55 protein-coding genes and 3 tRNA genes (1 of these 58 cut by a window edge) are annotated in these 56,596 nt (G+C 67.1%); 35 read left to right on the forward strand and 23 right to left on the reverse strand.

All coding sequences use genetic code 11. The annotated features are described in order from the left end of the window. The first annotated feature begins 543 nt into the window (after positions 1-543). The gene (locus ACFVJ3_RS34345) at positions 544-816 is read left to right on the forward strand and encodes a hypothetical protein (protein ID WP_378456303.1); all 273 of its coding nucleotides are present in this window, start codon (positions 544-546) and stop codon (positions 814-816) included. A 616-nt stretch (positions 817-1,432) separates the two neighbouring features. Here the strand turns inward: ACFVJ3_RS34345 and ACFVJ3_RS34350 are convergent. Genes ACFVJ3_RS34350 through rpmH form a run of 5 tightly spaced genes read right to left on the reverse strand, consistent with a single transcriptional unit; the run spans position 1,433 to position 4,043 of the window. Then, complete coding sequence (locus ACFVJ3_RS34350) at positions 1,433-1,987, reverse strand: protein jag (protein ID WP_378456304.1); 555 nt, start codon at positions 1,985-1,987, stop codon at positions 1,433-1,435. Positions 1,988-2,006: 19 nt separating this feature from the next. Beyond that, positions 2,007-3,119: a membrane protein insertase YidC gene (gene yidC, locus ACFVJ3_RS34355; protein WP_378456305.1), complete on the reverse strand. Its 1,113-nt coding sequence runs from the start codon at positions 3,117-3,119 to the stop codon at positions 2,007-2,009. Positions 3,120-3,123: 4 nt separating this feature from the next. Continuing rightward, positions 3,124-3,498 carry a membrane protein insertion efficiency factor YidD gene (yidD, locus tag ACFVJ3_RS34360; protein ID WP_378456306.1) on the reverse strand — a complete coding sequence of 125 codons (375 nt, stop codon included), beginning with the start codon at positions 3,496-3,498 and terminating at the stop codon, positions 3,124-3,126. Further along, positions 3,495-3,872, reverse strand: coding sequence for a ribonuclease P protein component (gene rnpA / locus ACFVJ3_RS34365; RefSeq protein WP_378456307.1), 378 nt, complete (start codon positions 3,870-3,872; stop codon positions 3,495-3,497). The genes yidD and rnpA overlap by 4 nt, the downstream gene beginning before the upstream one ends. 27 nt (positions 3,873-3,899) lie before the next feature. Then, a complete protein-coding gene (gene rpmH, locus ACFVJ3_RS34370; RefSeq protein ID WP_005263481.1) occupies positions 3,900-4,043 on the reverse strand; it encodes a 50S ribosomal protein L34 in 144 nt (47 codons plus the stop codon). A gap of 739 nt (positions 4,044-4,782) precedes the next feature. Between rpmH and dnaA the strand changes: the two genes are divergently transcribed. From dnaA to ACFVJ3_RS34475, 21 genes are all read left to right on the forward strand, one after another. Further along, complete coding sequence (dnaA, locus tag ACFVJ3_RS34375) at positions 4,783-6,369, forward strand: chromosomal replication initiator protein DnaA (protein ID WP_378456308.1); 1,587 nt, start codon at positions 4,783-4,785, stop codon at positions 6,367-6,369. Positions 6,370-7,019: 650 nt separating this feature from the next. Beyond that, complete coding sequence (dnaN, locus tag ACFVJ3_RS34380; protein WP_378456309.1) at positions 7,020-8,204, forward strand: DNA polymerase III subunit beta; 1,185 nt, start codon at positions 7,020-7,022, stop codon at positions 8,202-8,204. Between the two features lie 62 nt (positions 8,205-8,266). Continuing rightward, positions 8,267-9,178, forward strand: coding sequence for a phosphogluconate dehydrogenase (NAD(+)-dependent, decarboxylating) (gene gnd, locus ACFVJ3_RS34385; protein ID WP_378456310.1), 912 nt, complete (start codon positions 8,267-8,269; stop codon positions 9,176-9,178). Further along, on the forward strand, positions 9,179-10,411 hold the full coding sequence (gene recF / locus ACFVJ3_RS34390) for a DNA replication/repair protein RecF (protein WP_378456311.1): 1,233 nt from the start codon (positions 9,179-9,181) through the stop codon (positions 10,409-10,411). Continuing rightward, positions 10,401-10,964: a DUF721 family protein gene (locus tag ACFVJ3_RS34395; RefSeq protein ID WP_378456312.1), complete on the forward strand. Its 564-nt coding sequence runs from the start codon at positions 10,401-10,403 to the stop codon at positions 10,962-10,964. Before recF ends, ACFVJ3_RS34395 begins: the two co-directional genes overlap by 11 nt. Before the next feature lie 123 nt (positions 10,965-11,087). Beyond that, positions 11,088-11,996, forward strand: a complete 909-nt coding sequence (locus ACFVJ3_RS34400) for a metal-dependent hydrolase (RefSeq protein ID WP_378456313.1) — start codon at positions 11,088-11,090, stop codon at positions 11,994-11,996. Then, entirely contained in the window at positions 11,993-13,111 is a 1,119-nt protein-coding gene (locus ACFVJ3_RS34405; RefSeq protein WP_378456314.1) for a PDR/VanB family oxidoreductase, read from the forward strand. The genes ACFVJ3_RS34400 and ACFVJ3_RS34405 overlap by 4 nt, the downstream gene beginning before the upstream one ends. Before the next feature lie 52 nt (positions 13,112-13,163). Continuing rightward, entirely contained in the window at positions 13,164-14,102 is a 939-nt protein-coding gene (locus ACFVJ3_RS34410) for an alpha/beta fold hydrolase (RefSeq protein ID WP_378456315.1), read from the forward strand. Between the two features lie 197 nt (positions 14,103-14,299). Beyond that, positions 14,300-16,342 carry a DNA topoisomerase (ATP-hydrolyzing) subunit B gene (gyrB, locus tag ACFVJ3_RS34415; RefSeq protein ID WP_378456316.1) on the forward strand — a complete coding sequence of 681 codons (2,043 nt, stop codon included), beginning with the start codon at positions 14,300-14,302 and terminating at the stop codon, positions 16,340-16,342. 425 nt (positions 16,343-16,767) lie between these two features. After that, the gene (locus tag ACFVJ3_RS34420; protein WP_378456317.1) at positions 16,768-19,608 is read left to right on the forward strand and encodes a sensor histidine kinase; all 2,841 of its coding nucleotides are present in this window, start codon (positions 16,768-16,770) and stop codon (positions 19,606-19,608) included. Continuing rightward, complete coding sequence (locus ACFVJ3_RS34425) at positions 19,605-20,021, forward strand: roadblock/LC7 domain-containing protein (RefSeq protein ID WP_005249096.1); 417 nt, start codon at positions 19,605-19,607, stop codon at positions 20,019-20,021. Before ACFVJ3_RS34420 ends, ACFVJ3_RS34425 begins: the two co-directional genes overlap by 4 nt. A 7-nt stretch (positions 20,022-20,028) precedes the next feature. Further along, positions 20,029-20,403: a DUF742 domain-containing protein gene (locus ACFVJ3_RS34430; RefSeq protein ID WP_005249095.1), complete on the forward strand. Its 375-nt coding sequence runs from the start codon at positions 20,029-20,031 to the stop codon at positions 20,401-20,403. Positions 20,404-20,416: 13 nt separating this feature from the next. Then, positions 20,417-20,968 (forward strand): ATP/GTP-binding protein, encoded by a 552-nt coding sequence (locus tag ACFVJ3_RS34435; RefSeq protein WP_005249094.1) that lies wholly within the window; start codon positions 20,417-20,419, stop codon positions 20,966-20,968. Between the two features lie 11 nt (positions 20,969-20,979). Continuing rightward, positions 20,980-21,822, forward strand: a complete 843-nt coding sequence (locus tag ACFVJ3_RS34440; protein WP_378456318.1) for an MHYT domain-containing protein — start codon at positions 20,980-20,982, stop codon at positions 21,820-21,822. Positions 21,823-21,973: 151 nt separating this feature from the next. Continuing rightward, positions 21,974-24,496, forward strand: coding sequence for a DNA gyrase subunit A (gyrA, locus tag ACFVJ3_RS34445; protein ID WP_378456319.1), 2,523 nt, complete (start codon positions 21,974-21,976; stop codon positions 24,494-24,496). Next, entirely contained in the window at positions 24,496-25,914 is a 1,419-nt protein-coding gene (locus ACFVJ3_RS34450; RefSeq protein ID WP_378456320.1) for a DUF3566 domain-containing protein, read from the forward strand. Before gyrA ends, ACFVJ3_RS34450 begins: the two co-directional genes overlap by 1 nt. A gap of 131 nt (positions 25,915-26,045) precedes the next feature. After that, positions 26,046-26,119, forward strand: a tRNA-Ile gene (locus tag ACFVJ3_RS34455). 120 nt (positions 26,120-26,239) lie between these two features. Continuing rightward, positions 26,240-26,312 (forward strand) — tRNA-Ala (locus ACFVJ3_RS34460). Positions 26,313-26,405: 93 nt separating this feature from the next. After that, positions 26,406-27,239: a siderophore-interacting protein gene (locus ACFVJ3_RS34465; protein WP_378456321.1), complete on the forward strand. Its 834-nt coding sequence runs from the start codon at positions 26,406-26,408 to the stop codon at positions 27,237-27,239. 19 nt (positions 27,240-27,258) lie between these two features. Next, positions 27,259-27,849 (forward strand): chorismate mutase, encoded by a 591-nt coding sequence (locus ACFVJ3_RS34470; RefSeq protein ID WP_378456322.1) that lies wholly within the window; start codon positions 27,259-27,261, stop codon positions 27,847-27,849. Between the two features lie 50 nt (positions 27,850-27,899). Further along, a complete protein-coding gene (locus ACFVJ3_RS34475) occupies positions 27,900-28,871 on the forward strand; it encodes a helix-turn-helix domain-containing protein (protein ID WP_378456323.1) in 972 nt (323 codons plus the stop codon). Here ACFVJ3_RS34475 and ACFVJ3_RS34480 read toward each other — a convergent pair. Then, positions 28,861-29,325, reverse strand: a complete 465-nt coding sequence (locus ACFVJ3_RS34480; protein ID WP_378456324.1) for a hypothetical protein — start codon at positions 29,323-29,325, stop codon at positions 28,861-28,863. The two genes, ACFVJ3_RS34475 and ACFVJ3_RS34480, sit on opposite strands and share 11 nt — an antisense overlap. A gap of 116 nt (positions 29,326-29,441) precedes the next feature. Here ACFVJ3_RS34480 and ACFVJ3_RS34485 point away from each other — a divergent pair, with 116 nt between their 5' ends. Further along, a complete protein-coding gene (locus ACFVJ3_RS34485) occupies positions 29,442-31,115 on the forward strand; it encodes an alpha/beta hydrolase (RefSeq protein WP_378456325.1) in 1,674 nt (557 codons plus the stop codon). Here ACFVJ3_RS34485 and ACFVJ3_RS34490 read toward each other — a convergent pair. Beyond that, positions 31,098-31,658 carry a hypothetical protein gene (locus tag ACFVJ3_RS34490; protein WP_378456326.1) on the reverse strand — a complete coding sequence of 187 codons (561 nt, stop codon included), beginning with the start codon at positions 31,656-31,658 and terminating at the stop codon, positions 31,098-31,100. The two genes, ACFVJ3_RS34485 and ACFVJ3_RS34490, sit on opposite strands and share 18 nt — an antisense overlap. Before the next feature lie 100 nt (positions 31,659-31,758). On the opposite strand from ACFVJ3_RS34490, the gene ACFVJ3_RS34495 reads away from it, so the two are divergent. Continuing rightward, positions 31,759-32,286: a peptidylprolyl isomerase gene (locus tag ACFVJ3_RS34495; RefSeq protein WP_378456327.1), complete on the forward strand. Its 528-nt coding sequence runs from the start codon at positions 31,759-31,761 to the stop codon at positions 32,284-32,286. A 13-nt stretch (positions 32,287-32,299) separates the two neighbouring features. Continuing rightward, positions 32,300-33,217 (forward strand): rhomboid family intramembrane serine protease, encoded by a 918-nt coding sequence (locus tag ACFVJ3_RS34500; RefSeq protein ID WP_378456328.1) that lies wholly within the window; start codon positions 32,300-32,302, stop codon positions 33,215-33,217. On the opposite strand, the gene ACFVJ3_RS34505 is transcribed toward ACFVJ3_RS34500, so the two are convergent. Both ACFVJ3_RS34505 and crgA read right to left on the reverse strand, forming a co-directional pair. Beyond that, entirely contained in the window at positions 33,211-33,669 is a 459-nt protein-coding gene (locus tag ACFVJ3_RS34505) for a PH domain-containing protein (protein WP_378456329.1), read from the reverse strand. The two genes, ACFVJ3_RS34500 and ACFVJ3_RS34505, sit on opposite strands and share 7 nt — an antisense overlap. 67 nt (positions 33,670-33,736) lie before the next feature. Then, entirely contained in the window at positions 33,737-34,000 is a 264-nt protein-coding gene (crgA, locus tag ACFVJ3_RS34510) for a cell division protein CrgA (protein WP_005249082.1), read from the reverse strand. Positions 34,001-34,119: 119 nt separating this feature from the next. Between crgA and ACFVJ3_RS34515 the strand changes: the two genes are divergently transcribed. Beyond that, positions 34,120-34,821: a DUF881 domain-containing protein gene (locus ACFVJ3_RS34515; RefSeq protein ID WP_378456330.1), complete on the forward strand. Its 702-nt coding sequence runs from the start codon at positions 34,120-34,122 to the stop codon at positions 34,819-34,821. Positions 34,822-34,875: 54 nt separating this feature from the next. Continuing rightward, a complete protein-coding gene (locus tag ACFVJ3_RS34520; RefSeq protein WP_378456331.1) occupies positions 34,876-35,529 on the forward strand; it encodes an aminodeoxychorismate/anthranilate synthase component II in 654 nt (217 codons plus the stop codon). 60 nt (positions 35,530-35,589) lie between these two features. On the opposite strand, the gene pknB is transcribed toward ACFVJ3_RS34520, so the two are convergent. From pknB to ACFVJ3_RS34555, 7 genes are all read right to left on the reverse strand, one after another. Beyond that, entirely contained in the window at positions 35,590-37,509 is a 1,920-nt protein-coding gene (gene pknB, locus ACFVJ3_RS34525) for a Stk1 family PASTA domain-containing Ser/Thr kinase (RefSeq protein WP_378456332.1), read from the reverse strand. After that, complete coding sequence (locus ACFVJ3_RS34530) at positions 37,506-38,891, reverse strand: protein kinase (protein ID WP_378456333.1); 1,386 nt, start codon at positions 38,889-38,891, stop codon at positions 37,506-37,508. The genes pknB and ACFVJ3_RS34530 overlap by 4 nt, the downstream gene beginning before the upstream one ends. A 2-nt stretch (positions 38,892-38,893) precedes the next feature. Beyond that, positions 38,894-40,381: a penicillin-binding transpeptidase domain-containing protein gene (locus ACFVJ3_RS34535; RefSeq protein WP_378456334.1), complete on the reverse strand. Its 1,488-nt coding sequence runs from the start codon at positions 40,379-40,381 to the stop codon at positions 38,894-38,896. Further along, entirely contained in the window at positions 40,378-41,832 is a 1,455-nt protein-coding gene (locus ACFVJ3_RS34540) for an FtsW/RodA/SpoVE family cell cycle protein (protein ID WP_378456335.1), read from the reverse strand. The genes ACFVJ3_RS34535 and ACFVJ3_RS34540 overlap by 4 nt, the downstream gene beginning before the upstream one ends. Next, the gene (locus tag ACFVJ3_RS34545) at positions 41,832-43,307 is read right to left on the reverse strand and encodes a PP2C family protein-serine/threonine phosphatase (protein ID WP_378456336.1); all 1,476 of its coding nucleotides are present in this window, start codon (positions 43,305-43,307) and stop codon (positions 41,832-41,834) included. The genes ACFVJ3_RS34540 and ACFVJ3_RS34545 overlap by 1 nt, the downstream gene beginning before the upstream one ends. Further along, entirely contained in the window at positions 43,304-43,768 is a 465-nt protein-coding gene (locus tag ACFVJ3_RS34550; RefSeq protein WP_005249074.1) for an FHA domain-containing protein, read from the reverse strand. Before ACFVJ3_RS34550 ends, ACFVJ3_RS34545 begins: the two co-directional genes overlap by 4 nt. 256 nt (positions 43,769-44,024) lie before the next feature. Then, positions 44,025-45,329 (reverse strand): DUF3662 and FHA domain-containing protein, encoded by a 1,305-nt coding sequence (locus ACFVJ3_RS34555; RefSeq protein WP_378456337.1) that lies wholly within the window; start codon positions 45,327-45,329, stop codon positions 44,025-44,027. A 254-nt stretch (positions 45,330-45,583) separates the two neighbouring features. Here ACFVJ3_RS34555 and ACFVJ3_RS34560 point away from each other — a divergent pair. The 5 genes from ACFVJ3_RS34560 (at position 45,584) to ACFVJ3_RS34580 (ending at position 48,226) form a co-directional block, all read left to right on the forward strand. Continuing rightward, positions 45,584-45,669, forward strand: a tRNA-Leu gene (locus ACFVJ3_RS34560). A gap of 272 nt (positions 45,670-45,941) precedes the next feature. Further along, entirely contained in the window at positions 45,942-46,337 is a 396-nt protein-coding gene (locus ACFVJ3_RS34565; protein ID WP_378456338.1) for a DUF6292 family protein, read from the forward strand. A 53-nt stretch (positions 46,338-46,390) separates the two neighbouring features. After that, positions 46,391-47,044: a hypothetical protein gene (locus tag ACFVJ3_RS34570; protein ID WP_378456339.1), complete on the forward strand. Its 654-nt coding sequence runs from the start codon at positions 46,391-46,393 to the stop codon at positions 47,042-47,044. Then, positions 47,041-47,502, forward strand: a complete 462-nt coding sequence (locus ACFVJ3_RS34575) for an RDD family protein (RefSeq protein WP_378456340.1) — start codon at positions 47,041-47,043, stop codon at positions 47,500-47,502. Before ACFVJ3_RS34570 ends, ACFVJ3_RS34575 begins: the two co-directional genes overlap by 4 nt. A 40-nt stretch (positions 47,503-47,542) precedes the next feature. After that, complete coding sequence (locus ACFVJ3_RS34580) at positions 47,543-48,226, forward strand: helix-turn-helix domain-containing protein (RefSeq protein WP_378456341.1); 684 nt, start codon at positions 47,543-47,545, stop codon at positions 48,224-48,226. Here the strand turns inward: ACFVJ3_RS34580 and ACFVJ3_RS34585 are convergent. Then, a complete protein-coding gene (locus tag ACFVJ3_RS34585) occupies positions 48,216-48,611 on the reverse strand; it encodes a VOC family protein (RefSeq protein WP_378456342.1) in 396 nt (131 codons plus the stop codon). The genes ACFVJ3_RS34580 and ACFVJ3_RS34585 overlap by 11 nt on opposite strands. A gap of 111 nt (positions 48,612-48,722) precedes the next feature. On the opposite strand from ACFVJ3_RS34585, the gene ACFVJ3_RS34590 reads away from it, so the two are divergent. Then, complete coding sequence (locus tag ACFVJ3_RS34590; RefSeq protein ID WP_378456343.1) at positions 48,723-49,118, forward strand: SRPBCC family protein; 396 nt, start codon at positions 48,723-48,725, stop codon at positions 49,116-49,118. Between the two features lie 385 nt (positions 49,119-49,503). Here ACFVJ3_RS34590 and ACFVJ3_RS34595 read toward each other — a convergent pair whose 3' ends face one another. The 6 genes from ACFVJ3_RS34595 to ACFVJ3_RS34620 all read right to left on the reverse strand — a co-directional run bounded on the left by ACFVJ3_RS34595 (position 49,504) and on the right by ACFVJ3_RS34620 (position 54,502). After that, on the reverse strand, positions 49,504-49,752 hold the full coding sequence (locus ACFVJ3_RS34595) for an HNH/endonuclease VII fold putative polymorphic toxin (RefSeq protein WP_378456344.1): 249 nt from the start codon (positions 49,750-49,752) through the stop codon (positions 49,504-49,506). 11 nt (positions 49,753-49,763) lie between these two features. After that, positions 49,764-50,522, reverse strand: a complete 759-nt coding sequence (locus tag ACFVJ3_RS34600; RefSeq protein ID WP_378456345.1) for an RHS repeat-associated core domain-containing protein — start codon at positions 50,520-50,522, stop codon at positions 49,764-49,766. A 304-nt stretch (positions 50,523-50,826) separates the two neighbouring features. After that, a complete protein-coding gene (locus ACFVJ3_RS34605) occupies positions 50,827-51,594 on the reverse strand; it encodes a hypothetical protein (protein WP_378456346.1) in 768 nt (255 codons plus the stop codon). Then, positions 51,591-52,256 (reverse strand): hypothetical protein, encoded by a 666-nt coding sequence (locus ACFVJ3_RS34610; RefSeq protein ID WP_378456347.1) that lies wholly within the window; start codon positions 52,254-52,256, stop codon positions 51,591-51,593. The genes ACFVJ3_RS34605 and ACFVJ3_RS34610 overlap by 4 nt, the downstream gene beginning before the upstream one ends. Before the next feature lie 71 nt (positions 52,257-52,327). Then, positions 52,328-53,179, reverse strand: coding sequence for a glycoprotein (locus ACFVJ3_RS34615; RefSeq protein ID WP_378456348.1), 852 nt, complete (start codon positions 53,177-53,179; stop codon positions 52,328-52,330). A 300-nt stretch (positions 53,180-53,479) separates the two neighbouring features. Next, positions 53,480-54,502, reverse strand: a complete 1,023-nt coding sequence (locus ACFVJ3_RS34620) for an FAD-dependent oxidoreductase (RefSeq protein WP_378456349.1) — start codon at positions 54,500-54,502, stop codon at positions 53,480-53,482. 54 nt (positions 54,503-54,556) lie between these two features. Between ACFVJ3_RS34620 and ACFVJ3_RS34625 the strand changes: the two genes are divergently transcribed. Beyond that, positions 54,557-55,105: a TetR/AcrR family transcriptional regulator gene (locus ACFVJ3_RS34625; RefSeq protein ID WP_378456350.1), complete on the forward strand. Its 549-nt coding sequence runs from the start codon at positions 54,557-54,559 to the stop codon at positions 55,103-55,105. 306 nt (positions 55,106-55,411) lie between these two features. Next, on the forward strand, positions 55,412-56,596 hold the start of the coding sequence (gltB, locus tag ACFVJ3_RS34630) for a glutamate synthase large subunit (RefSeq protein WP_378456351.1). Its footprint extends 3,444 nt past the window's final position; the window shows 1,185 of its 4,629 coding nt (coding positions 1-1,185); the start codon lies at positions 55,412-55,414; its stop codon lies off the right edge, out of view.

Here is a 56,596-nt window from a genome sequence, read left to right on the forward strand (position 1 = left end):
ACCGCCGGCCCCATGTCCATCGACAGGGAGATCAGCTGTCCGTCAGCAGGGACGAACGTGTCCGCCTACAGGGAGGTTGGCATGTCCGCTAGCAGACGGCTGCTGAAAACTGAGCGGGATACGGCATCCCAATTTTGGCCCCTGCCCACCGATCCTGGCTCGAGTCGAGCACGAGGGGCGAAGCGATGTTGTCCGCGAAAGATTGGTATGAGAGTCGTCTGCTGCATCGCAGCGACCGGTTTCCGATCAAGGCGATCGCTTGGGCGATGGGGACTTCCCGCGAACCCGTCCGCTCGGTGTGAGCTGCCGAGGGTCCATCGAAATCCAAAACCTCAGAGCGGGCTCTGTCGTCGAAGCGGTCGAACCTCGAATCCGGGAGTTGTTGAACGAGTTCCCGACGATGCCGGCGACCGTGATCGCCGAACGGATCGGCGGGGACCGGTCGGTCCGTGTTCTCAGCGGCCGGGTTGCCAAACTGCGCCCGGTCTACCTGCCGCCGGACCCCTCCTCTCGCACCACCTACCTGCCCCGGGAGATCGCCCGGTGCGATTTCCGGTTTCCGCCGATTACCCTCCCGATCGACCACGGCCAGATCCGAACGACTACGGAGCTCCCCGTCTTGACCATGAACTGCGGATATTCGCGCTGGGTTGTGTGCAGCGCCATCGCGAGACCGAGCTGATCCACGACTGCCGCGGCATCCTCAGGGCGAACGTTCTTAACGGCGAACCCACCGACCCGGCCACCGGCATCATCGACCGTAACCACGGCTCTGGAGACCTCCTTACTGCCCGGCCGGACGACTTCGACCGGTAGCTCGCAGCGTGGCAGGCCGGTCGCGAACGCCCTCCGCAAACGCGTCCTCTGCTCCGCCATGACCGCTCGCACTAGTGCACCCGCCAGAGGACTCCGAGGTGCAGATCCACTCCTCGAGCGACTACGACGCCGCCCTCGGGATCGGCGACTATTACGGAACGGTGACGTGATGACCGCGAGCACCAGAACATCAGACGGGACCTGACTGCGCGATGCTGCGGGACGGTTGGTCGAGCCGGCCCGGTCCGAGAACTGGCCCATGAAGAATTCCCAGTCGCATAGCGGGAGGCTCCGTCTGGGGGAACCGCGGTGGTGAATTCCGGATTCGGTCGGCGCGCTTCCGAGCCCACCGATCCTTAGAAGCCGTGACATCACCGTCTTCGTCTAAAACCCCACACCCGCGCACTGTCCACGAAATCCTGAGACAACGCAGTGAACGGAGGATGCGACTCGATCTCGCTGCACACACCCGACCTCTAGGTGGGGGAGGGGAGGGGTGCGTGTTTCACGTGAAACGAAACGAACCCAAAGTGACGGATGGCGACATACGGATATAAAAAGGGCGGGCCTCCCAGAGGTGAATCCGGAAGGCCCGCCTTGGTGATGCTTCTGTGGATCAGTCCTTGATGACGACCACGCGACGTGAAGGCTCGGCGCCTTCGCTCTCGCTCGACACGCCATCGACTTTGGCGACTGCGTCGTGAACGATCTTGCGCTCGAACGGCGTCATCGGAGCGAGCTCCTCGCGTTCACCGCTCTCGAGGACGCGGCGTGCAGCCGACGAACCCAGCTCGGTCAGTTCCTCGCGACGGCCGGCACGCCATCCGGCGATGTCGAGCATCAAGCGACTGCGTTCGCCCGTCGCCTGCTGCACGGCCAGGCGCGTCAGTTCCTGAAGTGCGTCCAGCACCTCACCCTTGCGCCCGACCAACTTGGTGAGATCGTCTCCACCATCGATGCTGACAACAGCACGGTCGCCCTCGACGTCGAGGTCGATATCGCCGTCGAAGTCAAGTACGTCGAGCAGCTGCTCCAGGTAGTCGCCGGCGATTTCCCCTTCCTCGATCAGGTAGTCGTCAGAATCGGAATCCACCTCGGTGTCCGGGTTCTGCGTCGTTGCAGTCACGTCTGTCTCATCTCCGTCCACTGCGATGTCAGGCTCACTAGCCATGCTCGTTCTCTTTTCTGAATCAGCGCCGCTTGCGCTTGGGGGACTTTCCGCGGTTTGACTGGGGGCGGGCGCCGGGCTTCGGCTTCGACGTATCTGCGGCCGAACCGTCACCACTCACCTGATCGGAGGCACTTTCTTCGACGACGCCCTCGACGATTTCCGGTTCGCTCGCCGACAAAGAACCGTCCGTTGCGGTCCCGGACTTCTTCTTTTTCTTGGTGAGGTCGGGACGTGCACCGGGCTTCGGAGCGTTGTCCGCCCGACGTGCGATGGCAGCCTGCTTCTTCTCTTCCTCTTCGGCGTCGATGCGACGGAACACGATGTGCTGCTGCCCGTAGGTCCAGATGTTGTTACTCACCCAGTACAGGAGGATCGCGATGGGGAGGAACGGACCACCGACGAGCACACCGAGCGGGAAGATCCACAGCGCGAGCTTGTTCATGATCGCGGACTGCGGGTTGGCAGCGGCCTCGGGACTCTGCCGCGCGACGGAGGCACGCGAGTTGAAGTGAGTCGCGATGCTGGCGATGACCATCAGAGGAACTGCGACAACCGCAATGTTCAGCACCGTGGGGATCGGGCCGTACGCAGCGAACGCGTCGAGTTGTGCCTTCGGCATGGTGATCCAGGCCGAGATGGGCGCGCCGAACAGTCGGGCACTCAAGAAGGACTGCACGTCCTCGACGCTGAAGAAGTAGTTCGGCGTGTTCGCGTTGGCCTCGACCGACATGCTGAGCTGACCGATACCGGTGCCGGTGCGGTTGAACGAGCGAAGCACGTGAAACAGGCCGATGAAGACCGGCGCCTGAGCGAGAACCGGGAGGCAGCCCATGATGGGGTTGAACCCGTGCTCCTTCTGGAGCTTCTGCATCTCGGTGGCCTGGCGCTGACGGTCACCGGAGTACTTCTTCTGCAGAGCCTTGATCTGCGGCTGAAGTTCCTGCATCTGGCGCGTCGTGCGAACCTGCTTGACGAACGGCTTGTACAGCACGGCACGCAGCGTGAACACGAGGAACACCACGGAGAGCGCCCACGTGATACCGCTGTCCGGACCCAGGAAGGGAATGGCACCGAAAACCTTGTGCCAGACCCAGAGGATCCCGGACACCGGATAGTAAATGAAGTCGAGCACGGCTCTATGTACTCCTCTGTTCGTCCACGTTCGCCGGACAGCAACGGCCACCCGCATGACGGTCCATGGTTGATTCCCGCCCACCTGGGACGGGATCCCACCCACCAGGGTGCCAGGGGGCACACTTCGCCAACCGAACCACCGTCAAAAAAAGGCCTTTGATCACCCCGTGGGTACGCAGGGATTCCACCGCGTACTCGCTACAGGTCGGCATGAACCGGCAGGTCGGCATCCTCAGGGGCGACACATACGTCCGGTAGAGCTCGATGAAGAAAATGAGAGTGCGCGCCGGTAACGCGCGAACCGACTTCCACGCGTAAGAGGCCGAGGAGGTGGCCTCGGCCGTGTCGGCGCGCGACTCGTGGAGTGCGCTTTTCATGCGGAGTTACTCACGGGCGCAAGAAGGTCCAATCGAAGGAGACCTGCACGGAGTTGCTTCTCCAGGTCCCGGCTACTTGCAGTCGCAGCTCCCGGAAGAGCCCGAATCACCACATCGGTTCCCCGTGGAACCACGTCCACGAGGTCGATGCAGATATGACGAAGCCGGCGTGCGACTCGATGTCGAATCACCGCCGGCCCGACAGCCTTACTCACAACCAGTCCGAATCGCGGACCGCCGCTACTCACCAGCTCATCTGCCTGCACACGATCGAATGCGTGCACAACCAGATCGCGTCTTCCCATCCGACGACCACGTCGCACAGTCATCGAAAAATCTGAATGACGACGCAATCGGTGCGGCTCAGGCAACACCCCGAGCTCCCGAACCCAGTGTCGGGATCAGGCGGTGAGAGATTCGCGGCCCTTACGGCGACGCGCCGAAACGATTGCACGACCCGCACGGGTCCGCATACGAAGACGGAAGCCGTGAACGCGCGCGCGGCGTCGGTTGTTCGGCTGGAACGTCCGCTTGCCCTTGGCCACGGTCAACACTCCTCGAAGTTCTTCGACGCCTCCCGGCGTCATGGATCTAACATTGACGAAAACTCAGGTGTTCATCCACAAGGTGGGGATGAAACGACTTCAAAACTGGACTCGAGCCAGCACGAAACCGCCACCTCACCACAGGGTGACTGTTCGAGAGTACTTACCACTCACGGTCAGGTCAAACTCGCTCACCTGCGATTCCCCCGCGAATCGGTTGACCGACACGCCGAGGATCGACAAATGCTTGCACCCCAACTTCCAATGTGCCAAACCGCTGTGAGGTTGCCGACACTGTTGCTAGCGTCTATGCATGGTCTCGCCGATGAACCCTGATCGAGTGCCCAGCTCTCGACTTCACCGTTCTCATCTGCATATTCACCACAATTCATCCACAGGGCACAGATGGTGTGCCGCTTCGGATCACCACGAGGGTTGTTGACACCCTTCACTTCCCGGGTCCTCGAACCCGCTCATCCAGGTTTCGCATGCATAAGCGCAGGTCAGCGCGCTCAATCTGGACCCCTCACCACGCAATGACGTCTCGACAGGAGGCGTCTGCGCTTTGTCCACATCTGTGGATAATTGTGTGGAAACACAGTTCAGATGGCATATTCGTAGGTCCGTACGGGGTCCATCCTCAGGTCGGGGAAGCTCCCAATTCCACCTCGACGACGGCACCGACACTCGACTCGGCACCGCTGGCGCCGAGTCCGCGAACACACTGGGGAGGAACCACGTGAACGACGATCCCAATGCGCTCGCACGGATCTGGATCGACGTCGTCGCAGACCTCACATCCGATTCGCCCGGCGGCGATCTGCCGCCGCTGACGAGGGGACAGAAGGCCTGGTTGGCGCTCGTCAAACCACTGACTCTCGCGCAGGGCTTCGCGCTCCTGTCCGTTCCGTCGCCCTTCGCTCAAGAGGCTATCGAGCGGGATCTCCGTGAGCCGATCCTCCACGCGCTCGGCCGTCATCTCGGTGAGCAGGTGGAAGGCCTCGGTGTGCGTATCGCGGCCCCGGTCGACGACGAACCCGAGTCAGAGCCGCCGAGCCGGGACCATCGGCCCGAGCCGGAACCGATCCACACACCCCGCCACCTCGAGACTTCCGTCACCAGTTCCGGCACTTTCCGCAGGCGCCGTTTCGGCTCCGGTGAAGATCAGCCGTACTCCGACACCACGGACTTCGAGGAGGTGGACGACGACCGCGAGGCCCTCGCCAGCGTCCACGAATCCTGGCCGTCGTACTTCACGAAGCCACCCTCCGGCCCGGCACCGTCGGCGACCGGGGGAAACAGTCTCAACGCGAAGTACACGTTCGACACGTTCGTGATCGGCTCGTCCAACCGGTTCGCGCACGCCGCGGCGGTCGCCATCGCCGAGGCACCGGCGCGCGCGTACAACCCGTTGTTCGTGTGGGGAGCATCCGGCCTCGGCAAGACGCACCTCCTGCACGCCGCCGGCCACTACGCCCAGCGGCTGTTCCCGGGGATGCGGGTGAAGTACGTCTCCACCGAGGAATTCACCAACGACTTCATCAACAGCCTCCGCGACGACCGCAAGGTGGCGTTCAAGCGCCGCTACCGCGAGACGGACGTGCTGCTGGTCGACGACATCCAGTTCATCGAGGGCAAGGAAGGTATCCAGGAAGAGTTCTTCCACACCTTCAACACCCTGCACAACGCGAACAAGCAGATCGTCGTCTCGTCCGACCGGCCGCCGAAGCAACTGGCGACGCTCGAGGAACGACTGCGTACGAGATTCGAATGGGGCCTGATCACCGACGTTCAGCCACCCGAACTCGAGACCCGCATCGCGATCCTCAGCAAGAAGGCCCGAATGGACCGGCTCGAGGTGCCCGACGACGTCCTCGAGTTGATCGCCTCCCGGATCGAACGCAACATCCGGGAACTCGAGGGTGCCCTCATCCGGGTGACGGCGTTCGCGTCCCTGAACAGGCAACCCCTGGACCTCACGCTCGCCGAGGTGGTGCTGCGTGACCTGATGCCGGACTCGTCGAGTCTCGAGATCAATGCGGCGACGATCATGGCGGTCACCGCGGAGTACTTCAACATGTCCATCGACGACCTCTGTGGCCCCGGTAAGGCACGTCCGCTGGCGTCCGCCCGCCAGATCTCGATGTACCTGTGCCGTGAGCTCACCGATCTGTCCCTGCCGAAGATCGGGCAGACTTTCGGCCGCGACCACACCACCGTCATGTACGCGGACAAGAAGATTCGCAAGGAGATGACGGAGCGACGCAAGGTCTACGACCAGGTCCAGGAGCTGACCGCCCGGATCAAGCAGCGTTCCAAGAGGTAGTCGACGGCCGCTGTCTCTCCTGCGCCCCTGGTAGCTCGCCTACCGGGGGCACAGGTCGTTTCGGGGGAACTTACGGTCCCGCGGGCAACTCGAGGGACCCCTCGAGCCGGTCCTCGAGGGTTGGCTCGAGCGGGTCCTCGAGGTACCGCTCGAGGGTCTACTCGAGGCCTGCGCGAACCTCTGCCGACACGACACGCCGGTGCAACACGCCGACGCCGGGACCTGGGATAAAGCATGCACACCTGTGGATAAGGGTGGGGATGAGGTGGAATCTCTGTGGACAGAACGTGCAGAACTTTGAACAACCTCGAGTAGTCCACATGGGTGCCGGATCGGTCCTCGAGTTTGTCCTCGAGAATTCCCCATACGGCGACGCGGACGGACCAGCGTCTACACGCCTTCGTCCACAGATTCCACAGGACCTAATAGTACTTCTCATTAATTCTTATAAAAACCTCTTTGAAAACAGGGTTGGGGATTGCGCCGGTTCACAGGCCTCGGTCGGCGACTCGAGGACGCGACCGTTCCACTTTCAAGTTCGTCCTCGAGGGCATACGGTTATGCATCGCCGCTCTGTGAAAGACTGCAGTGCTGTGGTCACGGCCCGACCGTGGCGAATAACCGTGCCTACCGAGAGGAACAACCCGGCGATGGAGCTTGGAAGCCTGAAGTTTCGTGTCTCCCGGGAAGAATTCGCTGATTCAGTGGCATGGGTCGCTCGCAGTCTGCCGTCGCGGCCTCCAGTCCCCGTTCTCGGCGGTGTTCTCCTGGACGCGACCGAGCAAGGGTTGACGGTTTCCGGATTCGACTACGAGGTATCGGCCCAGGTCAGGGTCGCAGCCGAGGTCGGTAGCGCCGGTCAGGTCCTCGTCTCCGGCAAGCTTCTCGCCGACATCACGAAGTCGCTCCCCAACAAGCCGGTCGACGTGACTCTCGAAGGCACCCGCGTGCTGATCACGTGCGGAAGCGCCAAGTTCTCCCTGCCCACCATGCCGGTCGAGGACTATCCTCAGCTTCCGCAGTTGCCGCAGCAGACCGGCTCGATTCCCGCCGACCTCTTCTCCGAAGCGATCAGCCAGGTGGCGGTCGCGGCGGGCAAGGACGACACCCTGCCGATGCTCACCGGCATCCGGGTCGAGATCGAACGCAACGCGATCGTGCTCGCCGCCACCGACCGGTTCCGTCTCGCGGTCCGTGAACTCGAGTGGTCGCCGGCGAACCCCGACACCACCGCGGCCGTCCTCATCCCCGCGAAGACGCTCTCAGAGTCGGCGAAAACACTTGCAGGAGATGCCACTTCGCCAGTCGAGCTGGCGCTCGGTTCGGGCTCCGCGGTCGGCAACGACGGCCTCCTCGGCATCGTCAACGACGGCCGCCGCACCACCACCCGGTTGCTGGACGCCGAGTTCCCGAAGTTCCGGCAGCTGCTGCCGTCCGAGCACACGGCGCTGGCCACCGTGGAGATCGCTCCGCTCGTCGAGGCCATCAAGCGTGTGGCCCTCGTCGCCGAGCGCGGTGCGCAGGTCCGCCTGCAGTTCTCCACCGAGGGGCTTCTCCTCTCCGCGGGTGGCGACGATGCAGGTCGCGCCGAGGAAGGCTTGAACGCGGTCTTCCAGGGTGAGCCGCTCACCATCGCCTTCAATCCCGGCTACCTGATCGACGGGCTGTCTTCGCTGCACAGCGAGCAGGTGCTGTTCGGCTTCACGACCCCCAGCCGCCCCGCGGTGCTGCGTCCGGCCACCGAGGACGAGATCGAGCCCGACGATTCCGGCAACTTCGCGGCGCCGGAGAGCGCGTACACGTACCTGCTGATGCCGGTGCGTCTGCCGGGCTGACGATTTCGCGAAAGCGAAACCAGCACTGCCGAACGAAATCTCACGAGTGGACGGAGATCACGATGCAGATCGGGTTGGTCGGGCTCGGAAAGATGGGATTCAACATGCGCGAGCGGTTGCGCGCGCACGGGCACGAGGTGGTCGGTTACGACCCCCGCCCCGAGGTCACGGATGTGGCGTCGCTGACGGAACTCGCGCAGCGACTCGAGTCTCCGCGAGCCGTGTGGGTGATGGTTCCGGCGGGAAAGATCACCCAGGACACGGTGACCGAGCTGTCGTCGGTGCTCGAGACCGGCGACCTGGTGATCGACGGCGGCAACTCGAGATACACCGACGACAAAGTCCACGGCGAGCTTCTGGGTTCCCGCGGCATCGGCTACGTCGACTGCGGTGTGTCCGGCGGGGTCTGGGGACTCGAGAACGGCTACGGGCTGATGGTCGGAGGATCGGACGCGGACGTCGAGCGGGCGCTGCCGATCTTCGACGCTCTCCGTCCCGAGGGTGAGCGTGCGGACGGATTCGTCCACGCCGGTCCGATCGGCGCCGGCCACTACGCGAAGATGATCCACAACGGCATCGAATACGGACTGATGCAGGCGTACGCCGAGGGCTACGAGCTGCTCGAGGCGGAAGACCTCGTCACGGACGTCCACGGTGTGCTGCGCGCGTGGACCAAGGGCACGGTGGTCCGGTCGTGGCTGCTGGAGCTGCTCGTCAAGGCGTTGGGTGAGGATCCCGATTTCGCCGAGATCTCCGGTTACACAGACGATTCCGGCGAGGGCCGCTGGACCGTGCTCGAGGCGATCGACCATGCCGTGCCTGCGCCGGTGATCTCGGCCGCGTTGTTCGCGCGGTTCGCGTCCCGTCAGGACGATTCCCCCGCGATGAAGGCCGTCTCGGCGCTGCGCAACCAGTTCGGTGGTCACGCCGTGAAGAAGGCGGCAGGCGAGGCAGAAGCCGGTTCTGGAACGTAGGTGTTCGTTCGCGCACTCTCGCTCAGAGACTTCCGTTCGTGGGACGCCCTCGGTCTCACCCTGCGTCCGGGCTGCACCGTCTTCGTCGGACCCAACGGTCACGGCAAGACGAACGTGCTCGAGGCGCTCGGCTACCTGTCCACTCTCTCGTCTCATCGGGTCAGCTCGGACGCTCCGCTGATCAGGACGGGTACCGGTCAGGCGTTCGCCGGGGCGACCGTCGTCAACACCGGCCGGGAACTGACCGTCGATCTCGAGTTGAACGAGGGCAAGTCCAACAGGGCGCGGATCAACCAGTCACCGACCCGGCGGCCGCGGGAGATTCTCGGGATTCTGCAGACGGTGCTGTTCGCGCCGGAGGATCTGTCGCTGGTCCGCGGGGATCCGGGGGATCGGCGGCGCTACCTCGACGAGCTCCTCACGTCCCGTATCCCGCGGATGGCGGCGGTACGCGCCGATTACGAACGGGTGTTGCGGCAGCGGTCGGCTCTGCTCAAGACCGCAGGTGGCGCGCTGCGGCGGGTGTCCCGCGGCGGCGGCCAGTCGAGCGAGGACGGCGCGAGTGCGCTTGCCACACTGGAGGTCTGGGACGGACATCTCGCCGCGCACGGTGCACAGCTGCTCGCCGGTCGGCTTCACCTCGTCCATGATCTCGCTCCCCATCTGGCCGAGTCGTACCAATCGCTGGCACCGGAGTCGAGGCCCGCGAGCATCCGCTACCGCTCGAGTCTGGGCTCGTCGCTGCCACCGGAGTTCACCGACCCGGCTCGAGTGCCCGAGACGGGCGACATCGCGTTTCTCGAGGAGCGGTTCCTCCAGGAGCTGTCCGTGATGCGTTCCAAGGAGATCGAGCGGGGTGTGTGTCTCGTCGGACCGCATCGTGACGATCTCGAACTGCAACTCGGCGACACCCCGGCGAAGGGATTCGCGAGTCATGGTGAGTCGTGGTCGTTCGCGTTGTCGTTGCGGCTGGCGGGATTCGCATTGCTGCGTTCGGAAGGCAGCGATCCGGTGCTCATGCTCGACGACGTGTTCGCCGAACTCGACCGTCGTCGGCGGCGCGCACTCGCCAAGGTCGCGTTGGATGCGGAACAGGTGCTGATCACGGCGGCCGTGCCGGAAGATGTTCCGGAGGAACTCGACGCCGTCCGATTCGGTGTGGAGGCCTGCGACACCGATCGAGGACGGATATCGCACATCGTGGAAGACACGGAGGACCGCTGTGACGGATGATCCCGAACCCACCGCACCGGCGGCGGCCTCCGAACCGGAGGTGAAGGGAATCGATCTCGCCCGCCGTGCCCTCGAGGAGGCACGTGCCGCGGCGAAGGCGAGCGGAAAATCCGTCGGGCAGGGCCGCCGGTCCGGAACCGGTGTCCGGGCCCTGCGCGCCCGGCGTCGACGCGGATGGTCGGGTCCCGGGCCGGACGACCGCGATCCCCAGCCGTTCGGTGCGCTGACCAACGCGCTCGCGAAACAGCGCGGCTGGTCTCCCAAGGTGTCCGAGGGGACGGTCCTCGGTCGGTGGGTGCAGGTGGTCGGTGAGGACATCGCTGCGCACGCCGAACCGACGGGGCTGCGGGACGGGATCCTGAGCGTCTCCGCGGAGTCGACGGCCTGGGCGACGCAGCTTCGGATGATGCAGTCGCAGATTCTCGCGAAGATCGCCGCGGCCGTCGGCGACGGCGTCGTGAAGTCGTTGCGGATCACCGGTCCGACCGCCCCGAGCTGGCGAAAAGGTGAACGGCACGTCCGGGGGCGCGGTCCCCGGGACACCTACGGATAGGCCGGAGCGGACGTTCGGTCCCTAGTTTTGTCTATTACTCGGTGTTACAGTTACTCCAAGTTTGAGTGAACTGTGCCACAAGTCTTCGTCGTGGCGCAGCCGCCGGCACGAAGGAGTAATGAGATGTCCGCCCCGACTGCACCCCGGAACGCGATCCCCGAACCGGACCACATCCTGTTGCAGGCCAGGAACGTGGAGTTCGACTGGTCGAACCTTCCCATGCACTGGATCCCGGGCGACCCGTTCAGCACGCACGTCCTCAACGTCCTGCACCTTCTCCTGCCTGCGGGCGAGGAGTGGTTCGTCGAGACGTTCAAAGAGGCTCTGCCGCTGATCGAGGACGAGCAACTCCGCGACGACGTGGTCGGGTTCATCGGCCAGGAGGCGATGCACGCCAACGCCCACACCGGCGTCCTGGCGCACCTGAGGGAGAAGGGTCTCGACCCGACGCCGTTCACCGAGCAGATGGAATGGACGTTCTCCAAGATCCTCGGACCGCGACCGCTCACCGGTCTGCGTGAGAAGAACTACCTGATCGAGCGGCTGGCGGTCATCGCCGCCATCGAGCACGTCACCGCGTTCCTCGGCGACTGGGTACTCAACGCCGAGGGGCTCGACCGCGCCGGGATGCATCCGACGATGCTCGACCTGCTGCGCTGGCACGGCGCCGAGGAGGTGGAGCACCGCTCCGTCGCGTACGACGTCATGCGGTACTTCGACAAGCGTGAGTCCCGGCGGATCCGCACCCAGGTGATCGTCACCCCGGTCATCGTGTGGCTGTGGGTGCGCGGCACCCGTTTCCTCATGCGGAACGATCCGGAGCTCGCCCAGTGGTCGGCGCACCGGCGTAAGCCGCACCTGACCGATTTCTTCGCGGCAGGCAAGCGTGGCACCCTCCCGACGGCCCGGGAACTCGGCAAGCGGATGTCGACGTATTTCACGCGTTCGTACCACCCGAGCAACGAGGGTTCGACGGCGCAGGCCGTGAAGTATCTGGCGTCCTCGCCCGCGGCTCAGGCGGCCGAGCGATGAAGCTGTCCCGGGTGCGGGAGGTGCTCACCGGGCAGGGCCTGCCCCGCTACGACGCTCCCCCGGACATCAAGGGGCGACCGCGCCCCGACCGCGCCATGCGGATCACCGAGGCCGTGGCCGCCAAGTACCTCGGTGTTCTCACCGCGTACGAGTACGATCCGGGGGTCGCCGGGCACAACCCGGACGTGGCGATGAAAATGGTTGTCTCCCAACGTGACGTCGTGGCACTGGACGAGAACGTCGTGCAGCTGCGGTTCGAAGCCGAGGACGGTGCGGAACTCCCGGCGTGGCAGCCGGGTTCGCATCTAGACTTCCACTTGCCGTCCGGGCTGCGACGTCAGTACTCGCTGTGCGGGGACCCGTCCGACCGCACGGGCTTCAGTATCGCCGTCCGCCGGATCCCGGACGGCGGTGGTGGATCCCTCGAGATGCACGCGCTCGAACCGGGCGCCCCGGTGACGGTTCGCGGCCCCCGCAACGGGTTTCCCTTCGTCGGCGAGGGGAGTGCGCTCTTCGTCGCCGGCGGCATCGGCATCACGCCGATCCTGGCGATGGTCCGGGCGGCGCGCGATCTCGGTATGGACTGGCAGTTCGTGTACTCAGGCCGGTCACGAGAGTCGATGCCGTTCCTCGACGAGATCGAAACGTTCGATCGGTCACGGGTTTTCATCCGTCCCGACGACGAGTTCGGACTGCCGACCGCCGAGGAGTTGCTGGAGCGTGCCGCGCCGGGCGGCGCCGTCTACTGTTGCGGGCCGACGCCGATGCTGGAGTCGGTACGCCGCGGGTTTCCCGGAAGCCCGGCCACTGCATTGCATTTCGAGCGATTCGGGGCGCCGCCGGTGCTCGACGGCACCGAGTTCGAAGTGCAGCTCGTCAGCACGGGTGAGGTACTCACCGTGCCTGCCGACGAGTCCGCACTGACGGTGATCAAGAAGACGATGCCCGGAGTGGGGTATTCGTGCCAGCAGGGATTCTGCGGCACCTGCAGGGTGAAGGTGCTGTCCGGCACCCCGGATCACCGTGAGACGCGGCTCACCGACGCCGAGCAGGAGAACGAGATGCTGATCTGCGTGTCCCGCGCCGACACCGGCCGTCTCGTCCTCGATCTGTAGTTCCCACCGCAAATCCCGAACCCGATCCCGCACGACGACCAGAGGACCCACCATGACTCCATCCACATCCGGTACCACCCGGCGGATCACCAACGGTTCCGTCGAACTCGCCGTGTTCGAGGAGGGCAACCCCGACGGCGAGACGATCGTGCTGGTGCACGGCTGGCCCGACACCCACGACCTGTGGAGCCGAGTGGTGCCGTTCTTGAAGGAGCGGTTCCGGGTGATCAGCTACGACAGCCGCGGTGCAGGCCGGAGCACCGTGCCCACCCGGGTCGAGGACTACCGACTGCCCGCCCTGGCCGGCGACCTGTTCGCGGTGATCGACGCCGTGAGCCCGGGCCGTCCGGTGCACGTGCTGGCCCACGACTGGGGATCGGTGGAGGGGTGGGAGGCGGTCTGCGAACCGGAAGCACGCGCGCGAATCGCGTCGTTCACCTCGATCTCGGGGCCCAACCTCGATCACCTCGGCAAGTGGACGCGCCGTCGCATGTCGGACCGCAGCTTCGGCGGGCCGCTCGCCCAAGCCGTCGCGTCCGGCTACACCGTCCTGTTCCAGATTCCGGGCCTGGCGACGCTGCCGCTGCGGCTGTGGTTCTCCCGGCACTGGCCGGCGTTTCTGAAGTTCTTCGACCGCCTCGACCCCGCGCTGGTGCGTCCGGCGCCGACGCTGGCGGACGACATGGTCAACGGCCTGAAGCTGTACCGCGCCAACATCCGTGCGAGGCTGCTGAGGCCGCGCGAGCGGTACACCGATGTCCCCGTCCAGCTGATCCTGAACAAGAACGACAAGGCGGTGCGGCCCGTCGGCTACGAGGACACCGAGAAATGGGCGCCCGACCTGCGCCGTCGAGAGGTCGACGCCGGGCACTGGTCGCCGATCTCCCACGCCGAGGACATCGCGCAACTCGCCGCGGAGTTCGTGCTGCACGTCGAGGACCGGCGGTCGGCAGGTATCTCGGACGGCCCGTCCGAGAGCGCTTCGGCCTAGGTTTTCACTCCCGAGACGCCCTGAAAATTCGTCTACGGGGCGCTCAGGGGTGTCATAGCCCGCTCCTGGCGCTGACGTACCAGTAAGATGGCCGAGGTAACTAGCGGCAAGATTCCCGATTCTCGTCTCCCGCGTGCCCGACCAGGGCGGTGGGCGCCTGCGTCGGGCATTGGACGGAGAAGGAGAGCTACCCACCCGTGGCTGCCCAGAAGTCAGACAAAAGCACCTCCAGCAAGGACTACGGCGCTTCTTCCATCACCGTCCTCGAGGGACTCGAAGCTGTTCGTAAGCGACCGGGTATGTACATCGGTTCCACCGGTGAACGCGGTCTCCACCATTTGATCTGGGAAGTCGTCGACAACTCGGTCGACGAGGCCATGGCCGGCTACGCCAGCAAGGTCGAGATCACCCTGCTCGAAGACGGTGGCGTCCGGGTCATCGACGACGGTCGAGGCATCCCCGTCGGGATGCACGCCTCCGGTGTCCCCACCGTCGAGGTCGTCCTCACCCAGCTCCACGCCGGCGGCAAGTTCGACTCCGACTCCTACGCCGTGTCCGGCGGTCTGCACGGTGTCGGTATCTCCGTCGTCAACGCGTTGTCCACCAGGCTCGACGTCGACATCAAGCGCGACGGCTTCCGCTGGAACCAGACCTACACCGATTCCAAGCCGGGTGAACTCGTCAAGGGCGAGGCCACCAAGGAGACCGGCACAACGGTCACGTTCTGGGCCGACTCGAACATCTTCGAGACCACGGTCTACAGCTTCGAGACGGTCGCCCGCCGCCTTCAGGAGATGGCCTTCCTCAACAAGGGCCTGACGATCACCCTCACCGACGAACGCGTCAGCGACGCCGAGGTCACCGAAGAGGTCGTCAGCCAGGTCGCGGATGCTCCGAAGACCGCCGAGGACGAGTCCGCCGAGGCGGAGGCGCCGGTCGCGCACAAGGTGAAGACCCGCGTCTACCACTACCCGGGCGGCCTCGAGGATTACGTGCGGCACATCAACCGCACGAAGCAGCCGATCCACAACTCCGTCGTCGGTTTCACCGCCAAGGGCACCGGCCACGAACTCGAGATCGCGATGCAGTGGAACTCCGGCTACTCGGAGTCGGTCCACACGTTCGCGAACACCATCAACACCCACGAGGGCGGCACCCACGAAGAGGGCTTCCGTTCCGCTCTGACGGCGACGGTCAACAAGTACGCGCTGGACAAGAAGCTCCTCAAGGAGAAGGACCCGAAGCTCACCGGTGACGACATCCGTGAGGGTCTCGCCGCGATCCTCTCGGTGAAGGTTGGTGAACCGCAGTTCGAGGGTCAGACGAAGACGAAGCTCGGCAACACCGAGGTCCGGTCGTTCGTCCAGAAGGCGAGCAACGAGCACCTGTCGCACTGGTTCGAGGCGAACCCGGCCGACGCGAAGACCATCGTGAACAAGGCGGTGTCATCGGCGCAGGCCCGCGTCGCCGCCCGCAAGGCCCGCGAACTGGTGCGCCGCAAAAGCGCCACCGACCTCGGCGGTCTGCCGGGCAAGCTCGCCGACTGCCGGTCCAACGATCCGAGCAAGTCCGAGATCTACATCGTGGAGGGCGACTCCGCAGGCGGCTCGGCCAAGTCCGGGCGCGACTCGATGTACCAGGCGATCCTGCCGCTGCGCGGAAAGATCATCAACGTCGAGAAGGCACGCATCGACCGAGTGCTGAAGAACACGGAAGTTCAGTCGATCATCACCGCGTTCGGCACGGGCATCCACGACGAGTTCGACATCGCGAAGTTGCGGTACCACAAGATCGTGCTGATGGCCGACGCCGACGTCGATGGCCAGCACATCGCAACGCTGCTGCTCACGCTGCTGTTCCGCTTCATGCGGCCGCTCGTCGAGCACGGCCACGTCTACCTGGCGCAGCCCCCGCTGTACAAGCTGAAGTGGCAGCGCAGCGACCCGGAGTTCGCGTACTCCGACCGGGAGCGCGACGCCCTGGTCAAGGCCGGCCTCGAGTCGGGCAAGAAGATCAACAAGGACGACGGCATCCAGCGTTACAAAGGTCTCGGCGAGATGAACGCCAAGGAACTGTGGGAGACCACGATGGATCCGTCGGTGCGCGTCCTGCGTCTGGTGACGCTCGACGACGCAGCCGCAGCCGACGAGCTGTTCAGCGTTCTCATGGGTGAGGACGTCGAGGCCCGGCGAAGCTTCATCACCCGTAACGCCAAGGACGTCCGCTTCCTCGACGTCTAGGTATCCGGCACAAGAGATTACGGATGTCGTGCAGCCACCGGCGGTCGGAAGACCCCGGTGGCTGCACCCGTCTGGGCCGGTTGCGCGACCGGGTGAGGCAGAAATCCGTCCTCGACTGTGAACCGCGATTCTGTGTAGCCTGGTCCGCTGATCCACCCCGCGACGACAACGTCTGGGATCGGTGGTGCGCATGTTACTTGGAAGTAAGGATCGGGGAATTTCTGTGGTAAGAACGTTCCCCATGGGGATGTGATGAACTTGTTACATTCGGAAATCGGTGCGTCGGGCAGCGCTGCGCACAGCGCAACTGATCGATCACTTTCCTCTGTCGACGCGTGTCGTCCGGGCCGGTACGACTGCCCTGTCGCAGGCGCGGTCACGAGCACAGAGCGACAAGCTATGAGTGGTTGGAAAGGAAGCGTGGGATGAGCGACGATTCGCCGCCCCGGGCAAAGTTCTGGGATATCGAGGGCTGGGGCCTGCGGTGGAAGGTGACCGCGGTTCTCGCAGTTCCCGTCACCGTCGCCATGGTGCTCGGCGGGCTCCGTGTGCAGGGCGAGCTGAGTAACGCCGTCCACTTCACCGAGGCGGCCGACCAGATCGTCGTCGTCCCGGACATCGTGGCCCTCGAGGCCTCGATGGGTACCGTGACCAGTGGTTACGCCTCGGGTACCCTCACCAAGCAGGACCGCGAGGACGCGGAATCCCTGATGAACGGCGTGTCCGAACAGGCCCGGAACCCCGAACTGGATCCCGCCGTCGCGAGTTCCATCAACCAGACCGTCTCGGACGGTCGGGCCCTCCTGAATCTGATGGATTCCCCGGGCGTCGCCACCGACCTGCTCGCGGAACGCCAGCGCGCGTTCGCCGCGGACTTCATCCGCGAAGTGGACGATATCGTGCGTCCAATCGAAGACAGCGAAGTCGTCGACAAGGGCTACCAGCTGACCAACGCGTGGCAGGCGCAGCGTCGTCTGTTCGAGCAGGCCATGGGCCTCGTGATCGTGAAGGACGTCTACGCCGGTCCCGACGGACGGGAGAAGGCCCGCACGGGCGACATTCCCACCTCGGCCGTCGTCGCGGCCGCCGGCGCCGAATCGAGCCTCCTCGACGTCCTCGACCGCTACTACCCCAAGGGGGATGCCCGTGTCGAGACGCTGCGAAACAACATCAACGACCGTAACGCCCTCATCGACCAGGGCCTGGCCGATGCGGCGCGCGGCGGGATGCTGCCCATCCTGCAGCTGCGCTCCTCCCTCATCGCGAGCCGTGACGTCTACCAGGAGCTGACCAGCGAGGCGGCGAACGACATCGCGTCCACCGTGCAGATCCGCGCGGCCGAGACCCGGTCCGCCGCGCTGCGTGACACGGCGATCGTCCTCGGAACCCTGCTCGCCGCGCTCGTCCTCGCGCTCCTCGTGTCGCGTTCGCTGATCGGTCCGATCCGCCGCCTGCGGTACGGCGCGCTGAAGGCCGCCCGCCGCGACCTCCCGGAGGCGATCGAGCAGATCAAGGCCAGTGACGATCCGCGGGCACTGTCGTTCGAGCCGGTGGCCGTGCACTCCTCCGAGGAGATCGGCCAGCTCGCCCGCGCCGTGGACGACATCCACGGGCAGGCCCTCAAGCTCGCCGGTGAGCAGGCACAACTGCGCCTGCAGATCAACGACATGTTCGAAACGCTCGCACGCCGAAGCAAGTCGCTCGTCGACCAGCAGCTCGGCCTGATCGAGAATCTCGAGTTCGAGGAGAAGGACCCGAAGCGACTCGAGAGCCTGTTCCGGCTCGACCACCTGGCCGCGCGTATGCGCCGGAACGGTGAGAACCTGCTGATTCTGGCCGGCACCCGCGTGCGTCGTTCGCAGGCGGCGCCGATTCCGCTCGGCGACGTGCTGCGTGCCGCGATCTCCGAGGTCGAGGACTACCAGCGTGTGCAGATGGGTGCGACCCCCGAAGGCGCACTCAGCGGCACCGTCGTCACGGACGTCGTGCACCTGCTCGCCGAACTCGTCGACAACTCGCTTCGCGCTTCGCCGCCCGACACGGTGGTGACGTTCAGCTTCGCTCGCGCCGTGGACGGCGGGGTGCTGCTCGAAATCGCGGACCGCGGCATCGGTATCCCGGCCGACGACATGCGCGCCGTCAACGAGCGTCTGGCGTCGGGTGGTGAGGTCGGTCCCGAGACCGCGCGCCACATGGGTCTGTTCGTCGTGAGTCGGCTCGCGAAGCGTCACGGCCTGACCGTGCGCCTGCGGTCGACGTTCGACACCGCCCGCAACCCGGGTGTGACCGTGAGCATCCACATCCCGAATGCGCTGATCGTGTCGCAGGCTGCCCGACAGGACACGGGACCGCAGCGGAGGATTCCCGCGGCGCCGGTCCGGACCGCCATCCCGGCACCCGCGGCCCCGGCCCAGCGCAAGGACAACGGACAGCAGCAGCCGGCAACCCGCAACGGACTGCCGACCCGCACCCCGTCCACACCTCCGCCCGCGCCGAGCCCGGCACCTGCGAGCGCGGTGACGACGGCCTCCGGCACGAGCCTGCCCCGGCGTCAGCCCGGTGCCAGCGGCATCGCGGCCGGCGCGGCATCGTCGACCGGTGCCCCGGCGGCGCAGCAGTCCCAGGACACCGTCAACGTCCGCGGATCCGGGGCGATGCCGAAGCTGCCCGTGCGGCGGCCGCAGGCGGCGACCCCGGAGACGGCACCGGCGGAATCGCGGCCACAGCACGCGCCGCACGCACCACGTAGCGAGAACCGCATCGAGACGCGGACCGCGGAGCAGCCCGCACCCCTGTCGTCGAACGGCGACGACCAGGGACCGGTCCGGCACCGCTACCGCACCAACTCGGCGAAGACCGCGTCGTTCTTCCAGTCGCGGATCGATCCGCCACCGGCCGAGGCGGCACCGCGCCGAGGCGGCGGCACCCCGATCTTCTCCGACATGGTGTCCGACTGGCTGACCGATCCGACCGGCACCGAAGGCGCACCCGGCGACTGGCATTCCGCCGGCGACGCCGGATGGTCCGCCGCCGAACGGATCAGCGAGACTCCCGTCGAGGTCGACCCGGAGATCGGACTGCCGAAGCGGCGTCCCGGAGACCGGCTGGTTCCAGGCACGGTCGAAGGCGCGCACAATACGGGGACACTGCGCCGGGTGCGTGACCCTGAGACAATTCGCGCCAATCTCAGTCGTCACCAGCAGGGCGTCCGAAACGGCAGGGCCACGAGGCTCGCGGAACGTAACAGCATTGAAGGAGACCGATGAACACCGCTCATGGATCCGACGTCACGCGACCGCTCGACTGGTTGGTGTCGAACTTCGCCAGTGACGTGCCCGGTGTCTCCCACGCCGTGCTCGTGTCCGCGGACGGTCTCCTGATGGCGGCCAGCGCCCACCTCCCGATCGACCGGGCCGAGCAACTGGCCGCCGTCACGTCGGGGCTGGCCAGCCTGTCGGCCGGTGTGTCCCGGTTGTTCGAAGGCGGCGGAGTGCTGCAGTCGGTGGTCGAGATGCAGCACGGATACCTGCTGCTCATGAGCGTCGGCGACGGCTCGCACCTCGCGACCCTCACCGACGCCGAGTGCGACATCGGACAGGTCGGCTACGAGATGGCGATCCTGGTCGACCGCGTCGGCGCATCGGTGCAGGCCACGGCCCGCACCCCGCAGGGTCTCTGATCAGCCCATGCCCATGAACGACCACCACTCGGAGCAGCCGGGCCCGAACATCGTGCGCCCGTACTCGCTGACGTCGGGCCGGACCCGGCCTGCGGTCGAACTCGCGCTCGAAGCGTTGATTCAGGCACTGCCGCAGTCGGTGGACCGGCAGTGGGAACTCGACGACGTCAACGCCGCGATCGTCGCGTTGTGCCAGCAGTCGCCTTCGGTCGCCGAGATCGCCGCCCGGGTGGGCGTGCCCCTCGGAGTGGCACGCGTCCTGGTCGCCGACCTGGTCGAGGCCGGTCATCTTCAGATCCTGGCCACCCTGAAGGAAGACTCGACCGACTCCGAACGTCGTGAACTCATCGAAAGGGTCCTCAGTGGACTTCGCGAAATCTGATCCCCGCAATCGGGTGACCTCGACCAAGATCGTGATCGCCGGCGGGTTCGGCGTCGGCAAGACCACGCTGGTGGGGGCTGTCTCCGAGATCGTCCCGCTGCGTACCGAGGCGCTCGTCACCAACGCCAGCGACGGCGTCGACAACCTGGCTGCGACACCGCAGAAGGGCACGACCACCGTCGCCATGGACTTCGGGCGCATCAGCCTGGCCGACGACCTGGTGCTGTACCTGTTCGGTACCCCCGGTCAGCACCGGTTCTGGTTCATGTGGGACGACCTGATCCGCGGTGCGATCGGTGCGATCGTCCTGATCGACACGCGCCGGCTGGACGAGAGTTTCGCGGCGGTCGACTTCTTCGAGGCCCGGCAACTGCCGTTCCTCGTCGCGATCAACGAGTTCGACGACGCCCCGCGCTACCCCATCGAGGACATCCGTGCGGCCCTCGCGATCTCCGAGGACGTGCCGATCATCCCGATCGACGCGCGTGACCGGGAATCGGCGAAACGCGCACTGGTCGCGATCACCGAATACGCACTGACCAAGCTCCACACGGCCGCGTACTGAGGATTCGAAATATGTCGGACGACTTGCAGCACTTCTCCATGGGCACGTGGATCGTCGCCCTCGCCGCGGTCACGGCGTTCATCGGCGTCTTCGTCGGTATCGCCAGCGCCCGTAAGGCGGTGACCGCGCCGAACCCGAGGCAGCGGTACCTCTGGCTGGCCTGGGGTGCGCTGTCGATCGGCGGCATCGGCGCCTGGCTGCCGCACTACATTGCGATGGTCGGGTTCGAGGTCTACGGCAGCGTGGTGCGCTACGACGTCCTGTGGATCGCGGTCTCGTTCGTGGTGCCCGTCGCGGCTGCCGCCGTGGCGTTGCTGATCATCAGCCCGCCGCCGACGAAGCACCGGCTGCCGAGTGCGTCGGTGGAGATCGGCCGCCTCGCCGGCGGTGCGGTGCTCCTCGGCGTCGGCTTCACCGGAATGGACCTTGCGATCGTCTCGTCCCTCGAGATCCAGGGTTCGGTGAACTCCGACATCCTGCTGACGGCGGCATCGGCCGTGATCGGCCTGGTCGTCGGCGCCGGAATCATGTGGTCGATCTCGGCACTCGAATCCCGCACGCTGCGACTCGTGGCGTCGGCGGTCGTGGCGGCCGGGCTGGTGGCCATGCACTACACCGGCGTGTTCGGGCTGAGCGTCATCGTCGACCCGGCCGTGGCGCGCCCGGACGGACTCGAGGTGTTCTCGATCCTGTTTCCCGTCTTCGTGCTGGGCATGCTCGTGGTCACGATCCCGATCACCGCCCTGCTGATGGCGCCCGACCGCGTCGCCGCCGAGCTCGAACTCGAGGCCGAAATGCTCGCCGCCGAATCCCTCGCCGCCGAATCCCAGGGCAGGGAGCTCGAACTCCAATAGATCGGACGACTCCTGCAACACCGATTCATGGGCGCACCCGAGTCCTTCACCCTCACAGCTGACCTGCACCTATAGACTCGGGTGGTTGCGCGACGTCGTGCAGGACCGCGAGTCCGCGAGGAGACGTCAAGCCGAGTAGAAGAAGGAGCTCATGACCGACACAACGTTGCCGCCGGAGGGACCGGGGCACGACCGCATCGAGCCCGTCGACATTCAGCAGGAGATGCAGAGCAGCTACATCGATTACGCGATGAGCGTGATCGTGGGTCGTGCGCTGCCCGATGTGCGCGACGGCCTCAAGCCGGTGCACCGCCGCGTTCTGTACGCGATGTACGACAACGGTTACCGGCCCGATCGCGGTTATGTGAAGTCTGCGCGACCGGTCGCCGAGACGATGGGTAACTACCACCCCCACGGCGACGCCTCGATCTACGACACGCTCGTCCGCATGGCCCAGCCGTGGTCGCTGCGGTACCCGCTCGTCGACGGCCAGGGCAACTTCGGTTCCCGCGGCAACGACGGCGCCGCCGCGATGCGCTACACCGAGTGCCGGCTCACTCCGCTGGCCATGGAAATGCTGCGTGAGATCGACCACGAGACGGTCGATTTCACCCCGAACTACGATGGTCGTACACAGGAACCGTCAGTTCTCCCCAGCCGTATCCCCAACCTGTTGATCAATGGTTCCGGTGGCATCGCCGTCGGTATGGCCACCAACATCCCGCCGCACAACCTGCGCGAGGTCGCCGAGGCCATCTACTGGGCGCTGGAGAACTGGGAAGCCGACGAGGAGTCCACCCTCACCGCGGTCATGGAACACGTGAAGGGACCCGACTTCCCGACGCACGGCCTGATCGTCGGAGGCCAGGGCATCCACGACGCCTACACCACCGGACGCGGGTCGGTCCGCATGCGCGGTGTGGTGGAGATCGAGGAGGACGCCAAGGGGCGCACCACCATCGTCATCACCGAGCTGCCGTACCAGGTGAACCCGGACAACCTGATCACGTCGATCGCCGAGCAGGTCCGCGACGCGAAGATCGCCGGCATCTCCGACATCCACGACGAGTCCTCGGACCGCGCGGGTATGCGCATCGTCGTCACCGTCAAGCGTGACGCGGTCGCGAAGGTCGTGCTCAACAACCTGTACAAGCACACCCAGCTGCAGACCAGCTTCGGCTGCAACATGCTGTCCATCGTCGACGGCGTGCCGCGCACCCTGCGTCTCGACCAGATGATCCGGCTCTACGTCGCCCACCAGGTCGAGGTCATCCGCAGGCGCACCGAGTACCTGCTCCGCAAGGCAGAGGAACGCGCTCACATCCTGCGCGGACTGGTGAAGGCGCTCGACGCCCTCGACGAGGTCATCGCGCTGATCCGGGCGTCGCAGACCGTCGACATCGCGCGGGCCGGCCTGATCGAGCTCCTCACCGTCGACGAGATCCAGGCCGACGCGATCCTCGCGATGCAGCTGCGCCGCCTCGCCGCCCTCGAGCGTCAGAAGATCATCGACGAACTCGCCGAGATCGAGCTGGAGATCGCCGACCTCAAGGACATCCTCGAGAAGCCCGAGCGTCAGCGCCGGATCGTCCGCGACGAGCTGAAGGAAATCGTCGACAAGCACGGCGACGACCGCCGGACCCGCATCATCGCGGCCGACGGGGACGTGGCCGACGAGGATCTGATCGCCCGCGAGGACGTCGTCGTCACGATCACCGAAACCGGCTACGCCAAGCGCACCAAGACCGACCTGTACCGCTCGCAGAAGCGCGGCGGCAAGGGCGTGCAGGGCGCCGGGCTGAAGCAGGACGACATCGTCTCGCACTTCTTCGTCAGTTCCACGCACGACTGGCTGCTGTTCTTCACCACGAAGGGCCGCGTGTACCGGGCCAAGGCGTACGAGCTGCCGGAGGCGAGCCGCACGGCCCGCGGACAGCACGTGGCCAACCTGCTCGCGTTCCAGCCCGACGAGCGGATCCAGAGCGTCATCCAGATCAAGACGTACGAGGACGCCCCCTACCTGGTTCTCGCCACCCGCAACGGTCTGGTGAAGAAGTCCAAGCTCACCGACTTCGACTCGAACCGCAGCGGCGGCATCGTCGCGATCAACCTGCGCGGCGAGGACGAACTGGTCGGCGCGGTGCTCTGCTCCTCCGACGACGACCTGCTGCTCGTCTCCGCGCAGGGGCAGTCGATCCGCTTCTCCGCCACCGACGAGGCGTTGCGTCCGATGGGCCGCGCCACGTCCGGTGTCCAGGGCATGCGGTTCAACGGCGACGACGAACTGCTGTCGCTCAACGTGGTGCGTGAAGGCACCTATCTGCTGGTGGCGACGTCGGGTGGCTACTCGAAGCGCACCGGTATGGAGGACTATCCGGTCCAGGGTCGCGGCGGAAAGGGCGTACTTACGATTCAGTACGACAGGAAACGTGGCACCCTGGTCGGAGCGCTCATCGTGAACGACGACGACGAGCTCTACGCGATCACGTCGGGCGGTGGCGTCATCCGCACCGCCGCCAAGCAGGTCCGCAAGGCCGGTCGGCAGACCAAGGGCGTTCGTTTGATGAACCTCGGGGAAGGCGACACCCTGCTCGCGATCGCGCGCAATGCCGACGAACCCGACGAACCCGACGACAACGCCGAGAGCAGCGGCAAAGGAGCTAAGGAGTCCTAGTGAGCACTCCCAACCAGCCAGGCAGTGACCGGCAGAACCCGGGTTCCGCCAACAAGGCGCCATCCGAGCAGCAGGCCTCCCGCACACCCGAGAACGGGTCGGCGCGACCGAACCCGCAGCAGGGTTCCGCGCCGCAGGGGCCGCAGGCGTCAGCCGGTCGTGGTCCCGCTCAGGCGGGGCCGGCTGCCCGGCCGGGCAGTGCTCCCGACGCGAGACCGGATCGGCAGGCTCCGGCCGATCCGGCCCGGTCTCCGTCGACGCCCCAGCATCAGGGTCCGCGTACGCAGACGCCGCAGGGCCGGTCCGTGCCGCCGCAGCAGGGTCACGCTCCGAATCAGCAGGCTCCCGGGCATCAGGGCCCGCCGCAGCAGGCGCCCGGCAACCGGGTCCCTGCGGGTGGTGCTCCCACCGAGGGTGCGCAGTCCATTCGGGGAAATCAGGCTCCGCCGTGGCAGCGTGGAATGCAGCGTGAGCCGCAGACCAATCTGAAGCGACCGGTGCAAGGCGGGGCCGGTGCCAAGCAGGCTCCGCGCCCGGAGGGTCAGCCGAACCCGGCCAACGGCGCGGCTGCAGTGGCCGCGGCGGGTGCCGCGGCAGCGAAGGCTCCCGGCGGCCAGGACGTCCAGAAGCCGCAGACCGCCCCGACGCAGAAGACGCCGCCCCAGAGCGCCCCCGCGCAGGGTCAGCGACCCCAGGGCGCGCCGAACTCGGGTGCTCCCACCCAGGCCGTGCCCACGCAGAAGGCGCCCGCACAGAACCTGTCGTCGCCGGCGAAGGGGCAGCCCGCGCCCAAGCAGGGGTCCGATCGCGCACCGTCCTCGACCGCGGCCACTGCAGCGGTCGGTGCGGTGTCCGGTGCAGCCGCGGCCGGTGCCGTGACGCAGCGGGAGGCAGCGAAGGCGAAGGCGTCCGCGATCGACGGACCCACCCGGCACATCAACCGGGACGCGCTCCCCAAGGACATGCCGGACCTGTCCGAGGCCAAGCACCCGTTGCCCGGGGCGGCGGCCACGGGTCAGCAGCCGAAGATCGCCGTGGCCCCGCAGCGGGTCGAGGAGGGCGAGGCTCTCCGGGCGACGGTGCAGGTCCGCAAGATCGATCCATGGTCGACGCTGAAGATCTCGTCCGTCATCTCGGTGTCGCTGTTCTTCGTGTGGATGGTGGCCGTCGGTCTGCTGTACGTCGTCCTGGACGGGATGGGCGTGTGGGACCGGCTGAACAACGCATTCACCGATATCGTCGCGGAGTCGAGCTCTGAGGGGCTCGTGACGGCCGGGCAGGTCTTCGGATACGCCGCCGTCATCGGCCTCGCGAACATGGTGTTGTTCACCGCGCTGGCGACGATCGGCGCGTTCATCTACAACCTGTGTTCCGACCTCGTCGGGGGCGTCGAAGTGACGCTCGCCGACCGGGACTGAACGCGGAAAACGATGGGGGCTGAGCTGGGAAAAGAGCGTCTCGCCGGACCGGTTTTGGTAGTTGCCGGTCCGGTGGGGTAATCTTCCGACTCGGTTCAGGGAACTGTGCGAGATGAGTTTCCAGACTTCAGGGGCCTATAGCTCAGGCGGTTAGAGCGCTTCGCTGATAACGAAGAGGTCGGAGGTTCAAGTCCTCCTAGGCCCACTCCTGGTGCCGGTGAAAGGTCATTCGCATGAAGGTCCTCCTGTTTGTGGGAGCCGGAGTGCTGGTGGCAATCGGACTGTCCAAGTTGCTACGCGGCAACGAGGTGTGGCACGAGGTAACGGGGCCTTAGCTCAGTTGGTAGAGCGCTGCCTTTGCAAGGCAGATGTCAGGAGTTCGAATCTCCTAGGCTCCACAAGTACAAATACAGAACGGGGTGCCCCGGATTCGAAAGAGTCCGGGGCACACTGCTGTGCGGACCAGAGTTGGGTGAGGTTACCCTTACTTCATGACCGCACTCGATCCCGGAGCCCGTGAACGCCACGACCCGCGCAGCCGCGTCGCATCCCACCACCGGACCGGTGAGGGAACCGCACGAATCGGCTACCCGATCGGAGTCCGCACGGTCACGGTCCGTGCACGCGAGTACGTCACACCCCGCATGGTGCGTCTGACGATCGGGGGCCCCGGACTCGACGGCTTCCACACCTATCAGGCCGACGATCACGTCAAGGTCGTGTTCCCCGATCCGGACGGCACCCGCCGCGTGCCCGTGGTGAACGACGCGACGATGCTCGACTGGCCGCGACCGCTCCCGACCACGCGGAAATACACCGTCCGCCGCTACGACGCCGACGCCCGCGAACTCGACCTGGACTTCGTGCTGCACGAAGGCGGGCTCGCGTCCTCCTGGGCGACGACGGTCGCGATCGGCGACGAGGTGACCATCGCCGGACCGCCCGGCGCCAAGGCATTCGCCCACAACTTCGACCACTACGTCTTCGCGGTCGATTCCACCGCTCTGCCGGCGGTCGCGCGGTGGCTCGACGAGTCCCCGGCCGACGTCTCGGCGCACGTCGTGATCGAGACCGACGACGACGTCGAGCACGGTTACCCGCTGGCCGTGCGCGAGAAAGTGGACGTGACGTGGCTCGTTCGCGACGGCAGCGAGTCCACTCTCGCGTCGACGGTGCAGTCGCTGGTGCTGCCCGACGGCCGCTCCTTCCTGTTCGCGGCCGGCGAGGCGAATGACATCAAGTCTCTGCGCACGTGGAGTAGGGACCGGATGGATTCGCTGTTCACCGGATACTGGAAACGCGGAGTCGCCGGGCTGGACGACTGACCGGCCCTACACTCGCACCATGACCACGGTCCGGCCCGCACTCGCCCGCCGCGCGGCCGTCGCCGCGGTGATGCTCGGGATGCTGACGGCAGGCGGTGCTGCGCCCGCGAGTGCGCAGACCCGTCCACTGGAACCGATCGCCCTGGCGGTCTCGCTGCGTCTCTCGACGGCAGACACGGTGGCGGCGGCCAAGTGGGGCACGCCGTCACCGATCGACGATCCCGCGCGCGAAGCGCAGGTCCTGGGTACGGTCGCCACGCAGGCGGCCGACGAGGGCCTGAGCGCGGGGCGGGTGCAGCAGATCTTCCGGGACCAGATCGAGGCCAACAAGGAGGTGCAGCGCGCCCTCTTCGCCTGGTGGAGCGTCGCGCCCGGCGCGGCACCGACCCTCCGGCCCGACCTGACGCAGGTCCGTCCGGTGATCGACCGCCAGAACACGGACATTCTCCTGCAGCTGCGCGAACAGGAGGCCGTGCTCGCGAGCTCGGGCTGCGTGCCCGCTCTCGTCGACGCCGCGGTCGCGGTGGCGGCCGAACAGCGCCTCGACCCGATGCATCAGGCCACGCTGGCGCGCGCGCTCATGTCGATCTGCGGGCCGGTCCGCGAATGACTGGCCGTTTCGCCATGGTCCGACAAAATATCGCCACTTAGACTGGGGACATGATCTCCAAGGTCGCGACGCTCCTCCTCGACCGTGTCTCGATGTTCGAGTTCGGGGTGGTCTGTGAAGTGTTCGGAATCGACCGCACCGAACACGGGGTTCCGCCGTTCGACTTCCGGATCTGCGGGATCCGTCCCGGCGAACCGCTCGCGTCGATCACGCCGGGGCTGACGCTGTCCGCCGGCTACGGGCTGGACTCCCTGCGCGACGCGGATCTCGTCGTGGTCCCGCCGCCGGGGGCACAGTCGGACTTCCCTGTGGAGGCGCTCGACGCGGTGCGCGCCGCCGCGGATGCCGGCGCCATCGTCCTCAGCCTGTGCTCGGGTGCGTTCCTGCTCGGCGACGCGGGACTGCTGGACGGGCGCAGGTGCACCACCCACTGGGAGTACGTCGAGGAACTGGCCGTCCGGTTCCCGACTGCGGTTGTCGACCCCGACGTCCTGTTCGTCGACGAAGGCAACCTCGTCACCAGTGCGGGCACCGCGGCCGGAATCGACGCCTGCCTGCACGTGGTGCGTCGCGAGCTCGGTTCCACCGTCGCCAACACGATCGCCCGCAGAATGGTCGTTCCGCCGCAACGCGACGGGGGGCAGCGCCAGTTCATCGAGCAACCGGTGGTCGCGTGCACGTCGGACAGCCTGAGCGAGACGATGGCGTGGATGAGCGAAAATCTCGAGCTGCCGCACACGGTCGACGAACTCGCGGCCCGCTCGTCCATGTCGACGCGCACGTTCGCGCGCAAGTTCGCGGCCGAGACGGGCACCACCCCCGTGAAGTGGCTGACGACGCAGCGGATCCTCTACGCGCAGCAGCTACTCGAGGGTACCGACCTCGGCCTCGAGGCGATCTCGAGACGCAGCGGATTCGGGTCGGGTGCGCTTCTGCGCCACCACTTCAACCGGGTGGTCGGCGTCGCCCCCGCCGACTATCGGCGCCGGTTCGGCTGCAACACGGCCGAACTCATGCAATGAACGTGCCGATGGCCGGGTTCGCCTGGCAGATCGGGCTGCTGCCGAAGTTGATCGATCCGAACGCCGTCGCCACCACGTTCCCGACGCCGGTATTCACCGTCGCGGACAGGAAGGGGTAGACGCCGCCGAGGTTCACGATCCCCGAACGTCCGCTGTCGGTGTTGACCCAGGCCACGGTGACCTGCGCGGCAGCCGGGATCGGTGGCGCGGCCGGGCGTGACTCGAAGCGGATGTCGCCGTCGGCGATGGGCGGTGACGCCTCCGGCCCGGACTGTCCGGTGAGCGCCGTCAACGACATCAGGCTGCCCTGGTTCGGACATCCGATGGTGAGGGCGGGTCCGCCGAAGGGGTGGGGTGGGTCGGCGCCGGCGGGGCCGGCCGTCAGCACAGCCGCGGTGGCGGCGATCGGAAACGTGACGACGGCAATGCGGTGGACGATACGTCTGGCGGTCATGTCTGCTCCTCGGAACGGATCCTGGCGCTGGTGCGCATCTGCCTGCGGGGTACCCCTGGTACAAGCCGTGAAACGAAGACAGGACAGCAGGACGGTTGTCCACCTAGGATTCCCAGATGCCGGAGACCGCGCCTTCCGTCCCCTCCTGCCTGCGGGACACGGCCGTGCGCTACGCGCGGTCGCTCCACCCCGTCGGCCTCGCGTTCGCGTTGCTGTTCTTCGTGTGGTCGATGTCGCCGTCGTTGCTGCCCCGACCGTGGTACCTGCAGGCGGTGGCGACGGGCATCAGCCTGGCCACCGGCTACGCCATCGGATGCTTCGTGTCCTGGGTGGTGCGCAAGTGCGGGGTCGAACCGAAGTTCTCGCCGAAGACCCGGCGGATCGGGTGGTGGACCCTGCTGGGCGCCGCCGTGATCCTCGTTCCCACCTTCCTGGTGCTGGGATCGTGGTGGCAGCAGATCGTCCGCGATCTGGTCGGCGCCGAGCGCGCGAACCGCTCGTACTACCTGCTGATCCTCGTGATCTCGTTCGCCGTCGCGGCGCTGCTGCTGGCCGCGGGCCGGGGACTCCGCACTGCCGCGCGGCGGCTGACCGCCGTCGGATTGCGCTACGTACCTGCGCCGGTCGCGAAGATCGCGAGCGTCGTCGTGCTGCTCGCCGTCCTGTTCTTCGCCGTCAACGGCGCGCTCTACGCAGGTCTGCTCGCCCTCGCCAACGGCAGCCTCGCCGCAGCCGACCACGACACGGCCGCAGGCGTCACCCAGCCCACCGCCCCGGAACGGTCGGGCTCACCGGACTCGGCGGAACCCTGGGATTCACTGGGCAAGGAGGGGCGCACGTTCGTCGCCGGTGGTCCATCGGCGGAAGACATCACCGCCCTCACCGGGCGTCCGGCGCTCACACCGATCCGCGCATACGCGGGCCGCGACTCCGCAGGCACCGTCGAGGAGGTCGCGGACCACGTGGTGGCCGAACTGAAACGCACCGGCGCCTACGACCGCGCGGTCCTGGCCGTCGCCACGACGACCGGTCGCGGCTGGGTCAACCAGGACGTCGCGTCCTCGCTCGAGTACCTGAACGACGGCGACACCGCCATCGCGTCGATGCAGTACTCGTTCCTCCCGAGCCCACTCGCGTTCATCGCCGACCGGGAGACACCGATGGTGGCGGGCCGGGCGCTGTTCGAGGCCGTCTACGCCGAATGGGCTGCGCTGCCGCAGGAGTCGCGGCCGAAACTGGTGGTGTTCGGCGAGAGCCTCGGTTCGTACGGGGGACAGGCCGTGTTCGTCGGCGGCCAGGACATGCTGGCCCGCGTCGACGGCGCACTGTGGGTGGGAACGCCCAACTTCACCGAACAGTGGACCCGGATTACCGAGAACCGTGACCCCGGCTCGTTCCAGCGGGTCCCGGCGATCGAGGACGGCACCGGAATCCGCTTCGCCGCAGAGCCCACCGATCTCGAGCTCGACGGTCCGTGGGGCGACAGCCGGGTGGTCTATTGGCAGCACGCCGGCGATCCCATCACCTGGTGGTCGTTCGACCTCCTGCTGAACCGCCCCGACTGGCTGCGCGAGCCACACGGGCCGGACGTGGACCCCGGAATGCGGTGGATCCCGTTCGTGACGTTCTGGCAGGTCACCCTCGACATGGTGTTCTCGGCGGACGTTCCCCCCGGTCACGGGCACAACTACGGGGAGGACGCCGTCGACATGTGGGCCGCGATCCTGCAGCCGCCCGGCTGGACGCCGGACGACACCGAGCGGGCGCGCGCCCTACTGGCCGGGGAGTGACGGGTCAGTTGGCGTGAGGGGCTTCGTCGCCGTGGGCGGCGTGGGCTCCTGCGAGTTCGGGCTGTCGATGTCGCGCAGGTTCGGGGGAGCGGACGCGACGCGCGGCTGCTCGCGGCGGCGGCTCTTGACGAACACCGCGCCCCCGGCGATGGCGGCACCGACCAGGACGACGATCGCGATGCGACGTCCCTTTCGCGACTTCTTCTCCTCGACCGGTGCCACAGCCGTGGTCAGGGGACGAACGACATCCTGGGCGACCTTCTTCACCGGCACGGTCCGGGCGCGTTCGTAGCCCTTCTTGGCCAGCGAGGCCCCCTGACGGCCGAGGAACAGACTGAGCTGGCCGGCGCCGCGGGCCGTCGCGAGTGCCGCCGAGCGTGCGTAACGCCGCGCCTGATCGACAGCCTCGGATTCCTTGACGCGGGAAGCCGAATCCTCGACGTGGGCCAGAGCGGTCTCGACTCGCTCGGAGACCTGCTCCTGCAGGGTCTCGGCGCGTTCGGTCGGAAGCAGATTCGTGAGGGACTCCGTCGCTCGTGTCATGTCCCCACTTTGTCACAAGAACCGGGAGCACGAACCGATCCGAAGTACTCGAGTCACCGCGGCGGAACCACACGGAACCCCACAATGGCAACATGGTGGTGTGACTTCACCTCATCAGACCGCAACCGCAACGCTGCACACCAACCGCGGCGACATCAAGATCGCGCTGTTCGGCAACCACGCGCCTAAGACCGTCGAGAACTTCGTCGGCCTGGCCGACGGTTCGAAGGACTACAGCACCGCCAACGCCGGTGGCACCGACTCCGGACCGTTCTACGACGGCGCCGTCTTCCACCGCATCATCGACGGATTCATGATCCAGGGCGGCGACCCCACCGGCACCGGCGCCGGCGGCCCGGGCTACAAGTTCGGCGACGAGTTCCACCCGGAACTGCAGTTCGACCGCGCATACATCCTGGCCATGGCGAACGCAGGCCCGGGAACCAACGGTTCCCAGTTCTTCATCACCACCGGCCCGACGCCGCACCTCAACCGCCGCCACACCATCTTCGGTGAGGTCGTCGACGAGGAGTCGAAGAAGGTCGTCGACGCCATCTCGACCACCGCCACCGATCGTGCGGACCGTCCGCTCGAGCCGGTCGTGATCAACAGCGTCACCATCGCGTAGGGAACCGCAGCACATGACCAACCCCGGCTGGGGCGGTGCCGCGAACGAGGGCACTCCGCCCCAGCCGCGGTGCGTCCGCCACCCCGATCGTCCCACTGCACTGGCGTGCAATCGGTGCGGCCGTCCCGCGTGCCCCGAATGCCTGCGCGAAGCGGCCGTCGGCTACCAGTGTGTCGACTGCGTCGCCGCCGGACAGCGTGATGTCCGACCGGTCCGCAACGTCGCCGGTGCCGTGACCACGCGGCGTGCGGCACCGCTGGTGACGTACATCCTGATGGCCGCGAACGTCGGCATCTTCCTGATCACCGCGGCGCAGTCCCGCAGCATCATGCAGAACCAGGCCGGGTCGAAGCTCTTCGCGGACTGGGCGCTGTTCCCACCCGCTGTCGTGGACGGGCAGATCGTCCGCGTGCTCGGCAGCGGATTCCTCCACTTCGGCATCATTCACCTGGCCGTCAACATGTTCGCGCTGTGGGTGATCGGCCGCGACACCGAACTGGTCCTCGGGCGCGCCCGCTACGCCTGCGTCTACTTCGCGTCGCTGCTCGGCGGTTCCGCCGCGGTGATGCTGTTCCAGCTCGGCGCGGTCACCGCGGGTGCGTCGGGCGCCGTCTTCGGACTGATGGGCGCGCAGGCCGTCATCCTCCTGCGGCTGCGACGCAGTCCCGCACCGGTGATCTCGGTGATCGCCATCAACGTGATCATCAGCATCACGATCCCCGGCATCTCACTGTGGGGGCATCTCGGTGGCCTGGTCGCCGGGGCCGCGGCCACCGCGGGAATCCTCTACGGGCCCCAGCTGCTGGGCGCCGGGAACAACCGGGAGAAGGCCGTCACCGTCGGCTGGGTCTGCCTCGGCGTCGTGGTGCTGGTGCCACTGGCCGTCATCGCGGTCCGCACCCTGCAGCTCCGCGCGAGCTTCGGCTACTGACCCCGGCCCACCAGACGGTGCACCGCGAGGGCATCGAACACGTCCTCCGGATTGGTGCCGAGATCCCAGCGGCCGAAGATCAGGAGGCGTTCGGTGCCGTCCTCGGTGCGGACGTCGATCTCGAGCATCGGCACGCGGCGTCCCAGCCGGGGATAGCGCACCAGCCGCGCGCGGTCGATCTGCGAGCGGGCATACCCGTGGCGGCCCGTCAGCCGGTTCACCACGATCCCGCCGCCCTCCTTGTCGACGGCGAGGCGCGGGCGTTGCCGGAGCGCCGACGCGGCGGTCAGCAGCAGCCCGACGGCGGCGACGCACACCAGGACACGGCCCGCCGGCTCCGTCGACACCACAAGTCCCGCGACCCCCAACGCGACTCCGCCCGCAGCGAGAGCGATCACCGCACCGAGTGGCGTCGACCACTCCAACGGTGCCTCGTCAGCAGACATCAGCACTCGACCTGCGGCTATCCACAGGGGTTGTCCACATTGGGGATGAATGACATGGGTGTAATTGTGATCCTCAACGCCAGCGCATCGTCATGATCAGACCGACCACCATGAAGCCGAATCCGATGAGGAAGTTGTAGGCACCGAGGTTGTTCATCCACTCGAGCTGGTCGGCGGCCAGGTAGTAGACGAGCAGCCACACCAGCCCGACCAGCATGAACCCGAGCATCACCGAGACGTACAGGGTGCTCGAGGGGCCGGCCTTCACCTTCACCGGGGTGCGGCTCGCAGGGTTGATCGTGTAATCGGTCTTCTTTCGGACCTTCGACTTCGGCATGACGTCCTCGTTCGTGCGGCTCTGCGGGAATGTGGGCAGGTAGATTCGGAAATACCTGCGTGTGTACACGCTAACGTAGCCGCGATTCGCGCGGCGAGGACGAGGGGACGGAAACACCGGTGACCAGGTCGATCTTCTGGCGGATCGCGGTGCTGGTGGTGTGTCTCGTGGCCGGTCTGCTGGTGGCCACCACCCGTCAGGCGTCGCACGGCAACGAGATCCGCGCCGGCGATTCGACCCGGCTGTCCGACCTCGTGCGGAACGCGCAATCCGAGACCGACCAGGTAGCCGCGACCCGCGACCGGCTGGCGGCGCAGGTCGAGTCGCTGCAGCAGGACGCCGCGGCATCCGACAGCGGTGTCGCGAAGACGCTCGCCGACACGAAGGCGCTCGCCACGGATGCCGGACTCACACCGATGACCGGTCCCGGCGTCACCGTCACACTCACCGACGCCCCCCGCGACGCGGACGGTAAATACCCCGTCGACGCGTCGCCGGACGATCTCGTCGTCCACCAGCAGGACGTCCAGAGTGTGCTGAACGCGCTGTGGGTCGGCGGTGCCGAGGCGATCAGCATGCAGGACCAGCGGATTGTGAACACGTCCGCGCCGCGCTGCATCGGCAACACCCTGCTGCTGCACGGCCGCACCTACAGCCCGCCCTACGTGATGTCGGCGATCGGTGATCCCGCGCGACTGGAGGCGGCACTCGCCAACGAACCCGGAATCCGGGTGTTCAAGCAGTACGCGACGCGGTTCAAGCTCGGCTACTCGGAGGCGGCGTCCGGCCAATTGACCGTCCCCGGCTACGCGGGCCACTGACCTGAACGGTCCCCGGCCGCGCAGCGCACGAGGCAGGCAGAATACCCTGCTTCCATGAGGATCCTCGTCGTCGACAACTACGACAGCTTCGTGTTCAACCTGGTCCAGTACCTCGGACAGTTGGGAACACGGGCCGTGGTCTGGCGCAACGACGATCCGAACCTCACCGGGCCCGACGCGATCGCGGCGGCAGCGGCCGACTTCGACGGCATTCTGCTGAGCCCCGGCCCCGGCACACCGCAGCGCGCCGGCGCGACGATGGACCTGGTCACGGCATGCGCCGCCGGGAAGACACCGCTCCTCGGGGTGTGCCTCGGCCACCAGGCGATCGGGGCCGCGTTCGGCGCCACCGTCGACCGGGCACCCGAACTCCTGCACGGGAAGACCAGCGTCGTCCACCACACCGGCGAGGGCGTTCTCGCGGGTCTGCCCGACCCGTTCACCGCCACGCGCTACCACTCGCTGACCGTTCTGGAAGACACCATCCCGGACGAACTCGAAGTCACCGCGCACACCGACAGCGGCATCGTCATGGCGATGCGGCACCGGGAACTGCCGATCCACGGCGTCCAGTTCCACCCGGAGTCCGTGCTCACCGAGGGCGGGCACCGCATGCTCGCCAACTGGCTCACCGTCTGCGGCGAAGCCCCGAAGGAGTCCCTCGTCGCCACCCTCGAGGACGAGGTCGCGCAAGCATTAGGCGCGTAGCACCCGTGCGCCTTTCTGGTAGCTACAGCAACCAGAAAGGCGCACGGGCGGCGGAGCCGCCTACCGCGGGATGCCCAGCGCGCCGACACCGACCGAGACGACACCGTTCTTGGTGATCTCCGATCCCGGCGGTTGTTCCTGGCTGATGACCTTGCCGACCATCTCCGGGTCCAGGGTGGACGTCTGCGTCTGATTCAGTGAGGCCGACGACCCGCTCCAGCCGGCGCTGCGCAGCGCGGCGAGCGCCTGCGACACCGTCTTGCCGGTCAGGTCCGGCATCTCGATGTTGTTGCCGTTCGACACCCGGATCTGAATGGTGTCGCCCTTGGCGGCGGTGGAGCCGCCGACGGGATCGGTGGACACGACCTGGCCCTTCGGAACACCGGAATCGATGTTCTGGATCTGCACCTTGAAGCCGGCGCCCTCGATGTTCGCCTGCGCGACCTCGACCTTCTGGCCGGTCACGTCGGGGATGCGGATCTGCTCCGGCCCGGTGCCCAGCGTGACGGCGACCTCGGAGTCGAGGGAGATGCTCGCCCCGGAGGACGGGTTCTGTTCGATCACCTTGTCGACGTCGGACACGTCCGAGGGTGCGCGGGCGACTGCGGTGTCGAGCCGCAGACCCACCGCGTTCAGTTCCTGCTGCGCTTCCTGCTGGGTGAGGCCGTCGAGCCGCGGGACCTTCACCTGTTCGGGGCCCGACGACACCTCGAGGGTGATCGTGCTGCCCTCGTCCACCTGCACCCCGCCGACGGGCCGGGTGGTGATGACGTTGCCGGTCGCCACGACGGCGTCCGGTTTCTGCTGGCGGGCGACGCGGAATCCGAGGTTCTGCAGCGTCGTCTCGGCGTCGTCCGCGGCCTGGTTCGTGACATCCGGCATGGTCACCTGATCGGCCTTCGAACCCGGTCCCACGGACCACAGGAATGCGCCGACGATGCCGACGACGATGAGGGCGCCCAGCGCCATCAGCGCCACCCGCATCGGGTTCTTCTTCTTGTCGGGCTCGCCGCCGTCCGTCTTCGAGGCGGTGGCCGGGGAGGGTGACTGCGGGCGCCGGTAGTTCCCCGCGCCGGAGTCGACGGCACCGAGGATCGTGGTGCGGTCTTCGTCGCTCATGACCATCGGCGCGCTGGGGCGCTGCCCGCCGAGCACCCGGACCAGGTCGCTGCGCATGTCCGCGGCGGTCTGGTAGCGGTTGGCGGGGTTCTTGCTCATCGCCTTGAGGATCACCGAGTCGAGCTCACGCGGAATGTCCGGGTTGACCGCGGACGGTGTCTGCGGGTCTTCCCTCACGTGCTGGTACGCGACCGCCACCGGGGAGTCACCCTTGAACGGGGGTTCGCCGGTGAGGATCTCGAACAGCACGCACCCGAGCGAGTACACGTCGGAGCGGGCGTCGACCTGCTCGCCGCGGGCCTGCTCGGGCGACAGGTACTGGGCGGTGCCGATGACGGCTGCCGTCTGCGTCATGGGGCTGGACGCGTCGGAGATCGCTCGCGCGATGCCGAAGTCCATCACCTTCACCGCACCCGCACGGTTGATCATCACGTTGGCGGGCTTCACGTCGCGGTGCACGATGCCGTTGCGGTGGCTGAAGTCGAGGGCCGCGCACACATCCGAGATGACTTCCATCGCGCGCCGCGGCGCCATCGGGCCCTCGCCGCGCACGATGTCCCGCAACGTGTCCCCGTCGACGTATTCCATCACGATGTACGGCAGCGGTCCGGCCTCGGTTTCCGCCTCGCCGGTGTCGTAGACGGCCACGATCGCCGGATGGTTCAGCGCCGCCGCGTTCTGCGCCTCGCGACGGAACCGCAGGTAGAACGTGGGGTCGCGGGCCAGGTCGGCGCGCAGGACCTTGATCGCGACATCACGGCTGAGTCGGACGTCACGGGCGAGGTGGACCTCGGACATGCCACCGAAGCCGAGAATCTCACCCAGCTCGTAGCGTGAGGAGAGGTTGCGCGGTGTCGTCATGGCAGTCCTTGTGGGGTCGGAGTAGCTGACTCCTCCGACGTGGTCGTCGTGGTCGTCGTCGTGGGTGCGGTAGTGGTCGTGGTGGTGGTAGTCGTCGTCGGCTCTGTCGTCGTCGTGGTCGTCGGGGCGGTCGTCGTGGTCGTCGGCGGCTCGGTGGTGGTCGTCGTGAACGTCGGCTCGGTGGTGGTCGTCGGTTCCTCGGTCGTCGTGGTCGTCGTCGGCCGCGGTGTCGTCGTGATCGTCCGTAGCGAGGATGTGATCGCCGGGGACGTCGGTTCCTTCGTGTCACCGCCGTCGAACACGACGAGCGCGAGCGCGATGATCGCCGCCAGCAGGAGCAGACCGCCCGCACCCCAGGCCACTGCCTTCTGGCCGCTGGTCAGACCCTTCTTCTTGCCGTCGCCGTTCGAGTCGTCGGGAGGCACCTGCCCGGTCACCGGTCCCGCGTACGCGGACTGTGACGGCGGCATCATCTGGGTGGCACCGGTCATCGGCGGTGGCAGCACCCGCGACGTCCCGGTTCCCGCCGCGCCGGGCGGCGGGGGTCGCCGGCCGGCCCGGACCGCCGCGACCGCGTCGGCGAACTCGCCACCACTGGCGTAGCGGGTGCTCGGATCCTTCGTGATGGTGATGTCGATGAGTTCGCGGATGTTCGGCGGCAGGTCGTTCGGCAACGGCGCCGGCGCCTCCTGCACGTGTTTCATCGCGACGGTGATCGCCCCGTCACCGATGAACGGGCGACGTCCCGACAGTGCCTCGTAGCCGACGATGCCGAGCGAGTACACGTCGCTGGCCGCGGTTGCGTCCTGTCCGAGGGCCTGCTCGGGGGCGATGTACTGCGCGGTGCCCATCACCATGCCGGTGCGCGTGATCGGCGAGTTCTCCACGGCCTTCGCGATGCCGAAGTCGGTGATCTTCACCTGACCGGTGGGGGTGATCAGGATGTTGCCCGGCTTCACGTCGCGGTGCACGACTCCGGCGTCGTGCGCCACCTGCAGCGCCCGGCCGGTCTGCTCGAGCATGTCCAGGGCGTGCGGCACCGCGAGACGGCCAACCCGCGCGAGCACGGCGTTGAGCGGCTCACCGTTGACGAGTTCCATCACCAGGTAGGCGGTGGAATCGCCGGTGGCGTCGCGGACCTCGCCGTAGTCGTAGATTCCGGCGATGCCGGAATGGTTCAGTTGCGCGGTGGTGCGTGCCTCGAAGCGGAAACGTTCGACGAACTCCGGGTCGGACGAGAACTCGGACTTCAGCACCTTCACCGCGACACGACGGTTGAGCCGGTTGTCCGTCGCTTCCCAGACCTGTCCCATTCCGCCCGTGGCGATGAGCCGGATCAGGCGGTATCGATTGGCGATCAGCGCGCCGTTGTTCAGTGCCACAATCAGCCCCCTTGTAGTCCGGCTGCGATGACGGCACGGCCGATAGGTGCAGCCACCGAGCCGCCGGTTGCGGCCAGTGCACGATCTCCGCCGTCCTCGACGATGACCGCGATGGCCACGGTCGGGTTCTGGGCGGGTGCGAATCCGATGTACCAGGCGTGGGGCGGGGTGTTCCGAGGGTCGGTCCCGTGCTCGGCGGTGCCCGTCTTGGACGCGATCTGGACGCCCGGGATCTTGCCTGCGCCGCTGGTGTTGTTCTCGGAACCGACCATCAGGTCGGTCAGCGTCGCCGCCACCTGGGACGACATCGCCTGGCCTTCGGACACCGGGTTGGTGGTCGCGAGGTTGGACAGGTCCGGCCCCTGCAGTTCCGACACCAGTTGCGGTTGCATCCGCACGCCACCGTTGGCGACGGTAGCCGCGATCATCGCGTTCTGCAGCGGAGTGAGCGCCACGTCCCGCTGGCCGATGCTGCTCTGGCCGAGCGCGGCATCGTCGGGGATCGACCCGATCGTGCTGTCCGCGACGGGGAACGGGACGCCGGGCATCTGCCCACCGATGCCGAGCGCGCTGGACTGGTCGCTGACGGCGTCGGTGCCGGTCTTGACCCCGAGTTCGACGAACGCCGTGTTGCAGGACCGCGCGAACGCTTCACGCAGAGACGCGGTCGGGGCGGCGCCACAGGTGGAGCCGTTGTAGTTCTCGAGCGTCGTCGACGTGCCGGGAAGGGTGATCTGCGGTGCCGCGGTGAGCTGGGTGTCGGGGGTGGTTCCGGCGGCGAGCGCGGCGGCGGTCACCACCACCTTGAACGTGGAACCGGGCGGGTACGTCTGCGACACCGCGCGGTTGATCAGCGGCTTCTCCGGGTCGGCGTTCAGGGCCTCCCACGCCTGGGTGGTCTCGGTGCCGTCGTGGCTGGCGAGCGAGTTGGGGTCGTAGCTCGGGGTGCTGACCATCGTCAGGATGCGTCCGGTGCTCGGCTCGATCGCGACGACCGAACCGGTGTAGCCCTTCGCCGTCAGCTCGTCGTACGCCACCTGCTGCATGACCGGGTTGATGGTGGTCACCACGTTGCCGCCGCGCGGGTCGCGCCCGGACACGAGGTCGAAGAAGCGACGCCCGAACAGCCGGTTGTCGGAACCGTTGAGGACCGGGTCCGCGGCCCGCTCGAGACCGGTGCTGCCGTACTGCATCGAGTAGAAACCGGTGACCGGTGCGTTGGCCAGCGGGCTGGACGGTGCTGCCGGGTTGGGCGGGTAGGTGCGCAGGTACTTGTAGCGGTCGTCGGTCGGAACGGACGCCGCGAGCACCTGGCCGGCCGCCGAGATCTGGCCGCGCTGGCGCGAGTACTCATCGAGCAGCACGCGCGAGTTCCGCGGATCGGCCCGCAGATTGTCCGCCTTGATGACCTGGACGTAGGTGGCGTTGGCGAGGAGGGCGACCACCATCACCATGACGGCGATCGCGACGCGACGCAGAGGTGTGTTCATGAGCGCGGCACCATCTCGGTCGGGGCGTCGGCGATGGGTGCGGGGCCCTTCTTCTTCGGGACGGCCGGCTCACGGGCGGCGTCGGAGATCTTGATCAGGATCGCGAGAAGGAGATAGTTGGCGAGCAGTGACGACCCACCGTACGACATGAACGGCGTGGTCAGGCCGGTGAGCGGGATCAGTTTGGTGACGCCGCCGACCACCACGAACACCTGCACGGCGATCGTGAACGACAGACCGGCCGCGAGGAGTTTGCCGAAGCTGTCGCGGACGGCCAGCGCGGTGCGCAGACCGCGGATGACGAGGATCAGGAACAGCATCAGGACGGCGGCGAGACCGATGAGACCGAGTTCCTCACCGATCGTGGCGACGATGAAGTCGGTCTTCGCGAACGGCACCTGGGCGGGCCGTCCGCTGCCGAGTCCCGTTCCGGCAACGCCACCGGTCGCCAGCCCGAACAGCGACTGCGAGATCTGGTAACCGGTGTTGTTGTAGTCGGCCAGCGGGTCGAGCCAGGTGCTGACGCGGACCCGGACGTGGCCGAACAACTGGTACGCGAAGAAGAAGCCGATGCCGAGCAATCCGACACCGATCAGCAGCCACCCGACGCGTTCGGTGGCGATGTAGAGCATCACCAGCACGGTGCTGAACAGCAGCAGCGACGTGCCGAGATCCTTCTCCAGCACTAGCACGCCCACCGACACCATCCACGCGACGAGGATGGGTCCGAGGTCGCGGGCGCGGGGCAGGTCGATGCCGAACACGTGCTTGCCGGCGGTGGTGAACAGGTCGCGTTTCGCGACGAGGACGGAGGCGAAGAAGATGATCAGCAGGATCTTCGCGAACTCGCCGGGCTGAATGCTGAAGCCGGGGAGGCGGATCCAGATCTTCGCGCCGTTCACCTCGGAGAAGCTCGACGGCAGGATTGCCGGGATGGCGAGGAACACCAGTCCGGCGAGGCCCAGCGTGTAGCTGTAGCGGGCCAGGAGGCGGTAGTCCTTGAGCAGCACCAGCACGCCCACGAAACCGGCGATGGCCAGCGTCGTCCACAGCACCTGCTGGTTGGCGTCCGGCGACGGGACGGGCAGCCCGAAGTAGGCGGCGGACTGTGCGTCGGCGAGGTCGAGTCGGTGGATCAGCACCAGTCCGAGGCCGTTGAGCAGCGCGACGATCGGCAGGATCAGCGGGTCGGCGTACGGCGCGAACCGGCGCACCGCGAGATGCGCGATCAGGAACAGCGCCGAATAGGCGGCGGCGTACTTGGCCAGGTCCCAGGTGATGCTCTGTTCCTGGCTGGCCTCGACCAGCACCAGCGAGATCGTCGTGATCAGGATCGCGAAACCGATCAGGATCAGCTCGGTGCCCCGGCGCGTCGACTGGACGGGGGCTGGCGCGAACCCGCCGGGTGGACTGGGAAACTGCGCCCCCGGTGATGCACTTGCGACCGACATCAGCTAGCCGTCCTGCAGTTCTGACCGGGAACCTGGGTCACGGTCGGCGCCGGGGTGGCGGTCGGAGTCGGCGGTGTGGTCGGCACCGGAGCGGGCGGCACCTCGGCGGGGGGCGCAGGCGCGGGCGGCGGCGTGGTCTCGGGGGCGGGGGCCGGAGTCGGTGCGGGCGTCGGTGCCGGGGTGGTCGTCGTAGTGGTGGACGACTCCGACTCGCAGACCGGAAGCAGATCGTTCTGGGCGAGGCGCGTCATCTGGTTGCGGACGTCGTCGAGCTTGCCCGACGGCAGCCCGGCACGCACCTGCTCGCGGGCGGACGGCTGGAGGTCGTCGACCTCGAGGATGGTGCACCCGTTCGGTGATTCGGTCGGCGACATCAACGTCAGGTCGCCGGCATCGCTGACACAGCCGACGAGATTCGCTTCCTGCAGCGAGTAACCCAGCACCGAACCGGGAACTCCGCGCAGCACGGTGACGCGTTCGCCGTCGGCGCCGACGTAGTAGTTGTTGCGGACCAGAGCCCGCCCCACGAAGGCAGCGACGGCGACCACGACGATCAGACCGAGCGCGAGTGCAGCCCACCACATGCGGTGACGCTTCTTCTTCGTCGGCGGTTCCTCGACCTGCGGGACGACCCGCTTCGGCGTGGCACGCGGCGGACGCATCGCGGCGGCGCGGCCCGCGGCCGTGTTGGGCGGCGGTGTGTCCTCTTCGTCGTCGGCGGAGGCGGCGCCGGCGACGATGGGGTGGCTCTGCCCGTAGTCGAGGTCGATGACGTCCGCGACGACGACGGTCACGTTGTCGGGGCCGCCGCTGCGCAGGGCCAGTTCGATGAGCCGGTCGGCGCACTCGTCCTGCGAGCCCTCCCGCATCGTGTTCTCGATCGTCTCGTCGCTGACCACGTCCGACAGTCCGTCGGAGCACAGCAGGTAACGGTCGCCTGCGCGAGCCTCGCGGACCGTCAGCGTCGGCTCGATCTCGTTGCCCGTGAGGGCGCGCATGATGAGCGACCGCTGCGGGTGGGTGTGCGCCTGCTCGGCGGTGATCCGTCCCTCGTCGACGAGGGACTGCACGAACGTGTCGTCCCGGGTGATCTGCGCGAGGGAGTCGTCGCGGAGCAGGTAGGCCCGGGAGTCGCCGATGTGGACCAGCCCGAGCTTGTTGCCGGAGAACAGGATTGCGGTGAGCGTGGTGCCCATGCCGTCGAGTTCGGGATCCTCCTCGACGTGGTCGGCGATGGAGTCGTTGCCCTCCCGGGTGGCGGCCTCGAGCTTGCCGAGAAGGTCTTCGCCGGGCTCGTCGTCGTCGAGATGCGCGAGGGCCGCGATCATCAACTGTGACGCGACCTCACCGGCCGCGTGACCGCCCATGCCGTCCGCGAGCGCAAGCAGGCGGGCACCGGCGTAGACGGAATCCTCGTTGTTGGAACGGACAAGGCCACGGTCGCTGCGGGCGGCATAGCGGAGTACGAGGGTCACGGGCGCAACTCGATTACCGTTTTGCCGACCCGTACGGGGGTACCGAGCGGCACGCGGACAGATGTGGTGACCTTGGCGCGATCCAGGTACGTGCCGTTGGTCGAGCCGAGGTCTTCGACGTACCAGTCGGCACCTCGCGGGGAGAGCCGAGCGTGGCGGGTGGAGGCGTAGTCGTCGGTGAGGACGAGCGTGGAGTCGTCGGCCCGGCCGATGAGGACGGGCTGGGTGCCGAGGGTGATGCGCGTGCCGGCGAGGCCGCCCTGCGTCACCACCAGATACTTGGCCGTCTTGGTCTTCCCCAGCGACGGCAGCACGTTGCCGCTGCGCGAATATCGGGGCGGCACACGGACGCCGGAGCCGGCGTAGATGTCGCCGCGCAACGCCCGCAGAACGGTCCAGACGAACAGCCACAGCAGAAGCAGGAACCCTGCTCGTGTGAGTTGCAGAATCAAACCTTGCACGGCAGTCCACCTCCTTCTGTGGCTGGAACGTTCGAGGTTCCAGCGTCTTTTTCTGGCAGCATCATATGGGCAACCCGCACCCTGCGATCAGGATACGGACAGCCCACAACGATACGGAGTCCCCACCGTGTTACGTCCGACACGGGCTCCGACGCGGTGTCGGTCCAGTATCGAAGCCGTCTCGGTTGTGTCTCGGCGAGGGAGGTCGGGGTCGGGTATCGGCGGAACCTACTCGGAGTCCTAACTCGGTGGTGCCTCAGAGGATTCGGACCAGGATCTCCGAATGACCCGCCCGGATGATGTCTCCGTCGGCCAGCTGCCAGTCCTGCACGGGGGCACCGTTGACGGTGGTTCCGTTGGTGGAGCCGAGGTCGGACAGCATTGCGACCTGTCCGTCCCAGCGAATGTCGATGTGACGGCGCGACACACCGGTGTCGGGCAGGCGGAACTGCGCCTCCTGGCCGCGGCCGATGATGTTGTTGCCCTCACGCAGCTGGAAGTGGCGTCCGCTGCCGTCCTCGAGCTGCAGCGTCGCCGTGAACGTGTGACCGTCGGGCGCGTAGGCCTGCTGGCCGTAACCGCCCTGGTCGTAGTCGGCGTAGCCCTGCTGGTCGTACGCCTGCTGGTCGTAACCGCCCTGCTGGTAGCCGCCGCGGTCGTAACCCTGGTCGTAGCCCTGCGGCTGCTGGTAGCCGGCCTCGGCGTAGGAACCGTCCGGGTAGCGTGCGGGAGCCGCCGGCTGGTCGTAGGCCTGCTGGTCGTAACCCTGCTGGTAGCCGCCCTGCTGGTAGTCGTAGCCCGCGTCCGCGGGCTGGTCGTAGCCGGGAGCCTGCGCGCCCTGGTCGTACGCCTGACCGTAGGCAGCGTTCTGGGGGTACCCGCCGCCCTGGTCGTCGGGGTACTGCTGCTGGTCGTAGCCGCCCTGCTGGTAGCCGCCGCGGTCGTAACCGTTCTGGTGGCCCTGTGGGTACCGCTGGTCCTGACCTGCATGGGCATGACCGTTGCGCGCGTACTGCGGGTCGGGATTGCGGTTGCCCGCTGGTTCGCGGCTGGGGTCGTAGCCTGAGTTCTGCGTCATGGGGCCAGCTCCTGGATTCGACGTGACGGGTACAAACGGTGCCTGTGGTCGCGGTTCGGGACCGCGTGGCGGTTCGGGTCGCCCCGGCGTGGCCGCACCTGGTCGGCCGGCATCCGGATCCACCGAACCCCGGGTGCGGAACTGCCCGGTGTGCAGTGAGGGCGACGGTTCGAACGCGACATGAATGGGACCATACGTCTGCCAGCCCTGGTCGCGAATGAAGTCTTCGAGGTGTCGGGCGAAGGCCTTGACCGTCAAGTCTCTGTCGGCGGCAAGTTCTTCGTGGTCCGAGTTGTTGATGGCGATGACATAGCTGTTCGGAGCGAGCAGGTGCCCACCGTCCAACTGCTGGATTCGGTCGGAGGCTTCCTGCTGAAGCGCGGCCTCCACCTCCTGCGGCACCACGCCACCGCCGAAGACCCGGGCGAACGCGTCACCCACGGCTCCCTGGAGCTTCCGCTCGAAACGTTGAACTATCCCCATCGGAACCTCCTCACGGTGCCTGGCTGTCGGGTCTTCTGTCCTCGGTGCGCGTGGCTGCGACAAGACATGTCCGTGTCGCGCCACTGCCGTGCGCGTAGCCCACGGTACTGTCATTGCCTCGGGCCACGACACGGGTCTACGCCATTGCATGATATCGGTCTTTGCCTGGACGGGTGTTTTTGTGGCCGTTTCGGGTCCTGACCTGTACGAATCGTGATTTCTGGCGACCCCGTGTTAATGTTTCCGGGTCGCTCGGGCGAGTGGCGGAATGGCAGACGCGCTGGCTTCAGGTGCCAGTGTCCTTCGGGACGTGGGGGTTCAAGTCCCCCTTCGCCCACCACAAGCGATTCTTCGGAATCGCGACATCGAGGCCACGAACTCCACGGGTTCGTGGCTTTTGTGTTTTCCCGCAAGGGTGATGCATCCACACCCCAGGGTGGCTACCGGGCGCACCGTCGCAGCCCGACGATGGAGTAGAAGCCTCGTCGCGAACCTCCGGCCTTTCCGGACCCGCACCCGTCCTCTCGGCGGTCCGTGACGAATGACTCGAGTGTGAACCTGCCGTCCGGTTTCTTCCGTTGGGTTTCTGCGAACGTCGAGAGTGGGTTGTGTATGAGCGTCAGCCAGGTCCGGGCCACGAGCTCGGCGAATGTCGGTGAGTATGTCGGTTCCGTCGCGACGGCGGTGGGCGCCCTGTCGGTCGACTGGTGGTGCACCCCCGCTTTCGACGCGGTCGTGACCCTTTCCTGCGAGATCCCCTACTACCGCGGCCGGAAGGCCGTTCTGGCCTGGAACCGCCACTTCGGGTGGTCGCTCGGGGTCCACGGACTCACCCAGGGGAACGTGCTGGTGGTCGAAGGGCTTGGGTTGGGGCCGGCGCCGGATCCCGCGCACTGCTCCGATCGGGTCGCCGAGTTGCTCACCGAACTCGCCGACTGGGCGCCCCGGCGGTCCGCCGACGGGCCGTCCCCGCGCATCGTGCACGGCCCGCATGCACCGACCGGGTAACCATAATCGGGAAGTCGTGCGCCGTCACCGTCGACGGGCTTGGATATCGAAGTATGGACGGCAGGAGAGCCCCTGATCCGCTGCGCCTCGCGGCCGGCGTCGCCGCGACTGCCGGCGGTGCGTTGCAGCGTGTGATCGGATTCGGCGTCGACACGGCGCGACTCCTGCCGGGAGTCGACCCACTGCTGGTCACCCTCGAGGAACGCGGCACCCAGACACTCCGCAGCGCCGACGAACTCGCGGATCGGGTGCTGCACGCGGTGCTGCGGAGAGTCGTGCAGGTCGCTCTTCAGGAGGTGGACCTCACCGCGATCGTGCGAAATCACGTCGACCTGGACGTGGTCGCCGAGGGCATCGACATCCAGCGCATCATCGACCGGGTGGACGTGGATGCCATCGCCGCCCGGGTGGACATCCCGCAGATTCTCGATCGCGTGGATATCGACGCCGTCGCCGCGCGGGTCGACGTGGATGCCATCGTCGACCGCGTCGACGTGGACTCCGTCATCGGGCGGGTCGACCTGGTGGTGCTCGCCGACACCGTGATCGAAGGCGTCGACCTACCGCGCATCATCCGCGAGTCGACCGACTCGATGTCGAACGAGGCGGTCCGCGGGGTGCGAACCCAGGGCATGCAGGCCGACGACGCCGTCTCCGGGTTCGTGGGCAAGTTGTTCGGGCGCGGGCACGAACCGGGCGATGCATGAGCACGCCGGCGCATCGTGCGGCCGGGATCGTCACCCGCGGTCTGGCCGCGGGCATCGACCTGGCAGTCGTCCTGGCGGTGATGGGCGGCCTATATGTAGGAGTGTTGTTCCTGCGTTTGCTGTTCTCGCCGCAGGAATTCTCGTTCCCCGATGCCAATGCCGTGCTCTCCGTGACCTTGTTCATCGGCGTGTCGATGCTGTACCTGACGGCGTGCTGGGCCGTGAGCGGCCGCACCGTCGGTGCCGTGACGATGGGGCTGCGGGTGATCAGCCGCAACGGTGAACTGATCGGCTGGCTGCGGGCTCTTCTCCGGGCGGTGCTGTGCGTGATGTTCGGGTTCGGATTGCTCTGGGCGGCAGTCGACGGCCGGCGCCGGTCCCTGCAGGACATCCTCCTGCGGACCGCGGTCGTCTACGACTGGGAGCCGGACCTGCACGCGGTCGAGGCCGAGACCTGACGGCGCGCGCAGTGTCGTAGCGGGTGCCTAGCATGGGGTCATGTACACGGAGCGGCGGTCGGTGTTCCCCGGCGCTGTGGTGTGGCAGAAGACCGCAGCCGGGGGTGAGGCCGCCATCCTGCCCGACGGCTGTATGGACCTCATCTGGATGAACGGTGACGTCGTCGTGGCCGGCCCCGACTCCCGGCCGTATCTCAGCCGCAGTCGGGAGGGCGACCGTTACGTCGGATTGCGTTGTTCCCCAGGCGCTCTGCCGGATCTCCTGGGGACGCCGGCAGAGGAGCTGACCAATCTTCGGGTGCCGCTCGCCGAGGTGCTGACCGACCGCGCCACCACGGAATTCCTCGGCAGGATCGCCGACGACGCCGACCCCGGCCGGGCGCTCGAGGAGTTCGCGATCTCTCGGCGGCTCCTCGGACCGCCGCCGGACGGCAGGATCCCCGCGATCGTCCAGCTTCTGGAGCAGCAGACGTCCGTCCGTGAGGTCGCGGACCGGGTCGGTGTCGGCGAGCGCCAACTGCACCGCCTGTGCCGACGTCAGTTCGGCTACGGGCCGAAGATGCTGGCCCGGATCCTTCGGTTGCAGTCGGCGCTGGGGCTGGCGGATTCGTCCATTCCCGCAGCGCAGGCGGCCGGCATGGCCGGGTTCGCAGACCAGGCCCATCTGATCCGCGAGGCCCACGAGTTGACCGGTCGCACCTTCGGTCAGCTGGTCACGGCGTGAGCGCGGCGAACAGATCGACGGGGTTGCCGTCGGGATCGTCGACGGTGGCGTAACGCTGGCCCCACGGTGCATCCCACGGCTTCTTCCGACCGTTGTAGCCGTCGCCCGTGATCTCGTCGAAGAGCGCGTCGACGTCGGCGGCGGTTCCGCAGTCGAAGGCGAGAGCGACGCGATGCGCGCCGGTGGGTTCGGTCCAGTCGGGTGTGAACGAGCGGATGGTCTCGACCGTGTCCCACAGCAGGCGGATCCCACCGGGAAACTCGAATTCGACGTGCGGTGCCTGATCGGCGTCGCCGGGAATGTCGAGTCCGAGCCGCCGGTAGAACGCGAGCGACGTGGGCAGGTCGTGGACGACCAGTTCGATGGCACTGAATGTTGCGGTCATAACGAGAACGCTAACGACCTCGGACGGATCCGCATTGAAGGTTTCGGACATCGCGCACCGGAGTCCGATTTCTTCAATCATCCGGGCGCTGCGGCGGGGATGCTGGGACTCATGACCACCGAATCAACTCATGTCAGTGTGTTCATCGCTCGGACCGCCGCCGACGTGTACGCCTACGCGAGCGACCCCGCCAACCTCCCCGCCTGGGCGGCGGGCCTGAGCACCAACATCACCCGGGACGGCGACCGCTGGCTCGCCGACTCACCGATGGGACAGGTCGCCGTCGCCTTTGCGCCCACCAACGACTACGGGATCCTCGACCACGACGTCACCCTCCCCAGCGGCGACACCGTCTACAACCCCGTGCGCGTCATCCCCGACGGCGACCACAGCGAAGTCGTCTTCACCATCCGGCGACGCGACGGCGTCACCGCCGAAGAGTTCGCACAGGACGCAGCAGCCGTCAACGCCGACCTGCAGAGGTTGAAGGGGTTGCTCGAGGCGTGAGGGGTCGCGATGTTGTCGCCTGTTGTCGCGTTTGCACACCGATTGGTAATCCGCGCACGCAATTGCGTGTGAAGATGGCCAAAATGTGTGCGGATGTCGTGACTGCGCTCAGCTATCGTCGCTCGACGTCAGGGTAAGCCCTCCTGCCGCACATTTGCACACCGATTAGCCAAATGCGCATGCAATTGCGGGTGCAGATGACTAAACCGTGTGCGGACGTGGCGGCCGCGGTCATATCAGCGATCTTCGAACGGCTGTTCCCGATCAATGTTGTGATGTGCGGATAGTTTGTAGATGGTTATCCAGCGGGCAGTCATGGATAAGTCGGGGAGCGTGCCGCACGAGACCCTGTAGCGAGAATGAGGGGTCTCGGATATTTCCAACGTCACAGGTAAGTCGTTACCCCATCCGTTGATTGAAAGATCGCGGGCACTCTGCCGCTGCGGGTGTCGCCTTCCGGTCTCACGTTGAAGTGTGGGCCTTGATCACCGATACCGCCCTCTCCGAACGTGTGTCCAGCCCCGTGATCCTGGATTGTGATGACGCGACCGTTGGGAAGCTGGTAACTGTACTCTCGCGTCATAATGGGTAACCCATTGTCCCCGAGGATGTTTCTGTCGAATCTGTCGGTCATCGGAATTCGATTCACTTCGAATGGGTGCTGAGATCGAGGAATCCCGGCATCTTGCTTGGCCTGATTGAGGGCGGAATTACGGCTTGCCTCACCACATGCCGCCGGCACCAGGCCGAGTGGGTCGGTCCATCCGGTGGGGTTGTGGGGGTAGGTGTTCGGGTTGGGTGAGGGGCGAGTCCGAGTGGGTCCTGGGTGAGGTATCGGGCGGTGTCGGGGTTGTAGTACCGGTGCAGGTTGTAGTGGAGGCCGGTTTCCGGGTCGTGGTACTGACCCGGGAAGCGGAGGTTTCCCCGCGCGTCCCATTCCTGCCGCGACATCGTGCCGTCGGGAGGGTGGATCGTCGCCGGTTGGCGGGGGCCGGCGTAGTCGATGGCGACGACGTGTCCGTCGGGTCGGGTGATCCGGGCAATGTCTCCGTCGGCGGTGTAGAGGTAGCTCGTCGTCGCGCAGTCGGGTCCGACGACCCGCAACGGTTCACGCCGCACGTTGTAGTCGGTGTGGGTGCGTGACCCTGCGGCGTCGACGAGGTCCCGCAGCCGCAGGTCGGAGTCGAAACCGTGGACCGTCGCCGCGCCGGTCGAATCGGTGACCACGGTGACGGTGCCCGTGGACTCCGCGTTGTTGCGGTAGTCGAACTCGGAGTCGAGGATGCCGCCGGTGCCGTTCTGCCGGACCACCCTCCCGTCCGCGTCGTACGTGTTGACCATGCGGTTGCCGTTGCCGTCGGTCCACGACAGCATGCGGCCTTCCGGGTCGTACGTAGTCGCCACCCGAACACGGTGTGGAAGCGGCGCAGCCCACTCTGTTCGTCGCGGGCGAGTACATATCGGGCGTACTCCTGTTCGCCGGTGAAGGCGCACACCCAGTTCAGTCCGCCGAACGTGCTGGTCAGAAGTCGGTCGTCGTCGGTCAACGGAATGAGGAGCAGCGCCGAACGGAGGGCCTCCGTCAGTTTCGCGGGCTGGCCGAAACCCTGACGGAACGCGTCCATTTCGGTGAGTAGTGCGCAGCAGCCGTCAACGCCGACCTGCAGAGGTTGAAGGGGTTGCTCGCGGCGTGAGGGGTCGCGATGTCTCAGACCCGTTCCGGACGACCTTCGGCAACCGCTGATGCCGCCGCGGACACCCGCTCGTACGCAACCCGGGTGTCCGGTGCCAGCTTGCTGTGTTCGATGACGATCCCCATGCCCAGATGTTCGTCGTAGGGGATGGTCTCGACGCCCCAGACCTGTCCGCCCAGGTACTCGCGGAGGAGGTCGACGTCCACCTGCCAACCGGTGGCGTCCTGATTCGACACGGTGACGACGGTGCGGGCGAGCCCGGGTTCGCCGAGCGTGTCACCGATCGACTGCAACGCGGAGCGGAGGCGGTTGAACGCGTCCGCCCGGCACGGCACGACGAGGACGATGGGCGACGGAGTGGCCAGCAGCGGCGCGAGGTACGCGGCACGCAACCGGTGACCGAGGTCGTGCACGGCACTCACCCGGCGGGCACGCAGTGCCCCTGTGAGAGTGTGGAATTCACGGTCGGTCGCGGTCTGATTCCCGATCCGGTTCAGGATGCGGGTCCCGGCGCTCGTGCGGGAGCAGTACCCGTCGAACACGTCGTCCGCGACGGGGCCGGCGGCCACCAGTTGCTCGAGGCCGCTCACGGACAGCACGGCATCGGCGCCGCGTTCGGCGATGTCGCCGCCCGCGGGTGTCGCGTCGACGGCCACGAGCGCCTCGCCGCGCACTGCGGCGGTGTTGGAAAGCCCGAGTGTCGTCGTGGTGGCGCCGGCTCCTCCGCACGCCCCGAGGACGAGCGTCGACACCGGAAGTGGTTGCAGCAGTTGGTCGGTCACTTCGCGTCTCCAATGGATGTGATGTACGTGCGACCGTCGCGGTCCGCGGTGGTCACGACCTGCTGGTATTTCTTCGTCGACCCGTCCGGACGCAGTTCCGACAGCGTCACCGCGTAGCGGCCGGGTTCGGATTCGGTGATGGCGAGGCAGTGCTCGGTGCCCTCGGGCACCGAGTCGATGCCGCCCTGGATGGTCTCGGCGGACCCCAGCGGCGCGTCGGGCGCGACCACTTCACGGGACTTGGCACCGCTGCGTGCGACGTAGTACGCGTGGTCGAAGGCCAGGATCGCGGCGACGCCGTCGGAGGTTCCGCCGGGACCGTTGCCGACCACCGTCGAGCCGTCGCGGGATTCGACGCACCAGCCCGATTCGGCAGCGGCGAAGGGAGTTCCGCTCGCATCGCCGGACGTCGAGGCGAACACGGCGACCACACCGGCGATGACGGCGATCACCGCTGCGGCGGCTCCGGCGACCAAGAGCCCGTGATTGCCGCGAACAGGTGGGGTGGAGTCGGGCTCGTCGCCCGGGGTCAGCCAGGTCGGAGCGGGGGGTTGCTCGGCCTCGGGCTCCGCAGTGGGAACCGTGGGTGCCGCGGCCGACGCGAAGGGCGGGAACCAGTGCGAGAAGCGGTCGAGGGGTGCCCTGTTCGGCGGTTCTGTCACAGTTGAATCCTCCACACCTCATTCCCTCGCGCGGAGCCGACCCCTGGCGGGCTCCGCGCGAGGGAATCGGATCACACGTGCAGCGTCGCCTGGCTGCGTACGTTCACGCCGCCGATCGTGGTCGTAGCCGGACCGCTGTCGGTCGACTGCAGCTGCGGCAGTTGCGGTGCGGGCAGAGACGCGATCGTCTCAACCAGCTCCCCGAAGGCCGGGTACCGGTGGGCCGCATCCGCGATCGCGGCGGCGACGGGTGTGACGTCGACGGGCGCAGACCAATTGGTGGGGTGCTCGGCGTTGGAATCGGCCGAGAACGCGGAGACGGTGGCCGCCGTCGGCGAGGACGGGTCGACGGCGATGCCTGCGGTGCCGGTGGCGTCACCGACGCGCCAGCCGATGGTGCCGACGTACCCCTCGGGGTTGCCGTACTGGCGTCCGTTGACGGCCACGGGCATCGCGCCGACCAGCGTGTCGACGGCCGCGTTCACCTCGACCACCGGTTTCGGCACGGGAAGGGCGGGGGCGACGGGTGCCTGGTGCGCCTTCGGCATGTCGTCGGGGTCGATCCACACGGTCGCCGGCTGGGCGGCCTGCGCCCCGTCGACCGCCGGGGCGTTGCCGTCCACCGCCGAGTCGGCTGCCGGCGCAGCAGGCACAACCGTCTCGCCACCCGGCACCGCCAGCGGAGCCTGCGGGGGAGCGGGGGTCGTCGCGGCCGGAGCCGCCGGGTCGGTGACGCCCGGCTGCGACGTGGTGGGCGGCGCCGTCGGAACCGTCACGCCGGGCTGCGACGTGGTGGGCGGGGCCGAGGGGTCGGTGACGCCCGGCTGCGACGTGGATGGCGACGTGGTCGGAGCGGCGTGTGCCGTCGCGGCACCGAGCAGTGCGGCGGTGGACACCGAAATCGCGGCTGCCAGAGCGTGCATGCGGATTCTCAAGGCTTTGACTCCTGAAGTCGAACGGACATGGTGATCGAACGGAGTGGTGCTGACGAAGCAAACGCAAGAGTGGTGCAGATCAGAGACACCGAAAGAGGAAAGCGAGCACAGCGGAATGCCTCCACCGACCAGGTGGATGTGCTGTTTCCCCGATGAGATACGTGCGTGCTGCCGGCGCACTGCCGCAGCCGTCGTCCACCGCCCCCATGACCGCCCCCGGTTCTTGCTCGTCCCCCTACCGCGGCAAAGTACCAGACGGGCAAGCGTTCCGGCGCCCCCGCATTCCGGTCAGGCCAGGCCCGCGGCGAGCTTCACCGACAGATCGCGCAGCGGACGGAGACGGCCGGTCATCGCGATGGAGGACATGGCGCGCGATCCACGCACCAGCCGCCGCGTCGCGGACCGCCGCGCGCGGTCGTAACGGCGAAGCGCGGTGTGAATGTCGGTGTCGGCGGTGAGGAATCGGCCGAGCGCGACGGCGTCGACGAGGGCCTCGCAGGCGCCCCGGCCGAGGTTCGGCGCCATCGCGTGGGCGGCGTCGCCGAGCAGGGCCGTGTTGCCGGACACGTACGACGGCAGCGCGGGGGACTCGTACAGGTCGTGGTGGAGCATCGCGTCGGGGGTGGCGGCATCCAGCACTGCCCGGACGTCGGCGTGCCAGTTCCCGAAACGTGACCGGAGGTAGTCGAGGCCGCCGGGGTGTCCGGCGTCGGTGCGTACGCACGCGAACCAGTTGACGAGATCGCCGTCGCGCGGTGTGATGCCGAAAAGTGCGTCCGTGTCCCAGGTTTCGCTGACGGTGTCGCGATGTCCGGGTACCCACCCGCGCCAGGCGGTCGCTCCTACGTACCGCGGCTCGAACTTCTCGCCGAACAGTTGACGGCGGGTCGGGCTGCGCAGACCGTCCGCACCGATCACGACGTCGTGGTCCGTCAGCGCGTCTTGGGCGGGGGCCGATGTGCCGAACGAGATCATTCCGTTGGGCAGGTCCTCGGCCAGTGTGGCCAGCAGGGCGGGCCGTGACAGCAGGTAGGCGGTGCGGTCGCGGTTGTCGATGGCGCCGATCACGGACCCGTCGGGGCGCAGGAGCGAACCGCGGTGCTGGGGTGATCCCAGCGTGCGCACGCGATCACCTGCGCCGATCGCGTCCAGCGCGTCGAGGGCCTGCGGCCACATGCCGAGCGCGGTGCCCGACGTGGGCAGGGTGTCGGCCCGCTCGAAGACATCGACGTGCCAGCCGGCGCGGGACAGGTAGCGGGCGACGGCGAGTCCGCCGATGCCGCCGCCGAGGACTGCTGCGGAGTGCGTCATGACCACCACGCTACTACGGGTGTAGTGAATTTACTACCGTTGTAGTGTCGGGGTATGGCAGACAAACGGGAGCAGGTGCTCGACGCCGCCATCGCGCTGCTCGGCACGAAAGGGGTCCGGGCCCTCACGCACCGGGGTGTCGACGAGCTGGCCGGGATGCCCGAGGGGTCCGCGTCCAACTACTTCCGAAGCCGGGGCGCGCTGCTCGAGGGGATCGTCACACGGCTCGTCGAACGTGACCGGGAGGACTGGCAGAAGTTCGCGCACCTCCGGCCCGCCGGCACGGATGCGCTGGCCGAGGCGCTGGTTGCCTTCGTGAGTTTCTCCACTGGTCCGGACCGCGTGCGCACCAGTGCCCGCTACGCACTCTTCGTCGAGGCGTCCGTGACGCCGGGTCTGGACGCGAAGATCGGATCGGCACGCCGCGCGCTCGTAGAATGGGGTGCGGACATGCTGGAACTCGTGGGATCGAGGAACCCGGCGTCCGACGCAGTGGTGATCACCGACTACCTGGACGGTGTAATCCTTCATCAACTCACCGTCCCGGATCCCGATTTCGATCCGACTGCGGGAATTACAGCGGTGCTCGGCGCTCTCACTTAACATGTACTCAGTGCAGTCGGACGAGGTCCGCCCTCGACAATGCCCAGTTCAGAGGGTAAATAGGCCAACCTAAGTTGTGTTTCGTCGGGGGTTCTGAATTATCGTTTTCGTTACACGTTGGACCCACGAAAGTCCGACCCGACCGAAAAGCCACGTCGCCCGGTGCGAGGACCACACCCAGCGTGCTGCAAAAGGGCGATAGCCGATCGGTGGTGCCGATCACGTCGTGACGGCACTTGCATTGCAAGTTGATGGCCATCAGCGCTGCTGGTCGTCGGTGCATCTTTTGGCATACGAAGGCTAGGTATGAAGCAACTTCCAGGCCCCCAGGGGCTGTATCACCCGTCGAACGAGCACGATTCCTGTGGTGTCGCGTTCGTCGTGGACATGAAGGGCCGCCGCAGCAGGGACATCGTCGAGAAGGCGATTACCGCGCTGGTGAACCTCGAGCACCGTGGTGCCGCGGGCTCCGAACCCAACACGGGTGACGGCGCCGGCATCCTCCTCCAGGTCCCGGACAAGTTCTTCCGCGCCGTGGTCGACTTCCCGCTGCCCGCGGAAGGCACGTACGCCACCGGCATCGCGTTCCTGCCGCAGAGCAAGGCCGACGCGCAGCGCGCAGCCGACGCAGTCGAGAAGATCGTCGAGAGCGAGGGCCTGAAGGTCCTCGGCTGGCGTGAGGTCGCGACCGACGACTCGTCGCTCGGCGCCCTGGCCCGCGACGCCATGCCGACGTTCCGGCAGATCTTCATCGGCAGCGAGAACGACGCCCTCACCGGACTCGACCTCGAACGCCGCGCCTACGTGGTCCGTAAGCGCACCGAGCACGAGCTGGGCAGCGAAGGCGCCGGCAAGGACGGCCCCGGTCGCGAGACCGTGTACTTCCCGAGCCTGTCGAGCCAGACGTTCGTCTACAAGGGCATGCTGACCACCCCGCAGCTCAAGGGTTTCTACCTGGACCTGCAGGACGAGCGCGTCGAGTCGGCCCTCGGCCTCGTGCACTCGCGTTTCTCCACCAACACGTTCCCGTCGTGGCCGCTGGCCCACCCGTTCCGGCGCGTGGCCCACAACGGTGAGATCAACACCGTCACCGGCAACGAGAACTGGATGCGTGCCCGTGAGGCGCTCATCGACAGCGACATCTTCGGCGGGTCAGGAGAGGTTGGGCCCGGCAAGGATCGGCGCAGTCAGCTCGAGAAGATCTTCCCGGTCTGCACGAAGGGCGCCAGCGACACCGCGCGGTTCGACGAGGTGCTCGAGATGCTGCACCTCGGTGGCCGCAGCCTCCCGCACGCCGTGCTGATGATGATCCCGGAAGCCTGGGAACGTCACGAGAGCATGGACCCCGCGCGCCGGGCGTTCTACCAGTACCACTCGTCGCTCATGGAGCCGTGGGACGGACCGGCGTCGGTGTGCTTCACCGACGGCACCGTCATCGGCGCCGTCCTGGACCGCAACGGACTGCGCCCCTCGCGTCTCTGGGTGACCGAC

This window comes from Rhodococcus sp. NPDC127593 (genome assembly GCF_042671975.1).
Lineage (GTDB): Bacteria > Actinomycetota > Actinomycetes > Mycobacteriales > Mycobacteriaceae > Rhodococcus_F.

What these genes read in the sequence shown, in the direction of transcription:
- ACFVJ3_RS34465 (WP_378456321.1), top strand. Translation starts at nt 26,406, where the DNA reads ATGACCGCACTCGATCCCGGAGCCCGTGAACGCCACGACCCGCGCAGC.
- ACFVJ3_RS34570 (WP_378456339.1), top strand. Translation starts at nt 46,391, where the DNA reads ATGGACGGCAGGAGAGCCCCTGATCCGCTGCGCCTCGCGGCCGGCGTC.
- ACFVJ3_RS34575 (WP_378456340.1), top strand. Translation starts at nt 47,041, where the DNA reads ATGAGCACGCCGGCGCATCGTGCGGCCGGGATCGTCACCCGCGGTCTG.
- ACFVJ3_RS34470 (WP_378456322.1), top strand. Translation starts at nt 27,259, where the DNA reads ATGACCACGGTCCGGCCCGCACTCGCCCGCCGCGCGGCCGTCGCCGCG.
- ACFVJ3_RS34400 (WP_378456313.1), top strand. Translation starts at nt 11,088, where the DNA reads ATGTCCGCCCCGACTGCACCCCGGAACGCGATCCCCGAACCGGACCAC.
- ACFVJ3_RS34405 (WP_378456314.1), top strand. Translation starts at nt 11,993, where the DNA reads ATGAAGCTGTCCCGGGTGCGGGAGGTGCTCACCGGGCAGGGCCTGCCC.
- ACFVJ3_RS34595 (WP_378456344.1), bottom strand. Translation starts at nt 49,752, where the DNA reads ATGACCGACAGATTCGACAGAAACATCCTCGGGGACAATGGGTTACCC.
- gnd (WP_378456310.1), top strand. Translation starts at nt 8,267, where the DNA reads ATGCAGATCGGGTTGGTCGGGCTCGGAAAGATGGGATTCAACATGCGC.
- ACFVJ3_RS34410 (WP_378456315.1), top strand. Translation starts at nt 13,164, where the DNA reads ATGACTCCATCCACATCCGGTACCACCCGGCGGATCACCAACGGTTCC.
- ACFVJ3_RS34440 (WP_378456318.1), top strand. Translation starts at nt 20,980, where the DNA reads ATGTCGGACGACTTGCAGCACTTCTCCATGGGCACGTGGATCGTCGCC.
- yidD (WP_378456306.1), bottom strand. Translation starts at nt 3,498, where the DNA reads ATGAAAAGCGCACTCCACGAGTCGCGCGCCGACACGGCCGAGGCCACC.
- ACFVJ3_RS34585 (WP_378456342.1), bottom strand. Translation starts at nt 48,611, where the DNA reads ATGACCGCAACATTCAGTGCCATCGAACTGGTCGTCCACGACCTGCCC.
- ACFVJ3_RS34535 (WP_378456334.1), bottom strand. Translation starts at nt 40,381, where the DNA reads ATGAACACACCTCTGCGTCGCGTCGCGATCGCCGTCATGGTGATGGTG.
- ACFVJ3_RS34555 (WP_378456337.1), bottom strand. Translation starts at nt 45,329, where the DNA reads ATGGGGATAGTTCAACGTTTCGAGCGGAAGCTCCAGGGAGCCGTGGGT.
- crgA (WP_005249082.1), bottom strand. Translation starts at nt 34,000, where the DNA reads ATGCCGAAGTCGAAGGTCCGAAAGAAGACCGATTACACGATCAACCCT.
- ACFVJ3_RS34480 (WP_378456324.1), bottom strand. Translation starts at nt 29,325, where the DNA reads ATGACCGCCAGACGTATCGTCCACCGCATTGCCGTCGTCACGTTTCCG.
- ACFVJ3_RS34425 (WP_005249096.1), top strand. Translation starts at nt 19,605, where the DNA reads ATGAACACCGCTCATGGATCCGACGTCACGCGACCGCTCGACTGGTTG.
- ACFVJ3_RS34590 (WP_378456343.1), top strand. Translation starts at nt 48,723, where the DNA reads ATGACCACCGAATCAACTCATGTCAGTGTGTTCATCGCTCGGACCGCC.
- ACFVJ3_RS34485 (WP_378456325.1), top strand. Translation starts at nt 29,442, where the DNA reads ATGCCGGAGACCGCGCCTTCCGTCCCCTCCTGCCTGCGGGACACGGCC.
- dnaN (WP_378456309.1), top strand. Translation starts at nt 7,020, where the DNA reads ATGGAGCTTGGAAGCCTGAAGTTTCGTGTCTCCCGGGAAGAATTCGCT.
- ACFVJ3_RS34615 (WP_378456348.1), bottom strand. Translation starts at nt 53,179, where the DNA reads ATGCACGCTCTGGCAGCCGCGATTTCGGTGTCCACCGCCGCACTGCTC.
- ACFVJ3_RS34490 (WP_378456326.1), bottom strand. Translation starts at nt 31,658, where the DNA reads ATGACACGAGCGACGGAGTCCCTCACGAATCTGCTTCCGACCGAACGC.
- pknB (WP_378456332.1), bottom strand. Translation starts at nt 37,509, where the DNA reads ATGACGACACCGCGCAACCTCTCCTCACGCTACGAGCTGGGTGAGATT.
- ACFVJ3_RS34540 (WP_378456335.1), bottom strand. Translation starts at nt 41,832, where the DNA reads ATGTCGGTCGCAAGTGCATCACCGGGGGCGCAGTTTCCCAGTCCACCC.
- ACFVJ3_RS34625 (WP_378456350.1), top strand. Translation starts at nt 54,557, where the DNA reads ATGGCAGACAAACGGGAGCAGGTGCTCGACGCCGCCATCGCGCTGCTC.
- ACFVJ3_RS34580 (WP_378456341.1), top strand. Translation starts at nt 47,543, where the DNA reads ATGTACACGGAGCGGCGGTCGGTGTTCCCCGGCGCTGTGGTGTGGCAG.
- ACFVJ3_RS34620 (WP_378456349.1), bottom strand. Translation starts at nt 54,502, where the DNA reads ATGACGCACTCCGCAGCAGTCCTCGGCGGCGGCATCGGCGGACTCGCC.
- ACFVJ3_RS34565 (WP_378456338.1), top strand. Translation starts at nt 45,942, where the DNA reads ATGAGCGTCAGCCAGGTCCGGGCCACGAGCTCGGCGAATGTCGGTGAG.
- ACFVJ3_RS34475 (WP_378456323.1), top strand. Translation starts at nt 27,900, where the DNA reads ATGATCTCCAAGGTCGCGACGCTCCTCCTCGACCGTGTCTCGATGTTC.
- ACFVJ3_RS34500 (WP_378456328.1), top strand. Translation starts at nt 32,300, where the DNA reads ATGACCAACCCCGGCTGGGGCGGTGCCGCGAACGAGGGCACTCCGCCC.
- ACFVJ3_RS34420 (WP_378456317.1), top strand. Translation starts at nt 16,768, where the DNA reads ATGAGCGACGATTCGCCGCCCCGGGCAAAGTTCTGGGATATCGAGGGC.
- ACFVJ3_RS34350 (WP_378456304.1), bottom strand. Translation starts at nt 1,987, where the DNA reads ATGGCTAGTGAGCCTGACATCGCAGTGGACGGAGATGAGACAGACGTG.
- gyrA (WP_378456319.1), top strand. Translation starts at nt 21,974, where the DNA reads ATGACCGACACAACGTTGCCGCCGGAGGGACCGGGGCACGACCGCATC.
- ACFVJ3_RS34430 (WP_005249095.1), top strand. Translation starts at nt 20,029, where the DNA reads ATGCCCATGAACGACCACCACTCGGAGCAGCCGGGCCCGAACATCGTG.
- ACFVJ3_RS34520 (WP_378456331.1), top strand. Translation starts at nt 34,876, where the DNA reads ATGAGGATCCTCGTCGTCGACAACTACGACAGCTTCGTGTTCAACCTG.